The sequence below is a fragment of the Nocardia coubleae NBRC 108252 genome (genome assembly GCF_001612805.1).
Classification (GTDB): domain Bacteria; phylum Actinomycetota; class Actinomycetes; order Mycobacteriales; family Mycobacteriaceae; genus Nocardia; species Nocardia coubleae.
Genome location: NZ_BDBD01000021.1, coordinates 1 through 57,314, shown reverse-complemented (window position 1 = coordinate 57,314; position 57,314 = coordinate 1). Strand labels below are relative to the sequence as shown.

The following is a 57,314-nucleotide window of genomic DNA, read 5'->3' as shown; positions in this document are numbered from 1 at the left end:
GATCGGTCACCTCGGCTCCGACCTCGCCACGCTCACGACGGCGAGCCCGCATTTCGGCGAACACGAAATACCCGAGCCCGAGCGGAGCCATCACACCGAAGGCCAGCCATTGAAGGCCGTAGGAGAGGTAGGGACCCGCATCCAGTTGGGGGAGGGGAACAGGCGTGAACGCCCCCGGCTGCCCCTCGGCAAGCTGAAGATAACCGCCCTTGTCGGTACCGGTAGGAATCGGCGTCAGCGGGATACCGAGAACGGTGGATTCCTGAGTCGTATCGACCGTGTACACCTGCCGGAACCCGTCCTGCGTGCTCGGCACCTTATCGGGAACAACCCCTTCGGAAGCCCGCACTCGCGCCTCGATCCGCTGCGCCCCGCCTGGCGGCTCGGCAATCGCAGGCGGCCGCGTCCCGTCGACAGCCGCGACCAGACCACGGTCGACGAGCAGAGTACGACCGTCATCGAGCCGGAAGGCGGCGAGAACCGCGTACCCCGGCGCACCGTCGAGGTGGCGCAACCGGACGAGCACCGTCGAATCCGGCAGGAAGGTGCCAGTGGCGATCACCTTCCGCCACTCGGTATGAGTACCGGGATCACCGGCGAGGATGTCGGTAACAGCCACCGGATCGGCCTGCACCGAGTCGGCGATCAGCTGATTGCGGTGCTCGGTGCTGCTGTTCTTGTTCAGCTGCCACGGCGCGAGAATCGTGAAACACAGGTAGGCGAACGCGACGACGACGAGCGCGAGAATCAGCCAGCTCGGCCGCAGCAGAAAGGTGAGTTTGCGCATCAGCGTCGCGCGGCGGCCGGGTCGCGGGCCTCGAGCTCGGCCCACACCCAGTCGAGCAGGCCGGGGACAGCGGCCTCGATCTGGTCGCGGACCAGGTCGAAGTCGGTCTGGTCGCCGTAGTACGGGTCGGGCACGTCGACACCGTCGGCGGCGGGGTCGAAGCTGCGCAGCAGCCTGCGCTGTTCGGTGGGGACGCCTCGGTGGGCGAGTTCCCGGTCGTGGCTGGTGTCGAGCACGACGATCAGGTCGGCGTCGCGATGCTCGTCGCCGAAGGTGGCGGCGATGTGTTCGGCGGCGTAACCGGCGCGGCGCAAGGTGGCGGCGGTACGCGGGTCGGCCGGGTCACCGACGTGCCACGATCCGGTGCCCGCGCTGCTCACCCGCACCCGGTTCGCCAGACCGGCACGGTACAGATGCGCTTCGAACATCTTCGCCGCCATCGGCGACCGGCAGATGTTCCCTGTGCAGACGAAGGTCACGTGCAGCTCTCCCACGGCACCCATTGTCGCCGGTAGGGCCGCGGCGGCGCCACGTAGGGTGTTCAGTTGTGTTCGAGGACTCGGTCGACCCCGCGATGCTGCGCCACCACGGCGACGTGGAAGCGCGCCCGGGCATGCTCGATTTCGCGGTGAACGTCCAGGGCACCGCCCCACCCGCCTGGCTGCGCGCCCGCCTCACCGCACGCCTCACCGACCTCGGCCGCTACCCCGACGCAGGCGAGGAACTCGCCGCCCGCACGGCCGTCGCCGCCCGCCACGGCCGCACCCCCGACGAAGTCCTGTTGCTGGCAGGCGCCGCCGAAGGCTTCGCGATGCTGCCCCGCCTGCGCCCCCGCCTCGCCGCCGTCATCCACCCGTCCTTCACCGAACCGGAACTGGCGTTGCGTGAGGCAGGCGTCCCGGTGGCCCGCGTCGTCCTCGAACGCCCGTACACCCTCGACCCCACCCGGGTACCGGAAGAAGCCGACCTGGTCGTCCTCGGCAACCCCACCAACCCCACCTCGATCCTGCACCCCGCCGAAACCATCCAGGCGCTACGCCGCCCGGGCCGCATCGTCGTCGTAGACGAAGCCTTCGCCGACGCGGTCTTCTACCTCCGAGCGTCGGCGGGTTCGTCGACTGCACGACCCGAGGCCGGTGGCGCCGCGACCCAGCCTGTAGAGGCCGGTGACGCTGCGGCCCACCGTGTGGATGCCGGTGACGCTGCGCCCCCGAGTGCGGATGCCGACGCTGTTCCCGGTGCGGTACGTCCGAAGGGCATCAGTGGCGAACGCGAGTCGCTGGCCGGGCTGAGCGCACCGGACGTCCTGGTGTTGCGCAGTCTCACGAAGACGTGGGCGTTGGCCGGGCTGCGCTGCGGATATGTACTCGGTGCTCCCGAGGTGCTGGCCCGGTTGACCCAGGGTCGTCCGCACTGGCCGCTCGGCACCCTGCAGCTCGAGGCGATCCGCGCCACCGCCGAACCCGCCGCCGTCGCCGAATCCCAGCACCTCGCCCAGCGCATCGCCGCCGACCGCGACGCCATGATCGACCGTCTCACCGCGCTCGGCATCGACGTGCACACCCCGGCCACCGGCCCGTTCCTGCTCCTGCGCGTCACGGACGGCGCACTGGTCCGCAAGCATCTCGCCGACCGTGGCATCGCCGTCCGCCGAGCCGACACCTTCCCGGGTCTCGGCCCCGACTATTTGCGCGTCGCCGTGCGCGGCCGCGCCGAGGTGGATCGGCTGATCGACGGGTTGCGGGCCGCGCTGTGGTGATGTCGATTCCTCGCGGGGCCATATGCGATCAAGGCGAACGAGTGTCGAACCTGCCCACGACGGCGCAGGTCTCAGCGGAGCGAAGGAGGCAGCGGTGACCGACCTGGCCGAACTGATCGGGGTGCTCGACGCGGCGTACCCACCGAAACTGGCCGAATCGTGGGATTCGGTCGGTCTGGTGTGTGGTGATCCGGCGCAAGAGGTTTCGAAGGTGCTGTTCGCCGTAGACGCCACCGCTGCCGTCGTCGACGAGGCGATCGCTTGGGGCGCACAGGCTTTGGTCGTACACCACCCGCTGCTGTTGCGCGGCGTCGACACCGTGGCGGCGAAAACACCGAAAGGCGCCCTGCTGCACCGGCTGATCCGCTCGGACTGCGCCCTGTTCTCCGCGCACACCAATGCCGATTCCGCCGACCCCGGTGTCTCCGACGCGCTCGCCGCCGCAGTCGGCCTCACCGTCACGGGCCCGCTCGACCCCAAACCGGTTGCCCCGATGGACAAGTGGGTCATTCAGGTGCCGCAGACGCACACCGCCGCCTTGATGTCGGCACTGTTCGCGGCCGGCGCGGGCGCGATCGGCGACTACCGCGAGGCGGCCTGGTACACATCCGGCACCGGCCAGTTCCTGCCGGTCGACGGCGCGAACCCGGCCATCGGCGCCGTCGGAACCGTCGAGACCGTCACCGAGGACGCGGTCGAGGTGGTCGCGGCGCCGTCCGCGCGCACCGCGGTCCTGGCCGCCCTGCGCGCCGCCCACCCCTACGAGGAACCGGCCTACCACGTCACCGAACGCGCACCCCTGCCGTCGTCCCTCGGCATCGGCCGCATCGGCGAACTCGCCGAACCCGAGACACTGCGCGAGTTCACCGCCCGCGTGGGCAACGGTCTACCGCGCACTGTCTGGGGTGTGCGGGCCGCGGGCGACCCCGACCGGACGATCAAGCGGGTGGCCGTCTGCGGCGGTGCGGGCGACTCCTACCTCGACGCCGCCATCCGCGCGGGTGTCGACGCCTACCTCACCTCCGACCTGCGCCACCACCCCGTCGACGAACACCTCCGCCGTGGCGGCCCCGCCCTCATCGACGCCGCCCACTGGGCCACCGAATTCCCGTGGTGTGCCCAGGCAGAATCCGTCGTCACCCGTGCGCTGCCCGCCCTCACCACCCGCGTGTCGACCCTTCGCACCGATCCGTGGACGGTCACCGGCTGAGTCACCGCACCCGCTGCGCCCACGAAATCCGGGTGCGCCTGCACGGTCAACCGGCTCCCGTCCGGCGCCGGCTCGGCCTCGCGGTATCGCTCGTCCTTCACAAAAACCGCCTGCTCCGCGAACAACGCGAGCGGAAGGATCACCGGCGCGGAGATGACACAGGTCAGGAACGCGAACGCCGACGCGTGGATCGTCATCCACGCGATGCCGATCATCAGCGGGGTCAGGGCGAGACCGAAGTAGATGACGTTCGATCCGTTCGGTCGCGGATCCGGGTCATGGCGTGTTCGCCTCGTGCGGCGCGGTACGGTTGATCGATCCATCCGTCCACCGTGTTCAGGAGTTCGTGCCCGTTGAATGTCGAACCGTCGGTCCAGTCCAAGCTGTTGCAGCTCGCCGCTGTCGATGCCGAGCTGACGCGGATCGCGCACCGGCGCACCGCGCTGCCCGAACAGCAGGAGGTCGCGCGGCTGGCGGCCGAACGCAACGGCTACAAGGACGCCGCGGTCGCGGTCGAGATCGGCATCGACGACCTGGATCGTGACATCCGCAAACTCGAGGGTGAGGTCGAGGCGGTGCGCAAGCGTGAGGACCGCGACCGCGCCATGCTCACCTCGGGCTCCGTCGCCGCCAAACAGCTCTCCGAACTCCAGCACGAATTGGGCAGCCTGGAACGCCGTCGCGCCGTCCTCGAGGACGAACTGCTGACCGTGATGGAGCAGCGTGAGGCGATGGCCGCCGACCACGACCACGCCGGTGCCCGGCTCAGCAAGGCCGACCAGGACCTGGCCGACGCCGAACGCCTGCGCGACGAGGCGATGGCCGACCTGGAGGTCGCCCAGCAACGGTGCGAGAACGACCGCGCCGCCCTGATCGGCCTGTTCCCCGGCGAACTGCTCGCCGTCTACGACAAGCAGCGCGCCGCCCACGGTGTCGGTGCCGCCCTGCTGCAGGCCCGCCGCTGCGGTGCGTGCCGCATCGAGATCGACCGCGGTGAGATGCAGCGCATCGCCAAGGCCGCACCCGACGCGGTGGTCCGCTGCCCCGAATGCGGCGCGATCATGGTGCGCACCAAGGAATCCGGACTGTGAGCGCTGGGCCGGTTGGCGTGCGTGAGGTGATCGTCGAAGCCGACGGCGGCTCACGCGGCAATCCCGGCCCGGCCGGCTACGGCGCGGTGGTCTTCGCCGACGACCATGTGCGCGTGCTGGCCGAACGCAAGGAATATGTCGGCGTCACCACGAACAATGTGGCCGAATACCGTGGTCTGATCGCGGGTCTGGAAGCCGCGACCGAACTCGGTGCGCGGGTGGTGACGGTACGCATGGACTCCAAGCTCGTCGTCGAACAGATGTCGGGCCGCTGGAAGATCAAGCACGCCTCCATGATTCCGCTCGCCGAACAGGCACGTCGGCTGGTCGCCGGTTTCGAGCGCGTGAGCTTCACTTGGATCCCGCGCGCCGAGAACTCCCACGCCGACCGGCTGGCGAACGAGGCGATGGACGACGGCGCCCTCGTCGGCACCGTTCGCGAGTCTCTCGCCGCGGGCTACACGCCGGGAGATCAGGTCGCCCTCGGCGCGGCAGATGATCGAGCCGCAGCCGAGGTGGAGCCGAGCGTCGTCGCCGACGACGAAGCATCGACTACTTCGGGCGTAACCGTGACCCCGGCCGGCGACAAGGCCGCTGTCACGCCGACGGGCGAGCAGGTGGCTGTCACGCCGACAGGTGAGCAGATCGTCGTCGGTGGCGCGGACAAGACGGAATCGCCTGCCGCCCAAAAAGTTTCCACCTATTCCCCGGGCTGGACCGGCGCCATCGGCCGCCCCACCCGCCTGCTCCTGCTGCGCCACGGCCAAACCGAGCTGTCGGTGCAACGCCGCTACTCCGGCCGCGGCAACCCGCCCCTCACCGACCTCGGCCGCGAACAGGCCGATCGCGCCGCGAAAATGCTTGCCGCCAAAGGCGATATCGCCGCCGTCGTGAGCTCACCGCTGCAGCGGGCCTGTTCCACCGCCGAGGCCGCCGCCACCGCACTCGATGTGCCCCTGCGCATTCTCGACGGCCTCATCGAAACCGATTTCGGCCAGTGGGAAGGACTCACCTTCGCCGAAGCGGCACAGCGCGATCCGGCGCTGCACGCCGACTGGCTGGGCGACCCGTCGATCCCCGCGCCCGGTGGCGAGAGCTTCGACCAGGTGCGCGAACGGATCGAGGGTGTACGCCGCGACCTGGTGGCGCTGTATCCCGGTGAGAACGTCGTCGTGGTCAGTCATGTCACCCCCATCAAGACCTTGCTGCAGCTGGCGCTCGGGGTCGGCCCGTCGCTGCTCTACCGGTTGCATCTGGACCTGGCGTCGCTGTGTATCGCCGAGTTCTATCCCGACGGTGGCGCTTCGGTGCGCCTGGTCAACGACACTTCCTATCTCTGAGGTGGCCCCGTGTCACCCGGGCGCGGTACGGTCGCCCGGGTTCGCGATGCGCGTCACGTCGACGCATAGCCGGTCGCGGCCGTGGAGAAAGGTACTTGATGAAGTTTCTACGGATGGCGGCGTTCGCGGCGGCCATCGCGGGGGCGCTCACCACGTCTGCCGGTGTAGGCAGCGTGTCGGCTGATCCGAGCGTGGTGCTCGGTGCCGGTTCGGGCATCGTCTTCGACAACAACTCCGGCTGCTCGCTCACGGCCATCGGCCACGACAACGCGGGCCGGCTGGTCGGTCTCACCGCCGGGCACTGCGCGTCGACCGGTGCCAAGGTCGGCGCGGAGCAGGCGCTGCACGCCGGCGTGATCGGTACCGTCGCCTTCTCCGACGACGGTGACTACCTGGATTTCGCTGTGCTGCAACTGGATGCGTCCAAGGTGGTGCCCACGCGCACAATAGGCCAGACCACCGTGGCGGGCCTGGGCCCCGCGCCCGCGCCGGGCTCCACCGTGTGCTCCGACGGGCGCACCAGCGGCCGCAGCTGTGGTGTGGTGTGGGGTGAGCTCGAGGGCAACTCGATCAACCAGTACTGCTCGCAGCCGGGCGATTCCGGTGGTCCGGTGGTTGTCGGTGACCGGCTCGTCGGCATGAACCAGGGCAGGCTCACCGGCCTCGGCCCCGTGGACTTCGACGTGCCGTGCACCAACGGCGCCAACCCGATCCACTCGCCCGCCTACTTCCAGCCGATCGAGGTGATCCTCGACGTGGTGAATCGCGCGGGTGGGGTCGGCGCGGGCTTCCAGCCGATCTGATCGCCGCACGAAACACGCAGGGGCGCAGCATCATCGCGATGCTGCGCCCTGTTTCATGACGGTGGCGGTGAAGTCGTCGAGTGGGTAGAAGAACTCGACGGCCAGCTCCGACAGGGTCACGTCGGCGGGTGCGCCGAAGGTGGCCATGGTGGAGAACATCGACAGCGTGCCCGCTGGGCTGGTGATGCGGATCGGCACCTGGAACGGGCCCGTCGGTTCGGGTCTGCCCGGCGAATCCCGCGGCGCCGCATAGTCGTTCACTTCGTCGTAGAGCGCGCGTAGTCGTGCGTCGCCGGTCGACTCGGCCTGCCGCAGCAGTCGTTCGAGGAACAGTTCCCTGACCTGGTGCAGGTTCTCCAAGCGTCCGGCGAGACCGTCGGGGTGCAACACCAGGCGGTAGACATTGGGCCGGGGGAGCAGCAGGTGCTCGGGTACTCCGCTCATCAGCAGTGGCATGGCCGCATTGCCCGCCACCACATCCCACCACCGGTCCACGACCACCGCCGGATACGGTTCGTGCGCGCGCAGCATGGTGTCGATCGCGGCTCGCGCGGCCGCGAGCTCGGCGTCATCGAGCCGCGACTCCCGGTAGGCGGGGGCGAACCCGGCCGCCAGCAACAACGTATTCCGTTCCCGCAGCGGTACTTCCAGTGCCTCGCACAACCGGAGCACCATCGCCCGGCTCGGCTGCGATCGCCCCGTCTCCACATACGACAGGTGTCGCGCCGAAGTATCGGCCACCAACGCCAGATCGAGCTGACTCAGCTTGCGCCGCTGCCGCCACTCCCGCACCAGCGAACCGATCCGCGCCTCCATCACCACCCGACCCTATCCACCACGCCGACAGCGGCACCATGACCTGTGAGGTCATTGCGGCGCCGTCACCGCCTGAGCCGGTTCTCGGTGCCATCCTGTTCGGCGCAGACGGATGCCCGCGTGATCAGGGGCGCAGGATCGACACCAGGAAGTCGGTCTGGTCGCGCACGACCTGTTCGAAGACGTCGTCGAAGTACACGTCGAAGTGGCCGACCGGGTACTCCTTGACCACCGCGTGTTTGGTGCGTGCGGCGGCCTTGCGGGTGGGACCGGACGGTGCGACGGAATCGTTCTCGGCGATCGTGTACAGCACCGGGACCTTCAGCGACTTGGCGCGTCGGCCGGGGGCGTCGAACAGGGTGGAGAAAGCCACGCGCGCACCCACTTTGGGATCGTAGGTCGGGCTCTCCTCGGCGAGCCTGCCGAAGCCCTCGGGCACATCGGAGGCACTCATCAGGGCGGCGGCGCGTTTGCGGCCTGCCAGGCGGATGCGAATCGGCTTGCGGCGCAACGGGCCGAACAGCAGATCGGTCATGGCGACGGTCGCCACCTTGGTCAGGCTGATCGGTCCCTTGGCTCGCGCCGACGCCCAGCCACTGGTGAACGGCACCTGGGCGACCACGGCCGCCAGATAGTCGTCGTCGGGAGCGACGGAAAGCACATGCCCACCACCGAAAGATGTGCCCCACAATGCGATGCGGGTGGCGTCGAAGCCGCGGATGCTGCGCGCGTACGCGATCGCGGCCTTCCAGTCCTGACGCTGCCTGGCGATATTGAGCACCTGGCGGGGCGCACCCTCACTGGCGCCGAAATGCCGATAGTCGAAGGCCAGCACCCCCATTCCCGCCGCGACGAAGCGTCGCGCATACCGATCCAACCCCATCTCGCGGGTCGCCCCCAGCCCGTGTCCCATGATCACCAGCGGACGCGGCCTCGGCGCACCATCGGGGAGGTAGAGCCATGCGGCGCATTGCTGGTCACCCGATGGGAAACTGACGTCGACACGTTCCATGACTGATAACCGTACCGAGTACCATGGCGGAGCGGACGAGTCGGCCGGGCGACCGCGGTGACGGGAACGGGCACATCGGTGTCGCCGCCCGCCACCGAGGAAAGTCCGGACTCCACAGAGCAGGGCGGTTGTTAACGGCAACCCGGGGTGACCCGCGGGACAGTGCCACAGAAAACAAACCGCCGCACGCTCAACGTGCGGTAAGGGTGAAACGGTGCGGTAAGAGCGCACCAGCGCCCCGGGTGACCGGGGCGGCTAGGTAAACCCCGCCCGGAGCAAGGTCGAAGGCCGCACCGGCGACGGTGCGGCTGCGCAGGTGTTCGAGGGCTGCTCGCCCGAGCCTGCGGGTGGACCGCTCGAGGCACCCGGCGACGGTGTGTCCAGATGGATGGTCGCCCCCCGGCGCGAGCCGGGGACAGGATCCGGCTTACAGGCCGGCTCGCCCGCCCAGGAAACGACGAAGGCGGCGGTCCCGCACGGGACCGCCGCCTCGTCTGTCCGGGGGACTCAGCACATCAGCTTGGCCATGTCGTAGACCGCGCGCGCTTCCTGCTCCGTGGCCGAGACGGAGCCGTTGGTCGAGCTCTTCACGATCCCGGCGATGGTGTCGGCCTCGGACTTGCCCGCCTTGATGTCGGAGCACGTCTGGTTGAGCACCCCGCTCACCGCTAGGTCGTCACGGCCTGCGGCCAGCTTCGGGAAAGCGTTGCGATAGCTCACCACAAACATGCCGGCCTTGCCGGGATCGACCTGAACGGCCGGGGTGGTGGTTGCGGGGGCTGCGGCGGTGGACGAGTCCTCGCCGCAACCGGTCAGAAGCAGGGCGAAGACGGCGGTGCCTGCCGCGAGGGCGGCGGTAGTTCTACTCACGCAGCGGGATGCTAGCGGCCCAGGGAACAAGGCGCCTCCCGTCAGGTTAACGGGAGGCGACATGTTGATTCGTGAGGCGGTGAGTCAGGCGGGGTTGATCATCAGCACCTGGGCCCAGTAGGTGGCCTGGTCAGGCCCGAGGATCGGCAACAGGTAATCGTAAATCAGCGACGACATACGCTCGGAACTCCCATTTATCGACGTGGGTGCAACACTTTCCGGCTGGTGCCGGATGTGCCGCCGCCACAGTAACAATTCGTGCGAGACGCGCGACGGGGCGGTGAATATGCGCGGGAACTCGTCGGGAACGTGAGCGAGGTCATAGAGTGTTGCCCGTCGGCAGGGCCCATTGTGCGGGCTCAACACATCGATCGCGGAAGCAGGTCACATTTCCATGCGGGTAGTTCGTTCCATTGTCGCCGGTGCATTGATCGCCGGAGCCGCCGCGGTGCTCACCTCGATGGGTGCCGGTTCGGCGAGTGCGGTCGCGGTGACCCCGCTGCCCGGCGGGGTCCAGGTCGACCTGAGCCCGGCCGATACCGCCTGGGTGCACCAGAACAAGTTCGGCCGGACCGTCGCCGGTCTGCCGCATCCGTCGGCGGCCTCGTTCGGTCAGGCGCTCGACGCGGCGGCCGCCGTGTCGTCGTCGGTGCCGGGTGGCCGGGTCACCTTCACCGTGTACGGCCCGTTCGATCAGCTCAACGGCACCATGCTGGCACTGCAGTAGAACTCGCTACGCTGCCAGGATGGAACTCCATCAACGGATCGTCTCGGCGCCGGTCGATTTCGGCGCCATCCGTTCCGAATTCGGACTGGCCTCGGACTATCCGGCCGAGGCTGTCTCCGAGGCCCGCGACGCGGTCGACGCGTTCGCGGGCACCCGGGTGGATCGCACCGACCTCGAGCTGGTGACCATCGACCCTCCCAGCGCCATGGATCTGGACCAGGCGCTGCATCTCGAACGCACCGCGACCGGTTTCACCCTGCACTACGCCATCGCCGATCTCGGCGCGGTGATCGTGCCCGGCGGTGCCCTTGCCCGCGAATCCGAATCACGCGGCCAGACCTTCTATCTCCCCGACGGCACCGTGCCGCTGCATCCGCCCGTGCTGTCGGAGGGGACCGCGAGCCTGCTGCCCGGTGTCGACCGGCCCGTCGCGCTGTGGACCGTCGAACTCGACAACGACGCCGCGCCCCTTCGCTTTTCGGTCGAGCGCGCCCTTGTGCGCTCCCGGGAACGCTTCGACTATCAGCAGGTCCAGGCCGCCGCCGACGCCGGGACGCTGCACCCCTCGCTGGCCGCGCTACCCGAATTCGGGCGGCTGCGGATCGAGGCCGGTCTCGAGCGTGGCGCGATCTCGCTGCGACTGCCTGCCCAGGACGTGGTGCGCCACGGCGACAACTGGCGCCTCGACCTGGAACCGCGCACCGCCGCCGACGACTGGAACGAGCAGGTCTCCCTGCTCACCGGTATGTGCGCGGCACGAATCATGCTCGACCACAAGGGAACCCGGGTCGGCCTGCTGCGCACGATGCCGCCGCCGCCCGACACCGCCGTCGCCTCGATGCGTCGCACCGCCGCCGCCCTCGACATCGCTTGGCCCGACGATCTGCCGGTCGGCCGCATGCTGGCAGCACTCGACCCCAACACCCCGGCCGGGCTGGTCCTGATGTCGGAGGCGACCACCCTGCTGCGCGGCGCCGGCTACACCCTGCTCGCCGACCTCGACGACCCCACTCCCGATCAGCTGACGCACAGCGCAATCGGCGCCCCCTACGCCCACGTCACCGCCCCGCTGCGCCGCCTGGCCGACCGCTTCACCACCGAGATCTGCCTGGCGCACTGTGCGGGCACCGAGGTACCGCAGTGGGTGCTCGACGGCTTGGCGCCCGCCGCGGAAACCCTGCGCCGCACCGATTCCCTCGCCAACAAGGTCGACCGCGCGTGCGTCGACCTCACCGAGGCCACCATCCTCGGCCCCCGCGTCGGCACCGACTTCGCCGCCCTGGTCCTGCGCGAGGCCAACGGTTCCCGCGACGCGGAGATCTTCGTCGACGAACCACCGATCCTGGCGCGCTGCGCGGGCAAGCCACCGGAAGGCGAACGGGTCTCCGTGCGCCTGCGCACCGCCGATCCCGCGACGAGAACCATCGAATTCGCCTATTCCGCCGATGGGAACGGCGCGCCCGCCGGCATCGAGTGAGCCCCGGCGCGCGTCGAGGTCGACGCGCTGCCGACGTTTTCGAATCCGCTGCGACCGATGGGGCATCGATCCTGCACGGCGGCAAAGCCTTTCGGTCGACACTCAGTTCGGCATGCCGTGGCCGGTGTCGTGCGTGACAGCCGGGTTCGCCGGTGGTCAGTCGGTCGAGATGAACGCCGCGGCAGCGGGATAACCCGCGATGGCCCGGCCCGCCGCGGCTTCCTCGGTGTCGGCGAGGAGTTCGTAGACGGTGGCGTCGGTGGAATCGCCTGCGGCGGCGAGGATGGCCTCGCGGGATTCCACGGCGTCGCGGTGGTCGCCCAGGACCGATTGCAGGCGTTTGGCACGCGTGCCCAGTTCGGTGGCGTCGGTGCCGAGAACCTCGCCTGCCGCTTCGCAGGAATAACGTAAACGCTTGGCGCCCTTGCGGATGTCGTGCAGCAGTTCCACCCGGTCGGCGGGGGTCGCGGTCGGCTCGGCGAAGACCAGTTTGCGCAGGCGTTTTCGGTCGCGGCCGAGCACGCGCGCGAACACGTCGTCCGCGTCGTCGCCCGCGAGGGAATCGTCGAGCGGGGGATCGGTGCGCCATGTGGTGAGCACCTCGCGCAGGGCCGCGTACCGCTTGCCGTCGAGAGCGGTGAGGATCTCCTCATGGGCCTGGGCGTAGGCGTCGTCGGCGGCGCCGACCAGGCGGCGGGTGACCTCGGTGGGCACCTCGCCGAACCCGTCGAGCAGTTTCGTGAACCGCTCACCCCGGACCTCCGCGTCGCGGGCGACCCCGAGCAGTTCCGCGAGCCACTTCAGCTCCGTCACGGTTTCCGCGGCGGCGTCGCTGTCGAAAAGCTTGCGGTAGGAACGCAATACGCTGCGCAACCGGCGGGTGGCCACCCGCATCTGGTGCACGGAGTCCTCGGCGTCGGCGCGGACATCGGGTTCGGCGGCGAGCAGCCGGTCGATGTCCTCGCGCAGTGCCGCGACGACGGCGGGTCCGGCTTCGATCGCCATGTGTCAGTCTCGCTTCCCGAACAGGTCGGTCGCCTCGACCAAGTGGTGGGTGATGCCGGGCTCGTGCGCGGTGTGCGCGGCGTCCTCGACAATGTGCAGGGTGGAGCCGGGCCAGGCGTTGTGCAGTTCCCAGGCGCTCACCGCGGGGCACACCACGTCGTGGCGGCCCTGCACGATCACTCCGGGGATGTCGGCGATCCGATGGATGTCACGCAGCAACTGTCCCTCGTCGAGGAATCCGCCGTGCCGGAAATAGTGGTTTTCGATGCGGGCGAAGGCGAGAGCGAAGCGTGGCTCACCGGTCTCGGCGACCCGATCCGGGTGCGGCAGTAGCGAACTCGTGGCGCCTTCCCACGTCGACCAGGCTACGGCGGCGCCGAGCGCGATCTCCGGATCCGGCGAATGCAGCAGCCGGTGATACACCTCGACGAGGTCGTCCTCGCGCTCCTCGGGCGGCACCGGTGCCAGGAACTTCGCCCATTCGGCGGGGTAGATGTTGCCCGCCGCGCCGTTGTAGTACCAGTCGATCTCCTTGCGCCGCAACAGGAAGATGCCGCGCAACACCAGCTCGGTGACCCGCTCCGGATGCGCCTGGGCGTAGGCGAGGCCGAGGGTGGAACCCCACGACCCGCCGAACACCTGCCAGCGTTCGACCCCGAGGTGCTCGCGCAGTGCCTCCATGTCGGCGATCAGGTGCGGTGTGGTGTTGAACTCGAGGCTCGCCCCATCGGCGATGTGCGGCACCGACTTTCCGCACCCGCGCTGATCGAACAACACGATCCGGTACACCGCAGGATCGAAGAAACGGCGTTGCAGCGGACCGGTTCCGCCGCCGGGTCCGCCGTGCACGAACACCACCGGCTTGCCGTCGGGGTTGCCGCTGACCTCCCAGTACACCGACTGGCCGTCGCCGACATCGAGAAGACCTTTGTCGAAGTGTTCGATCTCTGGGTACAGGGTGCGCATCAGAACGCCAATCCCGCGGCGAGGTTCGGCAGGTCGAGTGCGGTGAGCGTCTCGGTGCGCACATCGGGGCAGGCCTCGGTCGTCACCCGGTCGATCATCGCCTTGTCGGCCAGCACGTGCCCGTTGATGCCGCCGTTGCGCAGCGCCCACTCGTGCACCATCGTGTTCAGGGCGAGCCGGCCGAGCGTCGGGCCCTGCACCCGGAAGTTCGACAGCTCAGGGCGGATCATGTCGCACAACTGGTTCGCCGAGGAGTCGCTGATCTCCAGCGTGGTGCTCGGCGTCGCGGTCTTGGTGGTGGTGGCACCGGCGGTCGTGGTCGTGGCGGACCCGCCCGGGGTGACTTCCGCACCGCCACAGGCTGTCAGGGTCACGGCGGCGAGAACACCGGTGACAACGAGCCCGGGACTGGTCTTCCATCGGCGATGCATGCGTACCTCTTCGAGTCGGCTGATTCGACTCCGAGTCTGCCACCTCGTCGACCGCCGCGCCGCTGCCTGGCCCCGCCGGACGACGGGGCCGGGTGTGCGCGGATCAGAAGCTGTGCTCGGGCCCCGGGAAGGTGCCCTGACGCACCTCGTCGGCGTAAGCGGCTGCGGCGGAACGCAATTCGTCGCCCACATTGCCGAACCGCTTCACGAACTTGGCGGTCTTGCCGCTGGTGTAGCCCGCCATGTCCTGCCAGACCAGCACCTGGGCATCACAATCGGCGCCCGCGCCGATTCCGACGGTCGGGATGGTCAGCTTGCGGGTGACCTGCCCGGCCAGCTCGGCGGGCACCATCTCCATCACCACGGAGAAGGCACCGGCCTCCTGCACGGCGATGGCGTCGGCGACGAGCTGCTCGGCACCGTCGCCGCGACCCTGCACCCGGAAACCGCCGAGCGTGTTCACGCTCTGCGGGGTGAAACCGATGTGGGCCATCACGGGAATGCCCGCCGCGGTGATGAGCGCGATCTGCTCGGCGACCCGCTCGCCGCCCTCCAGCTTCACCGCGTGCGCGCCGCCCTCCTTCATGAAACGGGTGGCGGTGGCCAACGCCTGCTGGGGCGAGGACTCGTAGGTGCCGAACGGCAGGTCGGCGACCACCAGGGCGTTCGGCGCACCGCGCACCACGCCACGGACCAGCGGGATCAGCTCGTCCACGGTGATCGGCACGGTGGTGTCGTAGCCGTACACGACGTTGGCGGCGGAATCGCCGACCAGCAGAACAGGGATGCCCGCCTCTTCGAACAGGCGGGCCGAGGAGTAGTCGTAGGCGGTCAGCATCGACCAGCGCTCACCCTCGGCCTTCATCTGCTGCAGATGCTGGACGCGGGTCTTGCGGCGAGGCTTGGGGGTGGCAGCGGGAGCGGCACCGTAGGCAGGGCTCTGCTCATCGGATACGGACATCATCGTCCCTACTTTCGTCTGGTTCCTCGAGGCCCGTAGCGGGTCCCCGGGTTTTTCTGACGCATCCAGTGTGCCACCTCGCCCCGAACCGTTTTAAGGGCGTGGCCGGTGGGATCGGTCACACTGGCGCTTCGGTTACCGTGATGGCGAGCCCGTTCGGGTGCGTCGTGTTGCGCCGCCCGGCGCGGAAAGGTTGGCCAACTGTGCAGCGAGGCAGGCTCGTCGTTGTTCTCGGCGCGATCTGCGCGCTGGTCGCCACCGGATGCGGAACCGGCAGCGACAGCGCCACCCCGCCCACTCCGCTGCCGCCGTCACCCCCCGGGCTGAATGATTTCTACGAACAGCGCATCGACTGGGGTTCCTGCGAGGAGTTCGGCAGCCCGGAGGAACGGCTGCCGCCGAGCACCCAGTGCGCGCGCGTCACCGTGCCGATCGATTACGCCCGGCCCGACGGTCCGACCGCCCAGATCGCGTTGTCGCGCATCCCGGCCAGGGGAGACAAGATCGGGTCGCTGCTGATGAATCCGGGCGGCCCAGGCGTCTCCGGGCTGTCGATGGTCACCGTCGGGCACCGCACCGAGCTGGCCGAACGATTCGATCGCATCGGTTTCGATCCGCGTGGCGTCGGCTCCTCGCTGCCCGCGATCGTCTGCCTGACCCCGCCCGAAGCCGATGCCGAGCGCGCCGAACCGCCCACCGACAACACCCCCGCGGGCATCGCCGAAGCCGAAGCCGAGAACCGCGAATACGCCGGTCGTTGCGCCGAGCGCTCGGGCCTCGACCTGCTCGGTCATGTCGGCACCCGCGAGGTCGTCCAGGACATGGACGTGCTGCGCTCGGCCCTCGGTGACGCGAAACTGACCTACCTCGGCTACTCCTACGGCACCCGCCTCGGCGCCGCCTACGCCGAGAAGTACCCGCAGAACGTGCGCGCGATGGTCCTCGACGGCGCCGTCGACTCCTCCCAGGAGCCGGTGCAGGAATCGCTGCGCCAGGCGGCGGGCTTCCAAGGCGTGTTCGACGCCTACGCCGCCGACTGCGCGAAGAGCGCCGACTGCCCGCTCGGCACCGACCCGGCAGGCGCCGTCGCCCGGTTCCGGCAACTCGTCGACCCGCTGCAAGCCGCCCCGGCCCGCACCGAGGATCCACGCGGCCTGAGCTACAACGACGCCATCACCGGCGTCCAGCAGGCCCTCTACAGCGACGAGATGTGGCCCCTGCTCACCCGCGGCCTCACCGAGCTGCAGGGCGGCACGGGGGACACCCTGCTGCAACTGGCCGACCTCTACGACGGCCGCCGGTCCGACGGCACCTACGCCAACACCCAGGACGCCTTCAACGCCATCCGCTGCGTCGACGACCCGCGCATCACCGATCCCGCGGTCGTCGCCCGTCAGGACGCCGAATACCGCAGGGCCGCACCATTTCTCGACGACGGCAAGGGCACCGGCGCCGCCCCGCTGGAACTGTGCGCGACCTGGCCGGTGCCGAACACGAGCGAACCGCACCGGATATCGGCGCCCGGCGTCGCGAAGATCGTGGTCGTCTCCACCACCGAGGACCCGGCCACCCCGTACCAGGCCGGTGTCGACCTGGCCGAGCAACTCGGCGCCGCGCTCGTCACCTTCCGGGGCAACCGGCACACCGCCGCCCTCGTCGCCGGCGACCGATGCCTCGACGACGCCGTCATCGCCTACCTCACCGAACTCGCCACGCCCGCGCCCGGACTCACCTGCGGCGGGTGAGAGACCGCGCACACCGCCCGGTCGCGCCAGGTGAGAAGTGCGGACGATGTGACGTGATAGCAAACGAGTCGGCGTATGTAACACGGATTTAACGCCGGGTGCCTACGCTCGCCGTATGGATCGCCAGAAGGAATTCGTGCTGCGGACGCTCGAAGAGCGGGACATCCGCTTCGTACGTCTCTGGTTCACCGATGTGCTGGGCTACCTCAAGTCCGTCGCCATCGCCCCCGCCGAGCTCGAAGGCGCCTTCGAGGAGGGCATCGGCTTCGACGGCTCGGCCATCGAAGGCTTCGCGCGCGTGTCCGAGGCGGACATGGTCGCCCGGCCCGATCCGTCGACCTTCCAGGTGCTGCCCTGGGCCAGTTCCAAGGGCCACCAGCATTCGGCGCGCATGTTCTGCGACATCACCATGCCCGACGGTTCGCCGTCGTGGGCCGATCCGCGCCACGTGCTGCGCCGTCAGCTGAACAAGGCCGCCGACGTGGGCTTCAGCTGCTACGTGCACCCTGAGATCGAGTTCTTCCTCTTGGAGAACCAGCTCAAGGACGGCTACCAGCCGATGCCCGCCGACAACGGCGGCTTCTTCGACCAGGCCGTGCACGACTCGGCGCCCAACTTCCGCCGCCACGCCATCGACGCGCTCGAGTCGATGGGCATCTCGGTGGAGTTCAGCCACCACGAGGGCGCGCCCGGTCAGCAGGAAATCGACCTACGCTACGCCGACGCGCTATCCATGGCCGACAACGTGATGACCTTCCGCTACCTCATCAAGGAGGTGGCGATCGACGAGGGTGTGCGCGCGACCTTCATGCCCAAGCCGTTCTCCCAGTACCCCGGCTCGGCCATGCACACCCACATGAGTCTGTTCGAGGGCGAGTCCAACGCCTTCGCCGACCCGGACGACCCGAACAACCTGTCGGGCACCGCGCGCTCGTTCATCGCGGGCATCCTCGAGCACGCCCCGGAGATCAGCGCGATCACCAACCAGTGGGTCAACTCCTACAAGCGCCTCATCCACGGCGGCGAGGCCCCCACGGCCGCGTCCTGGGGTCGTTCGAACCGCTCGGCGCTGGTCCGTGTGCCGATGTACACGCCGAACAAGTCGTCGTCGCGCCGCGTCGAGATCCGCAGCCCCGATTCGGCCTGCAACCCCTACCTCACCTTCGCGGTGCTGCTCGCGGCCGGTCTGCGCGGCATCGAAAAGGGGTACAACCTGCCGCCCGAGGCCGAGGACGACGTGTGGTCGCTGACCGACGCCGAGCGCCGTGCGATGGGCTTCCGCTCGCTGCCGGGCACCCTCGACGAGGCACTACAGGCGATGGAGCGCTCGGAGCTGGTCGCCGAGACCCTCGGCGAGCACGTCTTCGACTTCTTCCTGCGCAACAAGCGCCGCGAATGGGCCGACTACCGCAGCCAGGTCACCCCCTGGGAGCTCAAGGAATACCTCAGCCTGTAATTCCTGCGCCGGGGATCCGGCGTGACGCTGTCGTTGCCCGGACCATGTAAGTTTTGACGCATGGTTCGGCCACCGACTGCCCGCTCCGCTGTTCCCGGCGTAGGTCGGCTCGGGTTACTTGAACCCACCGCGGCGGACTCCCTGCACCAGCTCGGCTGGGACAATGTCGACGGCGTGCCCGTGCTCTGGGCGCTGTCACGTTCGCCCGACGCCGATCTGGCCCTGTCCACGCTCGTGCGGTTGCGCGAAGCGCTCGGAAACGACTGGGGCGAACTGGATTCGGCGATCCGCTCGGAAACGACGCTGCGTGGCAGGCTGTTCGCGCTGCTCGGTTCCTCGACGGCGTTCGGCGACCACCTCGTCGCCGTACCGCAGCGGTGGAAAGTGCTGCGCGCCGGTCGGCTTCCGGATCGCGACGAACTGATCGCCGACCTGCTCGACGCCGTCGACGCGAAACCCGAGACCGGCCCCAACGCGGGACCCATGCTGTTCCGGGCCGGTATCTCCGGTCCGGAGTCGATCGCGTTGCTGCGCGACCGGTATCGCGATCAGCTCATGCTCCTCGCCGCGATCGACCTGGCCTCCACCGTCGAGAACGAACCGGTGCCGCCGTATCAGGTGGTCGGCAGGCACCTGTCGGATCTGGCCGACGCCGCGCTCACCGCCGCCCTGTCGGTGTCGGTGGCGCGGGTCTGCAAGAACGGCGAGGTTCCGGTGCGTCTCGCGGTGATCGCGATGGGCAAATGCGGTGCGCGCGAACTGAATTACGTGAGCGATGTGGACGTGGTCTTCGTCGCCGAGCCCGCCGACGCCACCGCCACGCGCTTGGCCGCCGAGATGATGAGTGTCGCGAGTTCGGCCTTCTTCGAGGTCGACGCCGCGCTTCGCCCCGAGGGCAAGGCCGGTGCGCTGGTGCGCACCCTCGATTCGCACCTGGCCTACTACAAGCGCTGGGCGCGCACCTGGGAGTTCCAGGCCCTGCTGAAGAACCGCCCGATGACCGGCGATCTCGAACTCGGACAGCAGTACCGCGACGCGCTCATGCCGATGGTGTGGGCCGCCTCCGAACGCCCCGACTTCGTCGCCGACGTGCAGGCCATGCGCCGCCGGGTGGAAGACCTGGTGCCCGCCGACCTGCGCGAACGCGAACTCAAACTCGGCGCGGGCAGCCTGCGTGATGTCGAATTCGCTGTTCAGCTACTGCAATTGGTGCACGGGCGCGTCGACGACTCGCTGCACGTCACCAATACCGTCGAGGCGCTCACCGCGCTCGCGGCGGGCGGCTACATCGGCCGCGACGACGCCGCCAACCTCACCGCCTCCTACGAGTTCCTGCGACTGCTCGAGCACCGCCTGCAGCTGCAGCGGCTGAAACGAACACACACCCTGCCCGCCGCCGACGACGAGGAAGGCATGCGCTGGCTGGCGCGCGCCGCCCACATCCGGCCCGACGGACGCCAGGACGCGGTCGGCGTGCTCGACACCGAGATCCGCCGCAACGCGGTGCGGGTGCGCCGCCTGCACGCCAAGCTGTTCTACCGGCCGCTGCTCGACGCGGTGGCCCGGATGGATTCCGACGCGCTTCGCCTGAGCCCCGACGCCGCCGTGCGCCAGCTCGCCGCCCTCGGCTACGCCGCACCGGAGAACGCGCTCGGTCACCTCAAGGCGCTCACCGGTGGAGTGTCGCGCAAGGGCCGCATCCAGGCGCTGCTGCTGCCGACACTGCTCGAATGGCTCGGTGACACACCGAATCCCGATGCGGGCCTGCTCGCCTATCGCCGGGTGTCGGAGGGGCTCGACGACCAGATCTGGTTCCTGCGCGAACTGCGCGACGAGGGCGCCATCGCCCAGCGGTTGATGATCGTGCTCGGCTCCTCGGAGTACCTGCCCGATCTGCTCATCAACGCCCCCGAGACCATCCGCATGTACGCCGACGGTCCCGGCGGACCCCAGCTGCTCGGACCGCAACCCGAGGACGTGGCACGCGGCATCCAGACCGCCGCCGCCCGCTACGACGACCCGAAACGCGCTGTGGCGGCGGCTCGTTCGCTACGCAGGCACGAACTGGCCCGGGTCGCCTCGGCCGACCTGCTCGGCATGCTCGACGTGCCGCAGGTGTGCGCGGCGCTGTCGTCGGTGTGGGTGGCGGTGCTCGAGGCGGCGCTCAGCGCGGTCATCCGCGCCTCGGAAGCCGAGCGTGGCGCCCCGGCGCCCGCCGATATCGCGGTGATCGGCATGGGCAGGCTCGGCGGCAAGGAACTCGGCTACGGTTCCGACGCCGATGTGCTGTTCGTGTGCGATCCGCGGCCCGGTGAAGACGAGACGACCGCGGTGAAATGGGCGACCAATGTCGCCGAGAACGTGCAGCGGCTGCTCGGTGCCCCGAGTGTCGACCCGCCGCTGCAGGTCGACGCGGGCCTGCGCCCCGAGGGTCGTCAAGGCGCCCTGGTTCGCACGCTCGCGGCCTATCAGGCCTACTACGCCCAGTGGGCGCAGTCGTGGGAGGTGCAGGCGCTGCTGCGCGCACACCAGGTGGCGGGGGATCAGGACCTGGGCGTGCGGTTCCTGCATGTCATCGACCCGGTGCGTTACCCGGCGGGCGGTGTGTCGCCCGAGGCGGTGCGCGAGATCCGCCGGATCAAGGCGCGCGTGGATTCCGAGCGGCTGCCGCGCGGCGCCAACCCCGCCACCCACACCAAACTGGGTCGCGGTGGCCTGGCCGACATCGAGTGGACGGTGCAACTGCTGCAGTTGCGGCACGCCCACGAGGTGCCCGCCCTGCACAACACCTCGACACTGCAGTCGCTCGACGTGATCGAGGCCGAGGGCATCCTCGAGCCGGAAGACGTTGCGCTGCTGCGGGAATCGTGGCTCACGGCGACGGCGGCCCGCAACGCGCTGGTGCTGGTGAAGGGCAAGCCGACCGATCAGCTGCCCGGTCCCGGCCGGCTGTTGTCGGCGGTGGCGCGCGTGGCCGGCTGGCCCAACGACGACGGCAGCGAATTCCTCGACAACTACCTGCGCATCACGCGCCGGGCCAGGGCCGTCGTCGAGCGGGTCTTCGGGGTGTGAGGACATGAGAAAGGCCCCGCACCAGTGGTGCGGGGCCTTTCTACAGCATCACGCCGAAATCAGATGGCGCGGACGTCCTGAGCCTGGGGGCCCTTCTGGCCCTGACCGACCTCGAACTCCACGCGCTGGCCCTCTTCGAGCGACTTGAAGCCCGAGCCGCCGATGGCCGAGTAATGCACGAAGACGTCGGGGCCGCCTCCGTCTTGGGCGATGAAGCCGAAGCCCTTTTCGCCGTTGAACCACTTAACAGTGCCTTGAGTCATGTTTTTAAAAGTCTTTTCCGTAGGTGAGCCACGGCGATCACTTGCGATCAGCCCAGTCTCAGCGTCCAAGTATGCCACACTCGTCAGCAAACCGCGCATTCGGTCGCATCACACCACCGTATGGGCGGAGTCTGCGGAAATTCCCGGGCGTGTCGCACGCGGTTTCGGGCATCCTTCGGCCTCGCTCACCCGCCGCCGCGAAGTGTGCCAATCTGGGCACCATGGACATCGACCTCGCCATGCGGGTACTCGACGCACACGTGGCCTTCGAGAAGCGGCGGCTGCGCGATCCCGCGGGTTTTCTCGAACTGATCACCGAGGAGGTGGACGGCGCGCTCGCCGAGGCCGACGTGCTCACCCTGGCCGAGGCCGTCACCCGCGAGCAGATCAAGGCCGTCGCGCACAAGTACGCGGTGCAGTTCCCCGTCGAGGGCGCCATCCCCGAACTCGTCGGTGAGGTGGCCGCGCGGTTGTACAACCATCGCGTCAACGACGAGATGGAGGTCGGCGAGGTGGTCGACACCCGCCACTTCGACGACCTCGTCGACGCGATCGCGGGCATGGAGGTGACGCACCGGCTCCTGCGCATGGTGCTCAACAGTCCTGTCACCGTCGACGCCTGCGTGGAGGCCGTGCAGCGCGCGGTGGTGACCGCGGTCGACGACGGGCGTCACGTGGAGGGCGGCGGGCTGGCCGCCTCGCTGCGCGGCGCGCTGTCGCGACTGGCCGAACCGGCGATGCCCGTGATCGAGAACGGTGTCGGCCGGATCACCCGCACCGGTGCGCGATTCGTGTTGCGCGGCAACAGCAACGACGCCGACGAGGTGCTCATCGACACCGCCCGCGAGACCTGGCGCAAGCACGTCGGTGATTCGGTCGGCACGTTCCGTGAGGTGGTCTCGGCCGACGACGTCGAGGACATCGTCGTGCTCGCCTTCGAGTTCTGGCGCTCCTTCCGCGACACCGACTACTTCCACGCGCTGCTCGACGAGGGCATCGACCACGTCTTCGACAAGTACGGCGACACCGCGCTCACCGAACTCCTGGCCGAGCTCGGCGTGAGCCGCGCCGACATCATGGAGGAGGCACTGCGTTTCGGCCCGTCGGTGCTCGAAAAGCTCGACGAACGCGGCTATCTCGACGCACTGTTGCGGCGCAGGCTCGCGCCGTTCTACGCCTCGGCGGAGTTCCGTGCCGCGGTGGCCGGGACCGGGTAGCGCGGCACTCGACCCGCCAGTCCTGTTCGGGCGCTGGGATGTCGGAGCCTGTCGGTACGATCCGTGCGACGATGGGGCGGTTCGCCGCTAGGAGGAACGCGATCGAAAGGCTGTCGTGACACGTCTGTCCACCCTGCTCGACCAGATCGATTCCGGGGCCGTGCTGCTGCCGGAGTTCCAGCGCGGGTACGTGTGGAACCGCGATCAGGTGCGTGGGCTCATGCGGTCGCTGTACCTGGGGTACCCGGTCGGTGGCTTGCTGGTGTGGGAGACGGGATCCGACGACATCGCGGTGCGCGGCACGGCCGCCGGCTCGGGCCTGCGGCAGTTGCTGCTCGACGGCCAGCAGCGCATCACCACCCTCTACGGCATCGTGCGCGGCAAGGCGCCGTCGTTCTTCGAGGGCGATGCCGTCGCGTTCACCGGCCTCCATTTCGATGTCGAGCGTGAGCTTTTCGAGTTCCAGGTGCCCGGTCGCGACATCAGTCCGGCGTGGATCGATGTCACCGAACTGTTCGCGCTCGGCCCGATGCACTACATGTCCCGGTTCCCCGACGAGTCGCCGGAAACGCTGGCGCTGTACCTGGACCGGTTGAACAAGCTGCGCGAGATCACCCACCGCGAGTTCAATGTCGAGACCATCACCGGCTCGGACCGCACGGTCGACGAGGTGGTCGACATCTTCAACCGGGTGAACTCCGGCGGCACCAAACTCTCCAAGGGCGACCTGGCGCTGGCCACCCTGTGCGCGCAGTGGCCGCAGGCGCGCGGCAACCTGCGCGATCACCTCATCCGCTGGGACAAGGACGGCTACACCTTCACCCTCGACTGGCTGCTGCGCAACGTGATCGCGGTCGGCAACGGGCGCTCCCATTTCGACGCGCTCGGCGACCTCGAGCCCGCCGAATTCGAGCTGGCGCTGAGCGAGTCGGCGCGCCAGGTCGACACCTTTCTCGACACCGTCGCGGGCAGGCTCGGCCTCGACCACGACCGAGTCCTGATGGGCCGCTACGCGATTCCGGTCATCACCCGGCTGCTGTTCCTCAACGGCGGGCAGTTCGACAACGACCTGCACCGCGACCGGGTGCTGTACTGGTACATCCATTCGGCGCTGTGGGGCCGCTTCAGCGGGTCGACCGAGACTTTCCTGCAGCAGGACTACGACACCCTCGAACGCGGCGGTATCGACGCGCTGATCGCCTCCCTGGAACGTCTGCGCGGCGGCTCGCTCGACCTGTGCGCCGACGACTTCGCCGGCGCCACCCGCGGTTCGCGTTTCTACCCGCTGCTGTACCTGCTCACCCGGGTGGACGGTTCGCGCGATCTCGGCACCGGAACTGAACTCGGCATCGAACAGTTCGGTGACCGCACCCCGGTGCAGGTGCACTACCTGTTCCCCAAAACCCTGCTGCGCGAATACGGCTACGAACGCAACGAGATCAATGCGATCGCCAACTTCTGCTTCCTGAGTCCCGGTTCGGAAGCCGAAGTGGGCGAGCGCGAACCGGCCGACTACTTCGCGGAGATGGAGCGGCGCAACCCAGGAGTCCTCGCGTCGCAGTGGATTCCCACCGACCCCAACCTCTGGCGGGTGGAGAACTATCGCGAATTCCTGCGCGCGCGGCGCATGCAGCTCTCGCGGGCGGCCGATACGTTCCTGGAGAAGCTGCGCACGGGCAACCTGCACCGGCCGACGCTGCTGACGGTCGGCGTCGCCGGTGTCACGGTCGGCGACCCGGCCGTCGACCAGGTGAATGCCCTCGTCGAGGACCTCGTCGCCGACGGTTTCGGTTTCCCTTTGCTCGACAGCGAGGTCTCCGACCCCATCACCGGCCGCGAACTCGCGGTGGCGGAGGCGTTCTGGCCCGAGGGCCTGCAGCCCGGTGTCGGGATGCCGGTGGTGCTGCTGCTCGAACCGGCCGATGCCGACCTCACCCGCTTCTCCCAGTTGGGCTACGCGGTGTTCACCTCCGTCGACGCCCTGCGCGGCTACGTGGAGAACCTGCGCGCCGAGGCGTCCGGTGCTCCCGGCTTCGACGGCCCCGCCGCCGATGTGGCCGCGCTGGCCGAACGGCTGCCCGCCACCTGGGTCGGCAATTCCGAACTGGTCTGGTTCACCTACTCGTGGGCGCTGCTCGAGCAGGACCGGGCGAGCGGTCCCGAGGTGGTGGAACTGAGCCCCGAACAGGTCGCGTTGCGCTACATCGCGCTGTGGGCGCTCACGCGCACCTTCTACATCCACGCCTTCGACCAGGGCAATCCCGGTGAATGGCGCTACTACCTCGGCGACGCCATCGGCCCCAACCCGCTGATCCCGCGTGAGTGGCTCGCCGCGCGTGCGGTCGAGTCCGGTGCGCTGGCGCCCGGTGCGGTCCCCGGTGACGAGGACATCGCGATCGCCCTGGTGCACGGCGTCATCGATACCGTCGACGAGGTGGCCAACGCGCTCACCCACATCCTGGGTGGGCCTGGCCTGTTCGCTTCGCTCTGGGCCTCGGCGGGCGCGGCCGAACACTACGGTTATCCGCTGTCGACCGATCAGATCAACGACCTCATCAACCAGGTCGTCAACGATCCGGCGTCGCGAAAGATCCAGGCCTACAACTGGATCGAAGCGGGCATGCCGCTCTAGTCCTGTGCATCGGTCACGCGCTGGAAGGTCGTGACGAACTCGCGCAGGGCATCGGGGTCGGCCGTTTCCACGGTGATCGGGGTGCCCGCGCGGACGTCGAGTTCCGGCCAGCAGACGGGCAGGACCGGCAGCTGAACGGTTCTGGTACCGACGGTCACCGTGATCGCGGGGGTGCGGCTCGTCGCGACGGTCATCAGGTCCTCGACCGCCTGCTCGGTGAGCTGTCCGGCGGCACTGAATTGTTCGATGTACACGGCCACCTCCTTCTCGTCGGCCAGTGTAGGCCCCTCAGAGAATCCTCAGAGGCACCACATCCAGGCCTGATGCGTGCCCGCTTAGGCTGCTCGCATGATGCGTGAATGGATGGATCGAGCGCTGCTCGTCCTGGGGTGGGGCGCAGTGATCGCGGCGGTGGCCGGGATCGTGTTGCACGTCGGGAACTGGCAGCAGAGAACGTTGGTCTTGCTGGCTTCGGGGGCGATGTGGCTGATGCTCGGTGCCGTGGTGGGGGTGGTGTTGCTGCTGCTCGCGCGCGGGTGGCGCAGCGCCGCCGTGGGGGCCGCGGTGCTGGTGGGGGCCGGTGCGCTGGTCGTGCCGTCCTATGTGCCCGAGGCGCGTGCCGCCGACGGGCCGGAAGTGGTTGTGCTGCAGTCGAACATCCTCTTCGGCAAGGCCGACCCGAAAGCGGTGGTCTCGACGGTGCGCGACAACGATGTCGATCTACTCACCGTCGAGGAACTGACCTTCGACGCGATCACGGCGCTGCGCGCGGCCGGGCTGGAGGAGCAGCTTCCGCACGTCTACCTCGAAGCGGCCCACGCGGGCGGGGGAGGCACCGGGATCTACAGCCGCTATCCCTTGCGCGACACCAGGAAGTTCGACGGATTCGTGATGAGCAACCTCGGCGCGACCATGGAACACCCGCAGCGCGGCCCGATCTCGGTGTTCGCCTTCCATCCCATGCCGCCGAACCTGGACTTCGTGGCGTGGTCGAACGAGATGCGCCGGGTCGACGAGATCCTCGCCGCCACCAGCGCGCCCGCGATCGTCGGCGCGGATTTCAACGCGACCCAGAATCATTCGGCCTACCGGGCACTGCTCGACGGCCCGTTCGCCTCGGCCGCCGACCAGACCGGCGACGGCATCCTGCTCACCTACCCCGCCGACCGCCGCTGGGGTCCGTTGCTCGGTATCGACTACGTGCTCGTCGCCGGTGGCGTCGCCGAAGACGTTCGCACACTGACCCTTCCGGGCACCGACCATCGCGCTGTGCTCGCCACGCTCCGAATGGACCGCTGACACTTCTGGATTACCATGTGAGCGCTCGACAGCGGAGGCTTCGTGTCCGCGTCATTTCCGGGGAGGACAGCGTATGAGAAGACATCGGTTCGGCGTGGCCGTGGCCGCGGCACTGATGAGTGTGGGGGTGCTGGTCACCGGTTGCTCGACGGCGAACACCGTCACCGGCGACCAGGCGGTACCTACGCAGGACAACCCGTGGGAGGTGGCGGGCGCGACCTCGAGCGAGGGGCCGAGCGGCCCGCGCCCGGGTGTGCCCGACACCGACAAGAAGGCCGAGAACACCGACAACGGTGCCATCGACAAGCTCGCGATGAACGCGATCGCCGACATCGAAGAGTACTGGCAGGGCGAGTATTCCAAGACGTTCCGCGGCGACTTCAAGCCCGCTTCGAAGTACATCTCCTGGTCGGCGCGGGCCTCGGAGGCTGAGTCGGTGGAGTTCTGCTTCGGCAGCACCTACAAGCTGGTCAATGCCGCGTACTGCCCGCTCAACCACACCATCGGTTGGGACCGTGAGGTGCTGTTGCCGCTGCTGGTCGACAAGTACAAGGAGATGTCGGTGGTGATGGTGCTGGCCCACGAGTACGGGCACGCCATCCAGGCACAGGCCGACCTGCTGCGCGGCTTCCTGATGGACGGCCTGGTGAAGGAGCAGCAGGCCGACTGCCTGGCCGGTGTGTTCCTCCGCCATGTGGCCGAAGGTAATTCGAAGCACTTCACCCTCAACACCACCGACGGCCTCAACGGTGTCCTCGGCGCGACCGTCGCCGTGCGCGACCGCGACCCCAACGACCCCGACGCCATCCACGGCTCGGCGTTCGAGCGGGTCACCGCGGTGCAGATGGGTTACACCGACGGCGCCAAGGCGTGCAAGGCCATCGACAAGGACGAGATCGCCAAGCGCCGCGAGGGGCTGCCGGTAACCTTCGAGGAGGACGAGCGCGACAAGCAGTTGCCGGTGGACCAGGAAACGCTCAGCACGCTCGCCACCCAGCTCGGCAAGTCGATGCCGGTGCAGAACGCGCCCAAGTTCGACTACAGCGGCGTCACCCGCAACTGCGCGAAAACGACCACGACCGAACCGGTCTCGTACTGCCCCTCGTCCAACACCATCGGCACCGACGTGCCCGCCATGGCCGAGCGGGCCGGAGAAGGCGCGAGCGGTGAGGAGGAACCGCTGTCGGCGGTCGTCACCGGCGACTACAACGCCGCCGTGGTGTTCGTCTCCCGCTATGCCCTTGCGCTGCAACAGGATCGGAAGGTATCGCTGACCGGCGCGGCCACCGCCGGCCTTCGCACGGCCTGCCTGTCGGGTGCGCTCACCACGAAACTCAGTGAGCCGGGCAGTGATCCGCGCCTGTCGGCGGGCGACCTCGACGAGGCGGTCTCCGGCCTGCTCGCCGACGGCCTGGCCGCCAGCGATGTCGACGGCAAGGTGGTGCCGAGCGGATACCAGCGCCTCGAGGCCTTCCGCACCGGCGTCCTGCAAGGCGAGCAGGTCTGCTGGACTCAGTTCGAGTAATCAGGAAACCGGCAGCGATCGAAGGGAGCTGAGGGTGTTCGCCACCGCGCGGGCAGCCTCGGCTCCCTTCGTCACGAAGTGGTTGGTGTAGTAGTCCACGTGCTCGCTGTGCTCGTGGAAGTGGTGCGGGGTGAGCACCACCGAGAACACCGGCACATCGGTGTCGAGCTGCACCCGCATCAGCCCGTCGATCACCGCCGAGGCGACGAAGTCGTGGCGGTAGATGCCGCCGTCGACGACCAATGCGGCGGCGACGATCGCCTCGTAGCGGCCGGTGGCGGCCAGGCGCTTGGCGTGCAGCGGGATCTCGAAGGCGCCCGGCACGTCGAACACCTCGACCACCGCCTGGTCGAAGCCCAGGTCGGCGTACTCGGCGAGGAAGCCCTCGTGTGCTTTGTTGACGATGGAACTGTGCCAGCTGGCGCGGATGAAGGCGACGGCGCCGGAAGTGGTGTTTCCCATGGTCGGAGTCTACTAGGCGACAAGTTACTTGTCGGTAATATGGTTCGTGAGCCAGTCGACGACGTCGCCGATCACCTCGTCGCGCTCGGGTTCGTTGAAGACCTCGTGGTAGTAGCCCGCATAGCGGCGCACGGTCTTGTCGGCCGAGCCCGCGTCGCGTTCCAGCACGTCGGCGCTCGACGGCGCGGCGATCGCGTCGCCGGTGCCGTGCAGCACGAGCAGCGGTGCGGTGAGCGAACCGAGGCGCTGCTTCACCAGTTCGGTGTGGCGCAGGATTTCCACGGCCGTGCGCGCGGGCAGCTTCCCCCGGAACACCAGCGGGTCGTTGTCGTAGGCGCGGACCACCTCGGGATCGCGGCTGATCTCCGACGAATCCAGTTTCAGCACACCGAGATTCGGGGCCAACCGGGTGAGCAGTGGCGCCGCCGCGCGCTGCACCGGATTGCCGAGCGGGATGTCGAGCGGCGGTGCGGACACCACGACACCCGTCACGTCGACGGGCGCGCGGGTGGCCAGATGCAGGACCACGAGACTGCCCATCGAATGCCCGAGCAGGAAACGCGGCAGGCCGGGGTCGGCGGCGCTCGCGATGTCGAGCAGGGCCGCCACATTGTCGGCGGCGGCATCCATCGAACCGATATTGGCCCGGTGACCCGCCGAGTGCCCGTGCCCGACATGGTCGAGGGCGTACACCGCGAACCCGGCCTCGGCCAGCGCGGCACCGACGTATTCGTAGCGGCCGGAATGTTCGGCCACGCCGTGGACCAGTGTCACCACGGCTCGCGGCGCGTCGGGTCGCCATGCGCGCCAGGCGATCCGCCCGCCGTTGCCCGCGAATTCACCGGTCTCGGTGGTCATTGCTGCGTTCCTGTCGGCTCGGGCGCTGTCCGGTCGGTGGACGCGGCCTGCTCTGGCCGGTCGCTCGGTGCGGCGAGCCGCTGGATCAGACGCCGGTTGAATTCGATCAGCCGAGCGTAGTTGAGACGCGAGATCCGTTCGTCGGTTCCGTGTATCCGCTCCAGGTCTTTGGCGTCGAGCACAATCGGCGCGAAATTACAGCGCGTGTCGACCAAATCGTCGTAGTGGCGCGAATCGGTGGCACCCGGCACCAGACCGGTGGTGGTGACGATGCCGGGCACCAGACCGGTCGCGAGTTCGGCGATCAGTTCGTAGGCGGGCCCGGGGCCGTCGACCCGTGACGGCTCGGAGGTGGGGCCGACGAGTTCGACCGTCACGCCGTCGTCGCCGATCACCCGGCGGCAGTGCGCGAGGACAGCCGCGGCCGAATCACCGGGCAGGATACGGAAATTCACCAGCGCCTCCGCGCTCTGCGGCAGCACATTGGCCTTCACCCCACCCGCGATCACCGTGGGTGCCGTCGTCGTGCGCACCAGCGCTTCGGTGCTGGGAGCCAGTGCCATGATCCGGGTGAGCAGCGGTGCCGCGAGCCGGGACAGCACCTCGGAATCGGTGAGCCCGAGCAGCTTGCGGCGTGGCCCGGGCAGGGCCACTCGCATCCGGGCGAGCATGTCGGCGATCACCGGCGTCAGTCGCAACGGCATCGGCCGGTCCTGCACCCGCGCCACCGCGCGAGCCAGCCTGCCGACCGCGGTCTGGCGCCCGGGCATCGAGGAGTGCCCGCCGGTCTCGGTCACCGAAAGCCGCACCGTCGCGTAGCCCTTCTCGCCGAGCATGATGCTGGCGACCGGCCGGTCGACGCCGTCGGCGACCCCGTCGGTGATGACACCGCCCTCGTCGAGCAGCAGATCGGCCCGTACGCCGAGGTCGCGCAGATGCCCGGCCATGCGCACCGCGCCGCCGTCGCCGAACACCTCCTCGTCGTGACCGAAGGCCAGATAAACCGTGCGGGTCGGCCGGATTCCGTTCCGCAGTGCCCACTCGACGGCCTCGAGGACGGCGAGCACGCGGCTCTTGTCGTCGATCGCGCCCCGGCCCCAGATGAACTCGTCGTCGACCACACCGGCGAACGGCGGATGGGTCCAGCGTTGCGGGTCGTCGGCCGGGACCACGTCCTGATGGGCCAGCAGAATCGCCGACACACCCTCCTCGACGCCCGGCCAGCGGTAGAGCCTGCTGCGGCCGAACACGGTGAGCTCGAGCTCGGCGTGGGTCAGCGGGAACGCGGCCTCGAGGTGGTCGGCAAGGCGGGCGAACTCGGCGTCGGCGCTGCGGGCGGGATCGTCGGCCGAGACCGTCGCGCAGCGCAGGGCCGCGGCCAGTCGTTCGGCCACCTCGTCGTCGGCACCGTCGGTGACGGGGGAGTGGGCACTGTTGTCGGTGATCGGGCGCACCTGCGCCATTCTCGCCGGACACGCGGCGGAAAGTGCGGCGAATCGTCGCGAGTGTCATGCGGTCCGACCGGCGCGCGACGGTGCATCTAAGCTGAACACCATGGCAGGAGGCAAGGGCGGCAAGCCGTCGAAGGAAGCCAAGGCCGCGGCTAAAGCGGCCCGTAAGCAGGCATCACGCGAACGTCGTCAGCAGTTGTGGCAGGCGTTCAACATGCAGCGCAAGGAAGACAAGGCGCTGCTGCCGCTGATGATCGGCGCACTCGTGGCCACGACGGTGGTGTTCTTCGTCATCGGCCTGATCTTCGACATGCAGTGGTTCCTGCTGCCGCTCGGTCTGCTGCTCGGTGTGCTGTTCGCCTTCATCATCTTCGGGCGGCGCGTGCAGAAGAACGTCTACCGCAAGGCCGAAGGCCAGGCGGGCGCGGCGGCGTGGGTGCTGGAGAACCTGCAGGGCAAGTGGCGGGTCGCCAACGGCGTGGCCGCGACCACCCAGCTCGACGCGGTGCACCGCGTGATCGGTCTGCCGGGCGTCATCTTCGTCGCCGAGGGTTCGCCGCAGCGGGTCAAGTCGCTCATCGCGCAGGAGAAGAAGCGCACCGGGCGCCTCATCGGCGACACCCCCATCTACGAGGTGATCGTCGGCAACGAGGAAGGGCAGACCCCGCTCAAGGACCTGCAGAAATTCCTCACCAAGCTGCCGCGCAACATCGACGTCAAGCGGATCGACCAGATCGAGGGCAGGCTCTCGGCCCTCAGCTCCCGCAGCGGCGGTCCCGCGATGCCGAAGGGCCCGATGCCCCCCGGCGCGAAGATGAAGGGCATGCAGCGCGCCATCCGTCGCCGCTGACCCACCACGTCGCGAGCCCGTCACCGTGCAAGGTGACGGGCTCGCCGCTTTTTCAGGCCTGGGATGTACGTCCGGTCAGCAGCCACAGCACACGGTCGTAGGCCAGCAGGTGATAGCCGACGAGGACAGCGGCCGAGATCAGCGCCAACCGGGGCAGCGTCGCTGCCCACAGGGCCGCGGCCCCGCCGAACAGCACAGCGAGCTCGACCCCGAGCCGCACCGGACCGGGGACCGGCACCGGCGCGTCACCGCTGCGGCTCGGGTCGTCGGGGACCGCGAGCGTGCCCCACAGCACAGCCGCCGCGACCGGCAGCACCACGACGAGCAGATATCGCCACGGGGAATCGAAGGCACGCCAGCCGAACACCCCGAACGAGGTGATGGCGATCAGTTCGAGCAGAAAACGGACGGCCAACAGGGCCGGATTCAGTGACACGGCCTGATCGTATGGCCGCGCCGCACGCCGCGCGCTCGATCAGCGGGCGTTGACCAGGGCGGTGCCGGTGGCCTGGTCGTGCATGCCGCGGCCGTCGGCATCGGTGAACAGTGCGGGCACCACGAAGAACACCAGCACCTGCCGGGCCAGCGCGCGCACGAACCCGACCGGCACGGGTGCGTCGATCCGCGCCACCCGCATGCGCAGGAAGTACTGGCCGGGGGTGAACCCGAACAGCGTCACCGCGAGCACACCGATCACGAACCACACCAGCAGCGGCACCGACGACGACGCGAAACTGCCGGTGATGACGGCCGCGATGCCCACCGCGATGAACCAGTCGACGAACAGCGCCACCACCCGCCGCCACGTCGGGGCCAGCGAGCCAGCGCCCTCGCGAGGCAGCCCGTAGAGCTCGCCGGGGTAACCCGCTGTCTCGTCGTCGCCTTCGGTGGGATTGCCCGAGAGCCATGTGCCGGTGATGCGCGCCATGAGTTCCAGGATAGAGCCGGGTCAGGGGCGGCTACCGACCGCATTGACGGAGGTCACGTGAGCGCGCGCGGGTGAAGATGGCAGGATTGGGCCTGCAGGTCGCGCCCGGATGGCAGACATCACCGTCGCCCGGCATGCGCGTAACACTGGCGAAACACAGCCTTGACTGTAGGGAAACACCGCGTCCATAACGTCAGGTCGCGACGAACCCACGCATCGTGACGGGCTGGGAACCGATCCGTAAGGAGAACAAGTGACGTTCAGCACGGCCGAAGAGGTCATCCAGTACATCAAGGAACAGGACATCGAGTACGTCGATATCCGTTTCTCGGACCTTCCCGGCGTCCAGCAGCACTTCTCGATCCCGGCCAAGGCGTTCACCGCCGACCTGGCCGAAGAGGGTCTCGCGTTCGACGGTTCCTCGGTGCGTGGCTTCCAGTCGATCGACGAGTCGGACATGCTCCTGCTCCCCGACTTCAGCACCGCCCGGATCGACCCGTTCCGTGCCGCGAAGACGCTCAACCTGAACTTCTTCGTGCACGACCCGTTCACCCGTGAGGCCTACTCCCGCGACCCGCGCAACATCGCGCGCAAGGCGGAGGAGTACCTGCGTTCGACCGGTATCGCCGACACCGCGTACTTCGGTGCCGAGGCCGAGTTCTACATCTTCGACGGCATCCGCTACGGCTCGGGCATGAACGGCTCGTTCTACGAGATCGAGTCGATCTCGGGCTCGTGGAACACCGGCAACGAGTTCAACCCGGACGGCAGCCGCAACCTCGGCTACAAGGTCCGCAACAAGGGCGGTTACTTCCCCGTCGCCCCGTACGACCACTACGTCGACCTGCGCGACAAGATCTCGACCAACCTGCAGAACGCGGGCTTCGAGCTCGAGCGCGGCCACCACGAGGTCGGCACCGCCGGTCAGGCCGAGATCAACTACAAGTTCGGCACCCTGCTGGGCGCTGCGGACGACCTGCAGCTGTTCAAGTACATCGTGAAGAACACCGCGTGGCAGGAAGGCAAGTCTGTCACCTTCATGCCGAAGCCCCTCTTCGGTGACAACGGCTCGGGCATGCACGTGCACCAGTCGCTGTGGAAGGACGGCAAGCCGCTGTTCCACGACGAGGCCGGCTACGGCGGCCTGTCGGATCTGGCGCGCCACTACATCGGCGGCATCCTGCACCACGCCCCGTCGCTGCTGGCGTTCACCAACCCGACCGTCAACTCCTACCACCGTCTGGTGCCGGGCTACGAGGCCCCCATCAACCTGGTGTACTCGCAGCGCAACCGCTCGGCTGCCGTGCGTATCCCGGTGACGGGCAACAACCCGAAGGCCAAGCGCATCGAGTTCCGCGCGCCCGACTCCTCGGGTAACCCGTACCTGGCCTTCGCCGCCATGATGATGGCCGGCCTGGACGGCATCAAGAACAAGATCGAGCCGCTGGCTCCGGTCGACAAGGACCTCTACGAGCTGCCGCCCGAGGAGGCCAAGAACATCCCGCAGGCCCCCACCAGCCTCGCGACGGTCATCGACCGCCTCGAGCAGGATCACGACTACCTCACCGAAGGCAACGTCTTCACCGAGGACCTGATCGAGACCTGGATCCAGCTCAAGCGCGACAACGAAATCGCGCCGGTGAACCTGCGTCCGCACCCGTACGAGTTCGAGCTGTACTACGACGTGTAAATCTCACCTGTGCGAACGGGCCTGATCGGCCCGTTCGGTTCGCAGTGGGTACGCAGTAAACGGTTGAGTCCACCCGTTCCGTGAGCACACGGCGGGTGGACTTTTCCGTATCCGAGGTTCGCGACGGAGCTAAGCGCCCTCGAGTGCCATGGTCGGCACCGTGCGCGTCGAGCAACCGTCCGGCGCTGCCTGCCCAGCGAGGCGGTCATCGATCCAGCGCAGGACCGCGGTCGTCGCACTGATCTGCAGGCTCACGTGCTCGCTCAACTGGTCCCGCACCGAGGTGATCCGTGCTCCCGTTGCGCACCACCACGCCGTCGCCTGGTCGGCCCAGGTGATGTCGAGGATCTCGTCGTGCACGGCGTTGTAGCTGAGCAGCGGTGCGGTCGGTACCACGGTGCCGAATTCGAGGCCGGTGAACGATGCCTGTACCTGGTCCATCAGTTGTGAAAACGGGATCGTCAGGTAGTCGTCCATGCGCAGGAACGCGTGCTGAGCCACGTTCGGTGTCACGCATCTGCTGTCGCCCGCGGCCATCAGAGCGTGTCCGGCCGGCGTCAGATATTCGGCGAAAGCCGCCGCCAGCCGTGGATCGGCGCGCATCATGCCCGGCAGCAGCGACGGCAGGAAGCCGGAGAACGGGCCGCCGTCGAGCTTCTCCAGATAGCGGCCGATCGGCGCGGTCCAACCACCCATGGCTACACCGACCAAGTGGATTTCGGGAGCGTAGGTCGGATGGACCTGCGCGGCCCAGCTGGTACCGAACGACCCGCCGGAGTAGCCCATCGCGGCGACCGGGGTCTCGGTGCCCCACAGTCCGAGCGGTGTGAAAGCCTCGGCCGCGCGCACGCCGTCGAGCGCGGCGTAACCCGGCTGTCTCGGGGTGAACATCGACCCTTTCGGGCCCTCCCAGTCGGGTACGGAAATCGCATGACCGGACGACAACATCTGGTCGATCTGCATGAGATCCAGTGAGGCGTCGTACTTGTCGGGCGCTCCTTGGCGCAGCACGTACGAGGGAGCGCACTGTGGGGCCGATGCATCCGTGGCGGCCTGATAGCTGATCAACCCTTTGACCTGCCCGCTTCGTGGGCGCAGCACCGTCGTCACGGTCGCCATCGGTCGGCCGTCGGTATCGGTCGTCCGATACAGCAACTGCCAGGCGTCGGCGTTCTGCGCCTGAGGTCCGAGCGAGGCCACCTCGACGGGCCGCGAGTTCAGAATGGTGCCAGGCGCGGTCGAGTCCCATCCCGATGGCGGGGTGTAGAACGAGTCGTGCTGCGGAGTCGTCAGCGGATCCGCACTACCGACCGCCATGGAAGTACTGGTGAAGCATAGCGCGGCCGAAACCGCGATCAGTATCGAGCGCACGCGACCGCGTTCGGCTGAACGCGCTGCACCACAGGCTGATACGGCTCTGCCCATCCTGGGAACCACCCCTCCCTCGAGGGGAACTGCCACCCGAGAATCCCCTGAAGGCAGTCAGAGTACATCTGCCGATCGCGACAAATATCCGAAATGACAGCGGTGCAAGTCACAGAAGGTTCGATGATCGACCGGAAAAACCTGTTCCGTCTCAGGGGAGCGTTGGGTGTTTCCAGAGGTGGTTCGCGGCTGCCGACGACGGGTGGTCGGGGCTGGCGAATCGGCCCCCGGATATCGGGGCTGGACGGGTGAGCGGATTGCGGTAATAGTCCAGGGGTGCGATGGGGCGTTGTGGCGGCGCGGGCGATGGCCGGCGTGGCGTTGGTGGTCGGGATGGCGGCGGCGCCGGTGGTGGCCGAGGCGCCGGTGGAGTTCACGTGGACCCAGGAGTATCTGACCGCGGCCGACGGAACCCGGTTGCACGCGGATGTGTTGCGGCCTCCCGGTCTGGCGCCGGATGCGCGGACGCCGGTGCTGTTGACCGCCAGCCCGTACCGAGCGCACCTGGCCTATCTCAGTGTGCCTCGACCCGAAGGCGGGCCATCGACCGAGAATCTGCCGGTCGAATGGGCGCTGAAGGCGGGGTACACCTATGTGATCGTCGATCTGCGCGGCTTCGGCGGGTCCAACGGCTGCCCGGATTACGGCGGGCCGGGGGAGCGCTCGGATGTGGTCGCGGCGGTCGAGTGGGCGGCGAGCAGGCCGTGGTCGACCGGCCGGGTCGGCATGGTCGGCACCTCCTATGAGGGCTGGACCGGGATGATGGCGCTGGCCGAGAAGCCGAAGGGGCTCGCGGCGGTCGCGGCGTTCGCGCCGGTCGTCGACCCGTATTCGTACCTGTACATGCAGGGCACCTCGTGGAAGTTCGGCGGCAAACCGCTGACCGAAGACGGTGTGCGCCCCGCCGACATGGCAGGCGGTGAGCACCTGGCCATCGCGTCGACCCCCGGACACTGGGCCGACAGCGACGAGTACAAAGCCAACGCCGTCCAGATGACCCAGGCCTGCGCCGACAGCTACCTCGGGCTCACCATGAACCACAACGGCGCCGACCCCGGCTGGCGGGAGCGCGACATGGTCGAAGACCTTCGCGGCAACACCACCCCGCTGTTCCTCGGCCAGGGTTTCCTCGACGCCAATACCCGCGCCGACCGGGTCATCGAGGCCTGGGAAGCGCGGGGCCCGGGCGAGCATCGTGCCTGGTTCGGACAGTGGGGGCACTCCGATTGCCGGGAGAAGTGCGGCACACCGCATTTCGCCGCCCAACTGTACGCATTCCTGGACCGGCACGTGGCCGGCGCCGACATCGAGGTGCCCGGCCCGCCGGTCACCGTCGGCCAGTTCGACGGCGGGTGGCGCAGCGAAGACGTGTGGCCGCCGGTCGACACGCGCCGCACGACGGTCCAGTTGCGCACCGGAACCTATGTCGATCGAGGTCTTCTGCCCGGCGCCGACCGGGAGATCTGGTCCATCTCGGATCCGGTCACCCAGCCGGTGCACCTGGCGGGCCGCCCCACCGCGTCCCTGACGCTGTCCGGTCCGCCCGAGGCGACGGTCGCACTCGAGCTGTACGACATCGCCCCCGACGGCCGCGCCACGGTGATGAGCCGGGGGATCGCCCCGGTTCGCACCGAAACCCAGGTCCGGCTGCTGTGGCAGGACGCGCGGTTGGCTGTCGGGCATCGGTTGGGCGTGCGCATCACCGATGTGGTCGACGACGTGTGGTCGCATACACCGACCAATGCGCGGGTCACCGTCGAGGCGGCCCGAGTGGAACTGCCGTTGCTCACCGCCGCCCGCGAGCTGAACCTGTCCGGTGGTGTGCCGACCTGGCATGCGCGGTGGCGCGGTGCCGAAACCGTCGAACTCGGGCAGGCGCTGTTGAACGATCCGGCAGTGCGGGTCGAACTGCCTGCTTAAACCTGCCGGGAGACAGCCTTTTCCGAGCCCTCGAGCACGCGGAAGACCTGGTCGGGATGGGTCAGCTGCGGGTAGTGCCCGGCACCGGCGATGGTGGTGATTCGGTGGGCGGTCGGCTGCGTCAGCGGGTCGTCGGCACCGACGACGATGTCGACCGGAACCCGGACCTCGGCGAGTTTCGCGGCCAGGTCGGCACGGTATCGGTCCTTGCGTACCGACCGCATGATCGCGAACGTACGCTGAGCCACCCCGTTGCGCCGCAAGCCCGCGACCGCCGATTCGATCGCCGCGCCATTCGGAATACCCAGGCGCGAGGCGAGTTTCGCGGCCGGAAGCCGCTTCGCGACAGCGGCAGCCAGCGGCGAAGCGGTAATCCACGGCAGCTGAGGCTGGAGGAACCACGGTGCGATCAGCACCAGTCGCGAAACCCGATCCGGGTGGCGCAGCGCGTATTCGACGGCGGCACCGGTGCCGAGGGAGTGCCCGACGAGCACGGGCGTGCTGCGTACCGGCGCGAGCAGGTCATCGATCCACTCGGCTGTCGACATGTCCGACGCGGCCGAGCGGCCGAGTCCGGGCATGTCCGCGGCGAGGACCGAACCTTCCAACCCATCGGCGAGATCGGCCCACGAATCGCTGTCGAGCGGAATGCCGTGCAGCAGCACATAATCTGGGTCGGCATGATCGCCACTCAGCCAGGTTCCCGTGCGGAAACCGGCTGCCCGCGTCGTCTCCACGGCACCGTTACGAGTCGCGACGATCCGGTCGGCATAGGACCGCAGGAGATCGCCGACCGGTGGCTGCGTGATACCCAGCCGTGCGGCGACTTCGTCGCTGGCCGAGGTGTCGTATCGGTCGCTGCTGATGAACGACAGCGTCTCGGGATCGGTCTGGGTGAGTGCCCGTGGCAGCCGCCGCAAGATTTCGGCAGGGACGGTGAAGCGCGGTGCGCGGACATGCAAGTGATCGGCGACGAGGCGGATCAGCTCGGGAAGATTTGGGGTTGTGGCGTCGAGGACGGCGTAGGAACGTCCCTCTGTGTCGGGCAGGGTGGGCAGCCCGACGATGAACCGGGTGAGGTAGTCCAGGTCGACGACCGGGATGAACGTGTCGGCCGACCCCGGCAGCACGGGCAACTTCCCGCGCCACAGCAAGTCGATCAGGTCTGCGAGCCCGAAGAACTGACCGGGGCCGACCACACCGGACGGGTTGGCGAAGGTCAGAGGAATATCCCTGTCAGCAGCCACTTTTCGCAGCAGCGCGTCGGCCTCGACCTTCGAAGCCTCGTAGGCACCGGAACGGTAGTCGGTGTGCCCGGCCTCGGCGCGATATCCGGTGATGTGCACGATTCTGCGTAGATCCGGCTGTCGCGCCGCCCATTCCAGCACGTGCAGCGCACCGTCGAGATTGACCCGACGAGCCACGTCGGGATCGAGCCCGAACTTCATCAAGGCGGCCGCGTTGTACACATCGCGTACCCCTTCGATCGAGTCATCCAGTGCCAGATCTGGTTCGGTGATATCGGTGGTGGTGATCGTGAGACCGGCGGTGTCCACGCCTTGCTCGACCAGCCACGTGGACAGGCGCTGCTCACTGCCGGCGCGCAAGGCAGCCGTGACGGTGTGCCCCGTGCGCAGCAATTCCGCGACCAGTGAGCGGCCGATGAATCCGGCCGCCCCGAAAACGATCGAATCGGTATGAACCATGGTGTCCTACTTTCAGTAGACCGATTGGCATATTTTATAGTGATAGAAGAGCCCCGCTGCGAGCGCTGCGGGATCAGACGAGGAGGTCGATGGTGTCGGCCAGCTGATCTAGAGGGCGACGATCGCGGTGTGCTCTGGCCAGCACCAATCCGCCCTCGATCAGGGCGAGTGCCGCCGTGGCGAGGCGTTCGGGCTCGGGGTGGCCGAACGCGGTCAGTCGCTCCCGGATGGCGTCTTCCCAGAGGCGGTAGGTGGCCGAACAAGTTTGTTGCACAGCATCATTGGTCGACGCGGTATCCAATGCCACTGCCGCCACCGGGCAGCCGATGGTCCAGTCGGAGGCTTCGAGTTGATCGCCGAGTAGCCGCAGCATGGTGTGTGCGAATTCCCGTGCGTCGTTCGCTTCGATAGTGCGGATCAACTGCGCCATCTCGGTGCCACTGTCGGTGAGTGCCGCCGAGATCAGCTCGTCCTTACCGCCGGGGAAGTGAAAATACAGCGACCCGCGCGGCGCTCCACTGTCCTCGACGATCTGCTTGAGTCCGGTGCCGAAGTAGCCGCGCGATTCGATCAGCGACCGGGTGGTCCTGATCAGCTTGCACCGTGTTTCGGCTCCTTTTGCACCCACGAGACAAAACTAGACCGGTCAACATATTTTCGCAAGGTCAGCCTGCGGTGAGCAGCTCGGCGGCTTCAGTGCAGAGGCGTGCGATGGTTTCGGCGACCGGTTCCACATGCGTGACCAGCCCGACGCCCTGACCCGCGTCGACCGGCGCGATCCGTGGATCGTCGGCGGCAATGGCCGCGCGCAGATCATCGACACCGGGCGGGTTCTCGTCACCCTCGGCCCTGGTCCACGGATCGGTGAATTCGTTGCGCAGCACCCGCGCCGGATAGATCGGCGGCCACGGCAGGTCGAGTGCCTCGTCGAATTCGGTGGTCACCACGGTGCTGGTGGAATCGGCGGCGAGCATGGCCCGCCGCGCGTTCTCGCCCAGCAGCGACTCCTCGGCGGCGGCCAGACAGGTACCGAGCCACGCGCCCGACGCCCCGGCGGCCAGGACCGCGGCCAATGTCCGTCCGGAACCGATGCCGCCCGCGGCGAGCACCGGCACGCTCGCGATGTCGAGCACCGCGTCGAGCAGCGGCATGAGCGCCAGCCGGTCGGCGCCGTGCCCGCCGCCTTCGCTGCCGCGCGCGACGATCACATCGATGCCCGCCTCCTGTGCCCGGTGTGCACCGGGTACGTCGTAGACCTGCGTGATCGCGAGAATGCCTGCCGCTTGGACCTCGGGCACCCAGGAGAAATCGGTACCGAAACTGATCGACAACGCCCGTGGACGGGCGGCGAGAGCGGTGTCGAGCAGGTCGGCTTCGCGTGTGCGTACCCAGTCGACCAATCCGATGCCCACCGGGGCGCCGCCTGTCTCGCTCAGTTCGCGGCGCAGTGCCTGCGCCGAACCGGCACTGCCCATCCCGATCATGCCGAGCCCACCCGTCTCGGTCACCGCGGCCGCGAGCCGTCCACCCGCCGCGCCGCCCATCGGCGCGTTCACGATCGGGACCCGCAGACCGAGCGAGCGCGACCAGGCGGTGGACAGGACCGGATCGGGGGTCATCGGCGCGGCTCCTCTCGTCCCGGACGGGCGCCGGGCGCGGCAGTTCCCATCATGACAGCCCGAATGAACACGACCTGTCGGCCTGGGCGCGTATGTTCGACGGCACTGCCGCATCGACACCAACGGGGGTCCGGATGACGATCAGAGATCGACTGGAACAGGCCATCACCGAACCGCCGACAGTCTTCGGCGAACCTACCGACACGGCCGATGGCGCCACCGTCATCACCGTCGCTCGCGGCGGCGGATTCGGCAGGCCCGCACGGCCCGTCGGCGTCTTCGTCATTCACGAAGGCCGAGCGCACTGGTCACCGGCGGTCGACGCCAATCGCATTGCCCAACTGGGGGAGTGGATCGGTCTGCTCACCGGCGTGATCCTGGCGCTCGCCCTGTTGCGCCGTCCGCCGTGGCCGGATCTGCGCCGCCACTGATCCCGGTCGCTACCAGCTTCTCGAACTGCTGCCATGCTCGCTCGGCGGGCAGCGGATCGGCCGGGTCGATGATCTCCGCGGTGAGGCCGAGTAGTCCCCAGGACACGAACGCGACGGTGGTCGCGGGCCAATCGCCGAACAGTTCGGCGATCAGTTCCGCCAAACCGCGTCGGTAGGCGTGGATCACGGTGGTCGCCGCTTTGGGCCCCACCAGCGGCCGGTACACCTCGGGATACCGGCCCGCGAGCTGGAACAGCACCCGCAGCCGGCCGAGCGGGGAGGCCCCGGCCGCGGTGTTCGCGATTTCGCGGCGCAGGAATTCGGTGCAGCTCACCAGCAGCAGGTCGTCCTTGTCCCGGTAGTGGGCGTAGAAGGTGGACCGGCCCACGTCGGCGCGTTCGATGATGTCGCTCACCGTCACCCGCTCGTAGCCACGCTCGATCATCAGCTCGATCAGCGCGCGGTGCAGGGCGTCGCGGGTGCGCCGGACGCGGCGATCGGTGTGCTCGGACATCGTGCCTCCCGGACGGATTTCCCGGATCTGTGCGGAAACGGACAGATCGCCACATCTTGCGCCTGGTCGCGGCAACGACCTCGCCCGACCATAGGTTCATGACAGGAAATCAGCTTCTCATTCCCATGTTCGTCGACGACGGCGACACCGGTCTGCTCATCGCGGGCCTGCGCCGCTACAACTTGTTCACCAGTGTGTTCTTCCTCGGCAGGCATCGCGCGCTGCTCACCGAACTCGTCACGGCCGCAGGGGTGCGCCCCGGTGACCGCGTGCTCGATATCGGTTGTGGCCCGGGAAAACTCGTCCGCGCCCTCGGTATCGCGACGGGCTCGACGGGTGCAGCCGTCGGTGTCGACCCGTCGGCGGCCGCCATCGACGACAACCGGCGGCGCGACCGCACACCTCATCACCGATACGAGCAGGGGCCCGCGCAGCGATTGCCTTTCGGTGATGCCGAATTCGATGTGGTGACCAGCACTTTCGTCATGCATCACATCCCGGAGCAACACCGTGCGGAGGCGCTGGCGCAGATGTGGCGTGTGCTGCGTCCCGGCGGCAGGTTGCTGCTTGCCGATGCCTCACCGTCACCTCTAATGCGCAGATTGCTCGCACCGATGTTCGGCGGCTTCGACGCTGTCGATATCCGCCGCTACCGTGACCAGCTGGCGGCCATCGGATTCACCGAGCTCGGCTACACCCAGAGCCGTTATCAGACCGGCGTTCTCACCTGTGTGAAACCCGCATCCGGAGCCGCTCAGCGCTGATCGGCTCGACTTGTCGGTGCCCTCGGCTAGGGTCGGGGCAACAGGATCGCAATCGAGCACGGGGGTGTCGCATGGAGTTCGATCAGCGCGAAGCGCAGGCACGGGAATTCGCCGTCGCGGCGCACGGTGACCAGCGTTATGGGGAGCGGCCGTACGTCACCCATCTCGCGGCCGTGCGCGGTGTGCTCGACGACTTCGGCTTCGGCGGCGATCTCGCGGTGGCGGCCTGGCTCCACGACGTCATCGAGGACACTCCGGTCACCGCCGAAGAGGTCGAATCCCGTTTCGGTCGTGCGGTTCTCGATCTCGTCTGGGCGGTCACCGGCGTGGGCTCGGACCGCAAGGCACGAAACCTGGACGCCTACACCAAGATCGCCGCCCACCCCCGCGCCGTGATCCTGAAACTCGCCGACCGCACGGCCAATGCCGAGGCGAGCCCACCCGCCTCCAGCTGGATGGGCATGTACCGCACCGAGCACCCCACCTTCAAAGCGCATCTCGGCGGATTGCTCGCCGACGACCCGACGGTCGCCCGCATGTGGGAACGTCTCGACCGCCGATTAGGCCCCGAGGTGGCCGCGCCGTCCGCGCAATGGGCCGAGATCGACCGGCTCGTGGCGGCGGGCGAACACGCACAGGCGGTGGCCGCCGTCCGCGCCGCCTTCGACTGCGACCCCGGCGAAGCCGAACGCATCCTGGCCGAGCGCGCCTGACCTCAGAACGACTGCCACACAGGCTTGTTCGCGAGGGCGTACTTGTAATAGTCGGCCAGCTTCAGTTTGCTCGCGGCGGCTTCATCGATCACCACGGTGACATGCGGATGCCACTGCATCACCGAGGCCGGGCAGAACGCCGACAGCGGTCCCTCGGCGGCCGCCGCGATGGCGTCGGCCTTCCCCGCGCCGAGGGCGATCATCACCAGGTGCCGGGCTTCGCGGATGGTGCCGAGCCCTTGGGTGAGCACATGGTGCGGGACGTCGTCGGGGCCGTCGAAGAACCGGGCATTGTCCCGGCGGGTCTGCTCGGTGAGCGTCTTCACCCTGGTCCGTGAGGTCAGCGACGAACCGGGCTCGTTGAAACCGATGTGCCCGTCGGTGCCGATACCGAGCAGCTGCACGTCCACCCCACCGGCGGCGGCGATCGCGGCGTCGTAACGCCTGCCCTCGCCCGCGATGTCGCCCGCCTCCCCGTTCGGGCTCAACACACGCGCAGGATCGAGGTTCACATGATCGACGAATTCCGACCGGATCACCGAGAAGTACGACTGCGGATGGCTTTTCGGCAGCCCGACGTACTCGTCGAGCAGAAACCCGCTGGCCGTGGTGAAGTCCAGTTCGCCGTCGCGGTAGCGGCGCGCCAGTTCCCGGTAACTGCCGAGCGGCGACGACCCGGTGGCCAGGCCGAGAATCGCGTTGCCCTGGCGCACGTAGCCGCCGACGATATCGGCGACCGTGGTTGCCACTTCGTGTTCGTCCGCGCGGATCACGATTTCCATCAGCTTCCTTCCGTTCCGGCGACGAACACCCGCCGCACCTGCCATTGCCGATCGACCACGAGCACATCGGCCCGCGCACCCGCCCGCAACGTGCCGCGCTCGGCCTCGAGCCCGAGCACCCGCGCAGGCGTGCGCGTGGCAGCCCTGACCGCATCGATGAGGGGGATACCCGCATGCTCCACCGACCACCGCACCACCTCGAGCAGTGTCGCCGTGCCACCCGCGATAGCGCCGGGCGAACCGTCTTCGGTGGCGAGCCGGGCGATCCCGTGCCGCACCTGCACATCCAGGGCGCCGAGCCGGTAATCACCGTCGCTCATCCCGGCAGCCGCCATCGCGTCCGACACCAGGGCGATCTGGTCGGCGCCGACGGTGTCGAACACCATCGCGACGGTCTCGGGCGCCAGATGCACACCGTCGGCGATCAACTCGACGACCATCTCGCCGCGGCCGGCGGCGGCCAGGCAGGCGGCAGCGGGTCCGGGCCTGCGGTGATGCAGCTCGGGCATCCCGTTGAACAGGTGGGTGGCGGTGATCGGTTCGCCACCGAACCGCACTGGCCCGCCGGCTTCGGTTCGCGCCGCTCCGGAGCTGTCGGAGGGCTGCGGAGCCGTACCGGGGCTTCGTCGTGCGGGTGCCTGCTCGGTCGTTCCGCGCGGGTGGACCCACTCGGCGATCCGAGCCGACGTCGTCGCCGCGTCGGCATCGGTATGCCCCAGGCTCGGCAGCACACCGTATTCGCGCATCGCGCTGAGCAATTCGCCGAAGTGCGCGGTTTCGGGCGCCAACGTCATCGACCGGACGGTCCCGCGCGACGCCCGGTAGATCCGCTCGAACAGCATCGGATCACCGGCGACGATGGCCGCCGGATCCTGCGCACCACACCGCACCGCATTGATGAACGGCCCCTCGAGATGAACCCCGAGCAGTTCCCCGTCGTCCACCAGATCCGCCAGCACCGCCGCCTGCTCGACCAACACCTCCGGCGCCGCCGACACCAAGCTGCCGAGCAACCCAGTCGTACCGTGCGCGCGATGGTGCGCCGCCGCAACCCGCGCCCCCGCCCCGTCGGCATTGGGAAACCCGAACCCGGCCCCACCGTGACAATGCAGGTCGATCAACCCGGGCAGCACAAGGTCATCCGTCGCCTCCGGAAGTTCCTGCGGGCGTGGATAACTCGCCGCCGCACCAACCCACGTAATCGTCGCCCCATCGAATTCGACCACACCATCGGCAATCTCACCCTCACCCGTCCCGACAACACACCCCCGCAAGGCAGTCACGCCGACCCACCTATCCCTCTCCCAATACCGCCGGATACCGGCCTGCCCGCAACCGCCGCACCCCGCAGGCCCATGATCGACCAGCGCGCCGGCAGCGGCCCAACCGTTGGCAGCGTCGTTGCCCGGTATGCGCCGACCACTACCCCCGCCGCTGGCCCGACCGCTGAAATTCTTGCTGCCGGAAGCTCGGCTGCCACGACCGCGGCCAACGGTTCGACTGGTTGCACCGTTCCCGCCGGGAACGTGCCCGCCACTACCGTGAGCGGGTGTCCCGCGACCGCTGGTTGCGCGATCGCGGACAGCCTTGCTGCTGGAAGCTCGGCTGCCACGACCGCAGCCGCCGCCCCGGCCGATGGCATCGTTACTGCCGGGGACATGGTCGCCACGACCGAAGGTGGCGTCCCGACCTGGGACGCAGTTGCCACTGGTTCGGCTGCCACAACCGCCGCTGCCCGCCTGGCCGGTGGCACCGTTGCTGCCGGGAGCGTGCCCGCCATGACTGCGGGCGGTTGTCCCGCGGCCGCTGGTTGCCCGATCAGTGACATCCCCGCTGCCAGGGGGACCGCCGCCACCACGCTGTCGGCGGCCGAACGTCGCACACCGCGCGCAGCCGCAGCGACCACCGAGCCGCTCGACCCCGCCGTCACCACCTCATGCCCGTCCAACGATCGCCGCGACCACCTCACGTGCCGTCTGTGGCCCACGCGCAGCGCACGCCGCATCGGCCGCTTCCTGGCAACGCTGAATGTCGATCCCTGCCAGGGCGGCTCGGACAGCGGGCAAGGCGGGTACCGACATCGACAGGCTCGTCACTCCGAGCCCGACCAGCACCGGGGCGAGCAGGGGATCCGACGCCGCCTCACCGCATACACCGACGGACTTGCCCGATGCCGTTCCCGCAGCGCCGACCATCGCGATCAAGTCGAGCACCGCGGGCTGCCAGGGATCGAGGAGCTGCGCGAGGCTGCCCGCCATCCGGTCCGCCGCACAGGTGTACTGGCTGAGGTCGTTGGTACCGATGCTCACGAAGTCCAGGTGCGCCAGCAGATCGGCCGCCCGCAATGCCGCCGCCGGGATCTCGATCATCGCCCCGACCTTGCGCACCCCGGATTCCCTTGCCAGCGCGGCGAATCCGGCCGCCTCGTCGGCCGTGGCGACCATCGGCGCCATCACCCACAGATCGGCACCGGTCGCCTCACCCGCGCGAGCCAAAGCGGTGAGCTGGGTGGCCAGTGTCTCCGGGAACACCGACCCGATCCGCAATCCGCGCACACCGAGCGCCGGATTCTCCTCGGTCCCGAGATCGAGAAACGGCAGCGGCTTGTCCGAGCCCGCGTCGAGCGTGCGCACCACCACGCGGCGGCCCGCGAACTGTTCGAGAACCGCTGTGTAAGAGGCGGTCTGCTCGTCCAGCGAAGGCTCCGACGCCTTGCCGAGGTACATGAACTCGGTACGGAACAGGCCCACACCCTCACTGTCGACCGGCGCCGCCTTCACCGCGTCGTCGACCGTGCCGATATTGACCAGCAGGTGCACCGGGGTGCCGTCGGCCGTGCGCCCCGGCCCACTGGCCGCCGCGAGCCGCGCCTTGTCGGCGGCCGCCTGCTCGGCCGCCGCCTGCTGACGCTCGGGGCTCGGGTCGATCACCACTTCACCGGTCGACCCGTCGAGCAGCACCGGTGCGCCATCGACGAGCTTGTCGGTCTGCGGGCAGTTCACCACAGCGGGCAGTCCGAGCGATTTCGCCAGGATGGCGGTATGACTGGTCGGCCCGCCTTCACTGGTGAGCAGGCCGACCACATCACTGCCACCCAGCATCGCCGTGTCGGCCGGCGCCAGATCGCGCGCGACGAGCACGAACGGAAACCCCGGCTCGGGGATGCCCGGCATCGGTTCACCGAGCAGCACCGCGATGGTTCGCCCGCCGATATCGCGCAGATCGGTCGCGCGTTCGGCCATGTATCCGCCCAGTGCCTCGAGCTTGGCGCAGAACCCTTCGAATGCCAGGTGCACGGCGTGTGCCGTCGGCATTCCCGCCTTCAATTCCTTCTCGGCGGCGGCGACGATGCCCGGGTCGCGGGCCATCGTCGCCGACATCGAAAGGATCTCCGCCGCAACACCGTCCACGCGCGACGCCCTGGCGGCCATTTCGTCGGCCACCCCCGCGAGCGCCGCTTTCACCCGGGCCAGTTCCTCGTCGGGTGGCCCGCCGACCGGGTCCTGCGCGGAGGTCTCGAGTTGCGAACCGAATCGCAACCACGGCGCACACACCACCCCGGGACTGACCCCGAGCCCACGGATCACCTGTTCCGGCATCGGGCGTCACTCACCTTCCGGCTTCTTGTCCAGCTTCGTCTCGGTTCCATCGTTTCGAGTATCGCCGCTGTCCGCCGCTACGGGTTCGGCTTGCGCCTCGGCCACGCCGGAGACCTCGTCATCGGTCTCCGCCTCGCGGCCCGGCGTACGCAGGTTCCACTTCTTGATCACGAAGCTGAACAGGAGGTAGTACACCAGCGCGTACCCGAGGCCGATCGGGATCAGCAGCCACGCATCGGTCGCCTTGCCGAAGTTGAGCAGATAGTCGATTGCGCCTGCCGAGAAGGTGAAACCGTCGTGGATGCCGAGTGCGTTCACCAAGGCCATCGACGTGCCGGTCAGGATCGCATGCACCACGTACAGCGGCCACGCCACGAACATGAACGAGAACTCGAGCGGCTCGGTGATGCCGGTGACGAACGCGGTGAGCCCGGTGGAGAGCATGATGCCGCCGACCAGCTTCTTCTGCGACGGCCGCGCATTGCGCCAGATGGCGAAGGCAGCGGCGGGGAGCGCGAACATCATGATCGGGAAGAAGCCGGTCATGAAGGTGCCCGCGCTCGGGTCGCCCGCGAAGAATCGGTTCAGGTCGCCGCGCACCAGCTGACCGGAAGCATCGGTGTAATCGCCGACGAGGAACCAGACCGTGGAGTTCAGAATGTGGTGCAGACCTGTGGGAATCAGCAACCGGTTGGCCGCGCCGTAGACACCGCCACCGACCACCGAATTGTCCGCGACCGCCTCACCGACCCAGGTGAGCGCCGAGTTGAACGCCGGATACAGGAAGGCCATCGCGACACCGACCACCAGACCGGTGACGGCGGTGAGAATGGGAACGAGCCGCCTGCCGTTGAAGAACCCGAGAAAGTCGGGCAGCTTCGTGCGATAGAACCGCTGCCACAGGATCGCCGAGAGCAGACCCATCACGATGCCGCCGAGCACGCCGTAGTTGATCAGCGCCTGGGCGCCCTTGGGGTCGGTCTTGCCTTCCAGCACGATCGGCGACATCGCCTTGAACACCCCGTCGATCACCATGTAGCCGACCACCGCGGCCAGCGCGGTCGACCCGTCGGCCTTCTTGGCCCACCCGATGGCGATGCCGACGGCGAAGATCAGCGGCAACCAGGTGAACACCGCCTGGCCTGCCGCCGAGATCACCGACGCCGCGCTTTCCAGTGCGGAGAAGCGGCCGAGTAGATCGTCCTGGCCGAGACGCAACAGGATGCCCGCCGCGGGAAGCACGGCGATGGGCAGCATCAGGCTGCGCCCGAGGCGCTGCAATCCCGCGAATGTCTTGGATTCTTGCTTGGGGCTGTCGGTAACGGCAGTCATGTCGACCTTCTTCGTCCAGCGGTTGTGAACCAGTGGCTCTGACGGGTACTGTCCGGTCATAACCAGTTGTCAGTTTGACCAGGTGGCCGACGGATGTCAACCGTGAAATATGACGTGGCGCACAACCGAGGCTCCCATACTGGAACCGGCTACCACCGCGGAAAGGGAGAACACATGTCCAAAGCGGAAGCGATCGTCCAGGGCCTGGGCGGCGCGGAGAACATCGTCGAGATCGAGGCGTGCATCACCCGATTGCGCACCGAGGTGCGCGACGGCGCCAAGGTCGACGAGGCCGCGCTCAAGGCGGCAGGCGCCCACGGCGTCCTCAAGTCGGGCACCGTCGTGCAGGTCGTCGTCGGCCCTGAAGCCGACACGCTGGCCGAGGACATCGGGGACATCCTGTGAACGTCGCCGCCCCCCTCGCCGGCCGCGTCATCCCGCTGTCGGAAGTTCCCGACCAGGTCTTCGCCGATCAACTGGTCGGCTCCGGCGTGGCCGTCGACCCCGACCGCACCCGAGGCCCCCTCACCGTCACCGCCCCCATCAGCGGCAAGCTCCTCAAACTCCACCCCCACGCCTTCGTCGTCTTCGGCGGTGGCGTCGGCGTCCTGGTCCACCTCGGTATCGACACGGTGAAACTCAAAGGCGAAGGCTTCACCCTCCACGCCACCGAAGGCGACACCGTCGAGACGGGCACCCCCATCGTCACCTTCGACCCCACCGAGATCGCCGCCACCGGCAACCCGATCATCTGCCCGATCGTCGTAATGGACTCCCCGAAGAACTCCATCAATCCCGACACGATCGACACAGTCGTGGAACCCGGTGAACCCCTGTTCGATACGCCTTAACGGCCCTTTCGAAGACAGCCGATAATCAGCTGTTCTGGCAGCCGATTCCGTTCCCGTCGGCATCGAGCCCATAGTCGTCGGGGCCGTTTACTCGAACCGGGCCCGTGTATTCGGGCCCGTCCCCGCTGCCGCCGCACAGTCGACATCGGGGGCGATCGGAACGCACGGATCGTAGGAGGGATGGCACTCGCGCGGCGGCGGCGGTGGCGGTGGACAGAACTGACTCGATCCGCTGTTGCACAGCAGATCGGTGACGGGATCAGCACTGGCTTGCGCCGGAAGGACGACAGCGAGAGCTATCGCGGCACAACAGGCTGGTCCGAGAAATGAGCTCGGCCTCATGACAACTCCGATCCTGGGAACTCTGCCCAGCCTCGCGCAAACAGGCGGCAACCGACAGCGGTGAGATCGAATCGTTGAGCGCATGGTGAACCGTGACGTTTCCTTGTCCGTTCTCCTGTCAGCGGGCCGTTCGGGCCTACATCGAATCGGGAGGACCCAAGTGAGCGCAGTGGAGCAGACCAGTGAGCAGTTCGCGCAGCGATTGTTCGAAGCGGCGCTCGGCACGGTCGACATCCTGGCCATTCATCTGGGCGACCGGCTCGGCTGGTACTCGGCGCTGGCCGCCGGCCCCGCCGACGCGGCCGAACTCACCACCCGCGCTGGCGGCGACCGCCGATACGCGCAGGAATGGCTCGAACAGCAAGCGGCCACAGGCATCCTCACGGTGACGCCGGACGGCCGCTTCGCCCTCCCGGCGGGCCCGGCCGAGGTGCTCACCGACACGAACAGCCTGGACTACCTCGCCCCGCTCGCCCGGATGCTGGCCGGTGCGGCGGTCCAGCTCCCCGCCCTGGTGCGCGCGTATCGCGAGGGCGGCGGTGTCGGTTGGTCCGAATACGGCACCGACGTGCGCGAATCCCAAGCCGACATGAACCGTCCCTGGTTCGAACACCGCTTGGCCGTCGACCTCGCCACCGTCCCCGACGTCCATGCCCTGCTGTCGGCTCCCGGCGCCCGAGTCGCCGATATCGGCTCCGGCGGCGGCTGGTCCTCGATCGCCCTGGCCCGCGCCTACCCCGACCTGCGGGTCGACGGTTACGACATCGACCCGCCGTCGATCGCCATGGCCACCGCCAACGCCGCCGACCTCGCCGACCGCGTCCACTTCCACCACGCCGACGTCACGACCGACCTCCCGGAATCGGCCTACGACGTCGTCTTCGCCTTCGAATGCGTGCACGACATGCCGTACCCGGTCGAGGTGCTCTCGGCGGCACGACGTGCGCTGCGTCCCAGCGGGGTGGTGATCGTGATGGACGAGGCCGTCGACCCGGACTTCGCTTCTCCCGCAAGCGATGTCGACCGCCTCATGTACGGCTTCAGCCTGCTCGTCTGCCTGCCGGACGGCATGGCGCACCCCGGTTCGGCGGGTACCGGAACCGTGATGCGCGCCGAGCAACTGGAGGAGTACGCGCACAAGGCGGGCTTCACCACCCTCGACATCCTGCCCATCGAGAACTTCGGCTTCTGGCGGTTCTACCGGTTGACGGTCTGAGCGACCAGCTGATCGGACTCGGCCGGCCAATGCCGGGCGAGCACGTCGAAATACCGCTGGCTGCTCCACAATCGGTAGTTGCCGATCACGTACACCCGCCGCCGCGCCCGCGACACCGCCGCGTTCAGCACGTTCGGGTTGGCCGCGGCCCAGCGTCGCGAACCGCCCGCGGCGGGTGAGGTGCCGAGTACCAGCACGACCACCTCGGCCGAATTGCCACGCATGCCATGGATCGTGCCCACCTGGGCGGCGGCGAACTCGTCTCCGAGCACCTCGCGGGCGACGCGCCGCGCACCGTCGGCGACATCGCGGAACGGGCTGACCACCCGGATGTCGTCGGCCGCGACCCCGTCCTCCCGCAACTCCGTCAGCAAGGAACCGAGCGCCTCACCTTCGCCGGGAATCCAGTTCCCTTCGGCGCGTGCGGATCTCACATCGATCCACCGATCGTGTCCGGGGAAGTCGGGCCGCTCGGGCGTGCCGAAGACGAGCAGGTCGTCGTCGTAGGCGATCCGATGGGTCAGCTCGAAGATCGGCAGATCGCTGCGCCGATGCACCCGCAACGGTGTTCCCACCCACACCGGCCGGTCGTAATCGGCGGGTGTCAGCCAGGTCCCGAACCGCACGCCACGATCTGCCGCCTGCCGCGCCGAGGCCAGATCCGGCATCCACTCCGCATCGAGCCCGTACTGGCGAACCAGCGCTTCCTGCGCCGAAGTCGGCAGCGTCACAACGGGTCCCAGCTGACGATGATCTCCGACGATCACCGCCCGGCGCGCGCGCCACAGACCACCCGCCACCGCCTGCGGCGCGGCCTGGCCCGCGTCGTCGACGAACAGCCAACCGAGCGCCTCACGCCCCAGCCCGGCGAATAACTTGGGCAACGCGGCGAACGTCGTCGTGAGCATCGGCACCGCGAGGAACAGCGTCTGCCAGGCGGCCGCGATGGTTTCCGGCTTCGGCGCCACCGCGAGCTCGTCGCGGATCAGCGCGATCGCCACGATCAAGTTGTCGCGCACCCGGGGCGCGGCGTTCAGCAGCAGCGCCCGATGCAGCCGCAGCGCCGAGAGGAAGAGCTCACGCCGAGCTGTCGAGTACTGCTCGTCGGCCCACGGATTGCACAGCTGGAACTGCTCGTCGTCCGCGGCGACATCACCGAAAGGAATTGTCTCCGACCAGTTCTCGCGCGCCGCTTCGATGATGTCGAGTGCTCGTGCCCGCCGGTCGGTCAAAGCGACGTGGTCACGGATGAGGGTGCGCCCGTGCTCGGCTGCCTGCGCCCACTGTTCACGCGCATGGTCGACCTCGCCCTGTCTGCGCCGCATCTCCGCCTCGGCGTCGTGGCGTTCACGCAACAACTCGTTGGAGCGCGCACTCCATCGCCGGCCGGCGCGGAATCCGGTGGACAACGACTCCGCGAATCCTGGTTTACGCCCGCCGTGCTCGGTGAGCAACGTGCTGACCCGATGATGCGTGGCCTGCGCCGCGCGCAGCTGTTCGGTTGCCTGCTGATGCTGTGCGCGCCAGTGTGCGTGTGCCGCATCGGCATTGGCGATCTCCGCCGACAGCGACAGCAGGTCGTCGTTCATCGCAGGCAGTTCGGCGACCGCGTCGGCCACGTCCTGACGCTGCTGTGCGAGCGTTCGAACGTGCTCGCGCCTGCTCTCGAAGTCGCGCACGGCGGTCTGCCAGTCGGGCACCGAATCCGGGTCCGCCTCGGCCTGTTTGAGCAGATCGAGCATTCCCGCCGAACCGGCATGGGCCTTGCGCTCGGTGGCGAACCGGTCGCCGAACCAGAACTGCTCGCCGAAGGTTCGTCTCGCCCCGCCGAGCGCCGATGCGATCAATCCCCACGCGGGTTCGCCGCTGACGAATTCGGCCAGCTCGCCGAAGTGGTTGATCCGCACGTCGGAGTCGATCGCGTCGCGGTGCTGGATCTCGGCCACCACATCGGCGGCGCTCCGGTCGCTACCGGTGGCGAGCACCACCTCGAACCCGGTCGTCTCGGGGGCGAGCCGATGCGCACCGACGGTGTAGTTCTTGGCGACCTGCACCTGCTCGGTGACACCGGTGAACACATCCATCGGGTCGTCGAAAGCGGCCAGCCGCTCCGCTCTTTCGACCACGATCGCCGCCAGCAGGTCCCGCAGCATAGTCGTCGTTCCGGTGCCCGGCGCGCCGTGCACGGCGAAAATCCCCGCGCTGTCGCGCAGTTCGGTCATCGCCTGATCTACCGCGAACTGCTGGCCCGCGACGAGCGGATCACCCGGCCACCGCCCGTCCGGCACGCGCTGGGGCAGCAGCCCTTCGACCATCACGTCCTGTCGTTGACGAACGTCGATCCGCTGATCTATGGGCAAGGTTTCACTCGCCGCGAGGTAGTCCCGCAGCGCTGCGCCGACGTCCCCACGCTCCACCGCCGCGGCGAGCGCACGCAGCTCCACGCCCAGTCCGCTGTTGAGCCGGTCCTCGGTCGCCGTGCTGTCGGCATCCCTGGCCGCGACCTGCACGCACGCCACCCGCACCCCGCCTGCCCGTAGTTCGGACCGGATGGAGAGTGCCCCACACAGATCCCCCGCGAACGTCTGCAATGCCCGCCCGGTCACCAGCGGCGTACCGAATTCCTCGTTCGCCATGACGCCGCGCACGAACGCGGTGGCCGACATCCCCGCCAGCCCCGGCGAAACGACACCGTCCGCGCCTGCCGCGATCAGCGACGCGCCGACGCCACGACCGACCACATCCAGGGCACGCCAACGCGGGCCGGGATCGTCGGTCTCCGGGTCGACGCTCGGTACCTCGGTGGTCAGCAGGTCGAACGCGGCGGTGAATGCCGAGGAGTCGTGCTCGAACCCGTCGGCCCACCCCGGGTCGGCGGGGCCGGGGGAGCGCAACCGGTTGATCGCCCACGCCAGCCCCGACAGCGTCGCCGATCCCTCGACGACCATGCCGTCGTCGCTCAATGTCACCGCGAAAGTGGCTGTGGTTCCGGACTGACGCGCGTCCGCCTCGAGGCCGTCCCGACCGAAGGCGCGCATCAGCGATTCACGCGCACGCCCCACTTCGAACAACCCGCCGAACACCACGAACTGCCATACCCGGCCCGGTTGCAGCGCGGGGAGCGCGGTGAGGTCTTCCCACGGTGCCGGTTCGTCGGCGCCGAGTTCCACCACCAGCGCACCGGTTTCGCGGCAGACGCCGATCTCCGGTACCAGTTGCGGCCCGAACAGTTCGACGGTCCGCCAGAAACGCACGAGCCGCGCGGCATGCTCGGACCCGTTCACGATGCACCCCATTCCGTCGGCCAGCATGCTGACAACTCGCACCACGGTACGTGATGGCGCGTGCACGGGCACGGTAGGCCGATGGTCCCGTCGCCGTCGACGAGACCATCGGCGCTGGTCCTACAGGCGAGGCAGGCACCCGGCGGCCCGAAGCCGCGCCGCCAGCGACGAATTCACCATCGCACTCGACCCGCCTCCGCCGGTGAGCGCCACCAGCACGTCACCACCGAGCCCGGCGCCGATCGAGCACCCGAGCACATTGACGTCGATGTAGATGTTCTCCTTGGACTCCGGTTCCGCGACAGCCGAACCGGCCCCCACCGCCGTGGCGGCCACAACGGCCAGCATGATCCCAACAGCTTTGACGATGCGCACTAGCTCTCCTCGAATTGCGGTGATCGGAATCGGTCCATCCGGTCGCGGACCGACGAGAGGGTTGACCGAACCCCCTCCACAGAAACCTTGAGTCCGGTCCATATTGCGTTTGACGGCCGAACCCCCGGAACCGCACGCTGACCCGATGGACGAGTTGCACCGCGCCGCAGACCTGTTCGCCGTCGGCGAGCTGGACGAGTCGCATCTGACGATGATCGGCGCCGATGCTTTGGCCCGAGGGGTCGATTCCCCGGCGCTGATCGAACTCGCCTGCCTGCACCGAACCGATTGCCGCGACGCCCCGGAACTGTTCCGCACTGCGCTCGCCGAACTCGAGATCGTTCACCTCGGGGGTTGGCGCGACCGGGAGGTAGCTGTCCGGCTCAGGCGCGCGAATCGCAACGCCGCCGCGCTACTGGCCGACGAAGGAGACTCCGACGAGTGCCTGAGCCTGATCTTCACTGATCTGTTCGAGCTGAGGATGCGTCCCGAGCCCGAACCACCGGAGTTGGAGGAACTGGCCTGGGACTTCTACACCATGCAGATCAGCCTGGAGGACGGCCTGGATGCCGCGATCATCTGGGACGAGATCCGCGCAGGATGCCGAAACCTGCTGGCTGGCCCTCCCTATGCGCCTGTGTACCCGCGGGCCGGCCGGGTGAATGAAACCCCGCCCGAGCCGCACATCCCTGCGGAAACACCCGACCGTCCGAGGCTGCTGGATCGACTTCGCGCCGGGCTCGCAGCAATCCTGCGCCGATAACCCTTTGGCAGATCAGCGCAGGACCATCTCCACGACCGCCTTGGGCGCCGCCAACCATTCCCGGATGTTGTTGCGCACCTCGGTGGCCCGCCTGCACTCGCAATAGGCGACAACCCCGTCGGCGTCGATATCCGCCGCCCGGCACAGCGCGACGGCCCGAGGCAAATGCTGGTACTGGCTGACGATGATCGCGCGCTTCACCCCGAACATCGACCGCGCCCGCTCACAGGTCTCCCGCGTGGAAAACCCTTCCCCATCCGCTCGCACGATGCCCGGATCCACTCCGTGCTCGAGGAGATAACGCCGCATCGACACGATCTCGTCGCCGGAAGTCCCGCCGGCATCCCCGGACAGCAGGATCTCACGCGCCTTCCCCGCCGCGACCAATTCGATCGCCACATCCAGGCGACCCCGCAGATACGCCATCGGCGTCCCGTCCGGCGCGACCCGCGCACCGGGAACAATGACAACCGGAACAGTGGGCGCACCGGCCACATCACTGCGATGCCCCGACGACAACATCCACATGGTCGCATTGGCACAGACCGTCACCAACACCACGCCACTCGCCAGCACCACGCCGGCCTTCATAACGCGACGTAACCGCCGCCGCCTTCCACTACGTTCCTCGCTCAACGCGCGACCCTCCCATTGTTGTGGTTCGAAACCCGGCCTGACTAGGGAATTTGACATCGGAATTCCAGCCACGTAACTTTATTCCAGTCAGAGCGACACGGACACCGACCCGGTGCCGAAGAGCTGGTCCGACAGGGCCGCTACGGTACAGGGAAACGAGGTAGGACGATGAGCGCCTGACCGATCATGTGTTCAGAGGTCTTCCGGATTTGCGTTCGGTCGAAGCTCTGAGCTACAGTACGAGCCCTTGCCTCACTGAAGCCCTTCACCGGGTGAATGTTTGTGCGTGTGTTCTTTGAGAACTCAATAGTGTGTCGATGAATGTCAGTGCCAATATTA

At 68.3% G+C, this 57,314-nt stretch carries 52 protein-coding genes and 1 other RNA gene (1 of these 53 running past the window's edge); 25 read left to right on the top strand and 28 right to left on the bottom strand.

All coding sequences use genetic code 11. The features are described 5' to 3' along the window. A protein-coding gene (locus NCO8_RS23040; protein ID WP_067642211.1) for an SURF1 family cytochrome oxidase biogenesis protein crosses the window boundary here: on the bottom strand, positions 1-787 show its 5' portion. Its footprint begins 71 nt before the window's first position; the window shows 787 of its 858 coding nt (coding positions 1-787); the start codon lies at positions 785-787; the stop codon falls past the left edge of the window. Next, complete coding sequence (locus NCO8_RS23035; RefSeq protein ID WP_067642210.1) at positions 787-1,290, bottom strand: low molecular weight protein-tyrosine-phosphatase; 504 nt, start codon at positions 1,288-1,290, stop codon at positions 787-789. Before NCO8_RS23035 ends, NCO8_RS23040 begins: the two co-directional genes overlap by 1 nt. Positions 1,291-1,361: 71 nt before the next feature. Here NCO8_RS23035 and NCO8_RS23030 point away from each other — a divergent pair, with 71 nt between their 5' ends. From NCO8_RS23030 to NCO8_RS23010, 5 genes are all read left to right on the top strand, one after another. Then, positions 1,362-2,546 carry a pyridoxal phosphate-dependent aminotransferase gene (locus tag NCO8_RS23030; RefSeq protein ID WP_067642375.1) on the top strand — a complete coding sequence of 395 codons (1,185 nt, stop codon included), beginning with the start codon at positions 1,362-1,364 and terminating at the stop codon, positions 2,544-2,546. Between the two features lie 94 nt (positions 2,547-2,640). Continuing rightward, complete coding sequence (locus tag NCO8_RS23025; protein WP_067642209.1) at positions 2,641-3,756, top strand: Nif3-like dinuclear metal center hexameric protein; 1,116 nt, start codon at positions 2,641-2,643, stop codon at positions 3,754-3,756. Between the two features lie 353 nt (positions 3,757-4,109). Continuing rightward, positions 4,110-4,847, top strand: coding sequence for a zinc ribbon domain-containing protein (locus NCO8_RS23020; RefSeq protein WP_067642208.1), 738 nt, complete (start codon positions 4,110-4,112; stop codon positions 4,845-4,847). Positions 4,848-4,864: 17 nt separating this feature from the next. Then, on the top strand, positions 4,865-6,187 hold the full coding sequence (locus NCO8_RS23015; protein WP_157105065.1) for a bifunctional RNase H/acid phosphatase: 1,323 nt from the start codon (positions 4,865-4,867) through the stop codon (positions 6,185-6,187). A gap of 98 nt (positions 6,188-6,285) precedes the next feature. After that, positions 6,286-6,990, top strand: coding sequence for a S1 family peptidase (locus NCO8_RS23010; RefSeq protein WP_243749924.1), 705 nt, complete (start codon positions 6,286-6,288; stop codon positions 6,988-6,990). A 30-nt stretch (positions 6,991-7,020) separates the two neighbouring features. Here NCO8_RS23010 and NCO8_RS23005 read toward each other — a convergent pair whose 3' ends face one another. Together NCO8_RS23005 and NCO8_RS23000 are read right to left on the bottom strand one after the other, a co-directional pair. Beyond that, positions 7,021-7,806, bottom strand: a complete 786-nt coding sequence (locus NCO8_RS23005; RefSeq protein WP_067642206.1) for a helix-turn-helix transcriptional regulator — start codon at positions 7,804-7,806, stop codon at positions 7,021-7,023. A gap of 124 nt (positions 7,807-7,930) precedes the next feature. After that, positions 7,931-8,818, bottom strand: coding sequence for an alpha/beta hydrolase (locus NCO8_RS23000; protein ID WP_067487303.1), 888 nt, complete (start codon positions 8,816-8,818; stop codon positions 7,931-7,933). Positions 8,819-8,854: 36 nt separating this feature from the next. Here NCO8_RS23000 and rnpB point away from each other — a divergent pair. Next, positions 8,855-9,264: RNase P RNA component class A (gene rnpB, locus NCO8_RS22995), an RNA gene on the top strand. Between the two features lie 61 nt (positions 9,265-9,325). On the opposite strand, the gene NCO8_RS22990 is transcribed toward rnpB, so the two are convergent. After that, positions 9,326-9,688 carry a hypothetical protein gene (locus tag NCO8_RS22990; protein WP_067642205.1) on the bottom strand — a complete coding sequence of 121 codons (363 nt, stop codon included), beginning with the start codon at positions 9,686-9,688 and terminating at the stop codon, positions 9,326-9,328. A gap of 394 nt (positions 9,689-10,082) precedes the next feature. On the opposite strand from NCO8_RS22990, the gene NCO8_RS22985 reads away from it, so the two are divergent. Continuing rightward, the gene (locus NCO8_RS22985; protein WP_067642204.1) at positions 10,083-10,415 is read left to right on the top strand and encodes a hypothetical protein; all 333 of its coding nucleotides are present in this window, start codon (positions 10,083-10,085) and stop codon (positions 10,413-10,415) included. 19 nt (positions 10,416-10,434) lie between these two features. Further along, entirely contained in the window at positions 10,435-11,892 is a 1,458-nt protein-coding gene (locus NCO8_RS22980; protein WP_067642203.1) for an RNB domain-containing ribonuclease, read from the top strand. A gap of 156 nt (positions 11,893-12,048) precedes the next feature. On the opposite strand, the gene NCO8_RS22975 is transcribed toward NCO8_RS22980, so the two are convergent. The 4 genes from NCO8_RS22975 to panB form a co-directional block, all read right to left on the bottom strand. Continuing rightward, positions 12,049-12,897: a CHAD domain-containing protein gene (locus NCO8_RS22975; protein WP_067642202.1), complete on the bottom strand. Its 849-nt coding sequence runs from the start codon at positions 12,895-12,897 to the stop codon at positions 12,049-12,051. Positions 12,898-12,900: 3 nt separating this feature from the next. Next, on the bottom strand, positions 12,901-13,863 hold the full coding sequence (pip, locus tag NCO8_RS22970) for a prolyl aminopeptidase (RefSeq protein ID WP_067642201.1): 963 nt from the start codon (positions 13,861-13,863) through the stop codon (positions 12,901-12,903). Continuing rightward, the gene (locus tag NCO8_RS22965) at positions 13,863-14,294 is read right to left on the bottom strand and encodes a hypothetical protein (RefSeq protein WP_067642200.1); all 432 of its coding nucleotides are present in this window, start codon (positions 14,292-14,294) and stop codon (positions 13,863-13,865) included. The genes pip and NCO8_RS22965 overlap by 1 nt, the downstream gene beginning before the upstream one ends. Before the next feature lie 103 nt (positions 14,295-14,397). Further along, a complete protein-coding gene (gene panB / locus NCO8_RS22960) occupies positions 14,398-15,255 on the bottom strand; it encodes a 3-methyl-2-oxobutanoate hydroxymethyltransferase (protein ID WP_067642374.1) in 858 nt (285 codons plus the stop codon). Between the two features lie 143 nt (positions 15,256-15,398). On the opposite strand from panB, the gene NCO8_RS22955 reads away from it, so the two are divergent. From NCO8_RS22955 to NCO8_RS22945, 3 genes are all read left to right on the top strand, one after another. Continuing rightward, on the top strand, positions 15,399-17,000 hold the full coding sequence (locus NCO8_RS22955; RefSeq protein ID WP_084457404.1) for an alpha/beta hydrolase: 1,602 nt from the start codon (positions 15,399-15,401) through the stop codon (positions 16,998-17,000). Between the two features lie 115 nt (positions 17,001-17,115). Next, positions 17,116-18,456, top strand: a complete 1,341-nt coding sequence (gene glnA, locus NCO8_RS22950) for a type I glutamate--ammonia ligase (protein ID WP_067642199.1) — start codon at positions 17,116-17,118, stop codon at positions 18,454-18,456. A 60-nt stretch (positions 18,457-18,516) separates the two neighbouring features. Continuing rightward, positions 18,517-21,528: a bifunctional [glutamine synthetase] adenylyltransferase/[glutamine synthetase]-adenylyl-L-tyrosine phosphorylase gene (locus NCO8_RS22945; RefSeq protein WP_067642198.1), complete on the top strand. Its 3,012-nt coding sequence runs from the start codon at positions 18,517-18,519 to the stop codon at positions 21,526-21,528. Between the two features lie 59 nt (positions 21,529-21,587). Here the strand turns inward: NCO8_RS22945 and NCO8_RS22940 are convergent, their stop codons facing one another. Next, the gene (locus NCO8_RS22940; protein WP_056821080.1) at positions 21,588-21,791 is read right to left on the bottom strand and encodes a cold-shock protein; all 204 of its coding nucleotides are present in this window, start codon (positions 21,789-21,791) and stop codon (positions 21,588-21,590) included. A 221-nt stretch (positions 21,792-22,012) separates the two neighbouring features. Here NCO8_RS22940 and NCO8_RS22935 point away from each other — a divergent pair, with 221 nt between their 5' ends. Continuing rightward, positions 22,013-23,008, top strand: a complete 996-nt coding sequence (locus NCO8_RS22935) for a hypothetical protein (protein WP_067642372.1) — start codon at positions 22,013-22,015, stop codon at positions 23,006-23,008. Between the two features lie 115 nt (positions 23,009-23,123). Beyond that, a complete protein-coding gene (locus NCO8_RS22930; RefSeq protein ID WP_067487334.1) occupies positions 23,124-25,640 on the top strand; it encodes a GmrSD restriction endonuclease domain-containing protein in 2,517 nt (838 codons plus the stop codon). Here the strand turns inward: NCO8_RS22930 and NCO8_RS22925 are convergent. Then, positions 25,637-25,894 carry a hypothetical protein gene (locus NCO8_RS22925; protein WP_157105049.1) on the bottom strand — a complete coding sequence of 86 codons (258 nt, stop codon included), beginning with the start codon at positions 25,892-25,894 and terminating at the stop codon, positions 25,637-25,639. The genes NCO8_RS22930 and NCO8_RS22925 overlap by 4 nt on opposite strands. Positions 25,895-25,988: 94 nt before the next feature. Between NCO8_RS22925 and NCO8_RS22920 the strand changes: the two genes are divergently transcribed. Both NCO8_RS22920 and NCO8_RS22915 read left to right on the top strand, forming a co-directional pair. Beyond that, a complete protein-coding gene (locus NCO8_RS22920; RefSeq protein WP_084457403.1) occupies positions 25,989-26,939 on the top strand; it encodes an endonuclease/exonuclease/phosphatase family protein in 951 nt (316 codons plus the stop codon). Positions 26,940-27,012: 73 nt separating this feature from the next. Further along, positions 27,013-28,464 (top strand): neutral zinc metallopeptidase, encoded by a 1,452-nt coding sequence (locus tag NCO8_RS22915; RefSeq protein WP_067642196.1) that lies wholly within the window; start codon positions 27,013-27,015, stop codon positions 28,462-28,464. On the opposite strand, the gene NCO8_RS22910 is transcribed toward NCO8_RS22915, so the two are convergent. From NCO8_RS22910 to NCO8_RS22900, 3 genes are read right to left on the bottom strand one after another with little or no spacing between them, the layout of a single operon-like run. Further along, positions 28,465-28,926 (bottom strand): 6,7-dimethyl-8-ribityllumazine synthase, encoded by a 462-nt coding sequence (locus NCO8_RS22910; RefSeq protein ID WP_067487344.1) that lies wholly within the window; start codon positions 28,924-28,926, stop codon positions 28,465-28,467. A 24-nt stretch (positions 28,927-28,950) separates the two neighbouring features. Continuing rightward, a complete protein-coding gene (locus NCO8_RS22905) occupies positions 28,951-29,784 on the bottom strand; it encodes an alpha/beta hydrolase (RefSeq protein ID WP_067642195.1) in 834 nt (277 codons plus the stop codon). Continuing rightward, positions 29,781-31,238, bottom strand: coding sequence for a M20/M25/M40 family metallo-hydrolase (locus tag NCO8_RS22900; protein WP_245655469.1), 1,458 nt, complete (start codon positions 31,236-31,238; stop codon positions 29,781-29,783). The genes NCO8_RS22905 and NCO8_RS22900 overlap by 4 nt, the downstream gene beginning before the upstream one ends. Positions 31,239-31,338: 100 nt before the next feature. On the opposite strand from NCO8_RS22900, the gene NCO8_RS22895 reads away from it, so the two are divergent. Beyond that, positions 31,339-32,085 (top strand): DUF4191 domain-containing protein, encoded by a 747-nt coding sequence (locus NCO8_RS22895; protein WP_067487348.1) that lies wholly within the window; start codon positions 31,339-31,341, stop codon positions 32,083-32,085. 52 nt (positions 32,086-32,137) lie between these two features. On the opposite strand, the gene NCO8_RS22890 is transcribed toward NCO8_RS22895, so the two are convergent. Continuing rightward, on the bottom strand, positions 32,138-32,521 hold the full coding sequence (locus tag NCO8_RS22890) for a YrdB family protein (protein WP_067642194.1): 384 nt from the start codon (positions 32,519-32,521) through the stop codon (positions 32,138-32,140). A gap of 39 nt (positions 32,522-32,560) precedes the next feature. Continuing rightward, positions 32,561-33,013: an RDD family protein gene (locus tag NCO8_RS22885; RefSeq protein ID WP_067487354.1), complete on the bottom strand. Its 453-nt coding sequence runs from the start codon at positions 33,011-33,013 to the stop codon at positions 32,561-32,563. A 253-nt stretch (positions 33,014-33,266) separates the two neighbouring features. On the opposite strand from NCO8_RS22885, the gene glnA (NCO8_RS22880) reads away from it, so the two are divergent. Beyond that, positions 33,267-34,703 carry a type I glutamate--ammonia ligase gene (gene glnA, locus NCO8_RS22880; protein WP_067642193.1) on the top strand — a complete coding sequence of 479 codons (1,437 nt, stop codon included), beginning with the start codon at positions 33,267-33,269 and terminating at the stop codon, positions 34,701-34,703. A 129-nt stretch (positions 34,704-34,832) separates the two neighbouring features. Here glnA (NCO8_RS22880) and NCO8_RS22875 read toward each other — a convergent pair whose 3' ends face one another. Then, on the bottom strand, positions 34,833-36,020 hold the full coding sequence (locus tag NCO8_RS22875) for a lipase family protein (RefSeq protein WP_210740693.1): 1,188 nt from the start codon (positions 36,018-36,020) through the stop codon (positions 34,833-34,835). A gap of 384 nt (positions 36,021-36,404) precedes the next feature. Here NCO8_RS22875 and NCO8_RS22870 point away from each other — a divergent pair, with 384 nt between their 5' ends. Beyond that, a complete protein-coding gene (locus NCO8_RS22870) occupies positions 36,405-38,048 on the top strand; it encodes a CocE/NonD family hydrolase (protein WP_245655468.1) in 1,644 nt (547 codons plus the stop codon). Here NCO8_RS22870 and NCO8_RS22865 read toward each other — a convergent pair. The 3 genes from NCO8_RS22865 to NCO8_RS22855 form a co-directional block, all read right to left on the bottom strand. After that, positions 38,045-39,754 (bottom strand): alpha/beta fold hydrolase, encoded by a 1,710-nt coding sequence (locus NCO8_RS22865; protein WP_067642191.1) that lies wholly within the window; start codon positions 39,752-39,754, stop codon positions 38,045-38,047. The genes NCO8_RS22870 and NCO8_RS22865 overlap by 4 nt on opposite strands. A gap of 73 nt (positions 39,755-39,827) precedes the next feature. Further along, on the bottom strand, positions 39,828-40,382 hold the full coding sequence (locus NCO8_RS22860) for a TetR/AcrR family transcriptional regulator (protein ID WP_067642190.1): 555 nt from the start codon (positions 40,380-40,382) through the stop codon (positions 39,828-39,830). A gap of 37 nt (positions 40,383-40,419) precedes the next feature. Beyond that, positions 40,420-41,373 carry an NAD(P)H-dependent flavin oxidoreductase gene (locus NCO8_RS22855; RefSeq protein WP_067642189.1) on the bottom strand — a complete coding sequence of 318 codons (954 nt, stop codon included), beginning with the start codon at positions 41,371-41,373 and terminating at the stop codon, positions 40,420-40,422. Between the two features lie 134 nt (positions 41,374-41,507). Between NCO8_RS22855 and NCO8_RS22850 the strand changes: the two genes are divergently transcribed. Further along, positions 41,508-41,804 carry a hypothetical protein gene (locus NCO8_RS22850; protein WP_067642188.1) on the top strand — a complete coding sequence of 99 codons (297 nt, stop codon included), beginning with the start codon at positions 41,508-41,510 and terminating at the stop codon, positions 41,802-41,804. Here NCO8_RS22850 and NCO8_RS22845 read toward each other — a convergent pair. Beyond that, complete coding sequence (locus NCO8_RS22845; RefSeq protein ID WP_067642187.1) at positions 41,737-42,318, bottom strand: TetR/AcrR family transcriptional regulator; 582 nt, start codon at positions 42,316-42,318, stop codon at positions 41,737-41,739. The genes NCO8_RS22850 and NCO8_RS22845 overlap by 68 nt on opposite strands. Positions 42,319-42,416: 98 nt before the next feature. Between NCO8_RS22845 and NCO8_RS22840 the strand changes: the two genes are divergently transcribed. Together NCO8_RS22840 and NCO8_RS22835 are read left to right on the top strand one after the other, a co-directional pair. Beyond that, the gene (locus NCO8_RS22840; protein WP_245655467.1) at positions 42,417-43,082 is read left to right on the top strand and encodes a class I SAM-dependent methyltransferase; all 666 of its coding nucleotides are present in this window, start codon (positions 42,417-42,419) and stop codon (positions 43,080-43,082) included. Positions 43,083-43,153: 71 nt separating this feature from the next. After that, positions 43,154-43,795, top strand: coding sequence for an HD domain-containing protein (locus NCO8_RS22835; protein ID WP_067642186.1), 642 nt, complete (start codon positions 43,154-43,156; stop codon positions 43,793-43,795). Positions 43,796-43,797: 2 nt separating this feature from the next. Here the strand turns inward: NCO8_RS22835 and nagB are convergent, their stop codons facing one another. From nagB to NCO8_RS22815, 4 genes are all read right to left on the bottom strand, one after another. After that, positions 43,798-44,577, bottom strand: a complete 780-nt coding sequence (gene nagB / locus NCO8_RS22830; protein WP_067487382.1) for a glucosamine-6-phosphate deaminase — start codon at positions 44,575-44,577, stop codon at positions 43,798-43,800. After that, the gene (locus tag NCO8_RS22825; RefSeq protein WP_067642185.1) at positions 44,577-45,860 is read right to left on the bottom strand and encodes an N-acetylglucosamine-6-phosphate deacetylase; all 1,284 of its coding nucleotides are present in this window, start codon (positions 45,858-45,860) and stop codon (positions 44,577-44,579) included. The genes nagB and NCO8_RS22825 overlap by 1 nt, the downstream gene beginning before the upstream one ends. 651 nt (positions 45,861-46,511) lie before the next feature. Continuing rightward, on the bottom strand, positions 46,512-48,176 hold the full coding sequence (gene ptsP, locus NCO8_RS22820; RefSeq protein WP_067642184.1) for a phosphoenolpyruvate--protein phosphotransferase: 1,665 nt from the start codon (positions 48,174-48,176) through the stop codon (positions 46,512-46,514). 6 nt (positions 48,177-48,182) lie between these two features. Next, complete coding sequence (locus NCO8_RS22815) at positions 48,183-49,508, bottom strand: PTS transporter subunit EIIC (protein ID WP_067642367.1); 1,326 nt, start codon at positions 49,506-49,508, stop codon at positions 48,183-48,185. Between the two features lie 174 nt (positions 49,509-49,682). Here NCO8_RS22815 and NCO8_RS22810 point away from each other — a divergent pair, with 174 nt between their 5' ends. The 3 genes from NCO8_RS22810 to NCO8_RS22800 all read left to right on the top strand — a co-directional run bounded on the left by NCO8_RS22810 (position 49,683) and on the right by NCO8_RS22800 (position 51,917). Continuing rightward, positions 49,683-49,913, top strand: a complete 231-nt coding sequence (locus NCO8_RS22810) for a PTS sugar transporter subunit IIB (RefSeq protein ID WP_067487390.1) — start codon at positions 49,683-49,685, stop codon at positions 49,911-49,913. After that, a complete protein-coding gene (locus tag NCO8_RS22805) occupies positions 49,910-50,359 on the top strand; it encodes a PTS sugar transporter subunit IIA (protein ID WP_067642183.1) in 450 nt (149 codons plus the stop codon). The genes NCO8_RS22810 and NCO8_RS22805 overlap by 4 nt, the downstream gene beginning before the upstream one ends. 502 nt (positions 50,360-50,861) lie before the next feature. After that, on the top strand, positions 50,862-51,917 hold the full coding sequence (locus NCO8_RS22800; RefSeq protein ID WP_067642182.1) for a class I SAM-dependent methyltransferase: 1,056 nt from the start codon (positions 50,862-50,864) through the stop codon (positions 51,915-51,917). Here NCO8_RS22800 and NCO8_RS22795 read toward each other — a convergent pair. Both NCO8_RS22795 and NCO8_RS22790 read right to left on the bottom strand, forming a co-directional pair. Further along, the gene (locus NCO8_RS22795) at positions 51,899-55,243 is read right to left on the bottom strand and encodes a DEAD/DEAH box helicase (RefSeq protein WP_157105048.1); all 3,345 of its coding nucleotides are present in this window, start codon (positions 55,241-55,243) and stop codon (positions 51,899-51,901) included. The two genes, NCO8_RS22800 and NCO8_RS22795, sit on opposite strands and share 19 nt — an antisense overlap. A 78-nt stretch (positions 55,244-55,321) precedes the next feature. Then, positions 55,322-55,576 (bottom strand): hypothetical protein, encoded by a 255-nt coding sequence (locus NCO8_RS22790; RefSeq protein WP_067487404.1) that lies wholly within the window; start codon positions 55,574-55,576, stop codon positions 55,322-55,324. Between the two features lie 145 nt (positions 55,577-55,721). Between NCO8_RS22790 and NCO8_RS22785 the strand changes: the two genes are divergently transcribed. After that, a complete protein-coding gene (locus NCO8_RS22785; protein ID WP_067642180.1) occupies positions 55,722-56,339 on the top strand; it encodes a hypothetical protein in 618 nt (205 codons plus the stop codon). Positions 56,340-56,351: 12 nt separating this feature from the next. Here NCO8_RS22785 and NCO8_RS22780 read toward each other — a convergent pair whose 3' ends face one another. Then, complete coding sequence (locus NCO8_RS22780; protein WP_067642179.1) at positions 56,352-56,930, bottom strand: SanA/YdcF family protein; 579 nt, start codon at positions 56,928-56,930, stop codon at positions 56,352-56,354. Positions 56,931-57,314: the final 384 nt, after the last annotated feature.

Coding starts and splice junctions, on each gene's coding strand:
- NCO8_RS23035 (WP_067642210.1), bottom strand. CDS start 1,290: ATGGGTGCCGTGGGAGAGCTGCACGTGACCTTCGTCTGCACAGGGAAC.
- NCO8_RS23030 (WP_067642375.1), top strand. CDS start 1,362: ATGCTGCGCCACCACGGCGACGTGGAAGCGCGCCCGGGCATGCTCGAT.
- NCO8_RS23010 (WP_243749924.1), top strand. CDS start 6,286: ATGAAGTTTCTACGGATGGCGGCGTTCGCGGCGGCCATCGCGGGGGCG.
- NCO8_RS23005 (WP_067642206.1), bottom strand. CDS start 7,806: ATGGAGGCGCGGATCGGTTCGCTGGTGCGGGAGTGGCGGCAGCGGCGC.
- NCO8_RS23000 (WP_067487303.1), bottom strand. CDS start 8,818: ATGGAACGTGTCGACGTCAGTTTCCCATCGGGTGACCAGCAATGCGCC.
- NCO8_RS22985 (WP_067642204.1), top strand. CDS start 10,083: ATGCGGGTAGTTCGTTCCATTGTCGCCGGTGCATTGATCGCCGGAGCC.
- NCO8_RS22980 (WP_067642203.1), top strand. CDS start 10,435: ATGGAACTCCATCAACGGATCGTCTCGGCGCCGGTCGATTTCGGCGCC.
- NCO8_RS22975 (WP_067642202.1), bottom strand. CDS start 12,897: ATGGCGATCGAAGCCGGACCCGCCGTCGTCGCGGCACTGCGCGAGGAC.
- pip (WP_067642201.1), bottom strand. CDS start 13,863: ATGCGCACCCTGTACCCAGAGATCGAACACTTCGACAAAGGTCTTCTC.
- NCO8_RS22965 (WP_067642200.1), bottom strand. CDS start 14,294: ATGCATCGCCGATGGAAGACCAGTCCCGGGCTCGTTGTCACCGGTGTT.
- panB (WP_067642374.1), bottom strand. CDS start 15,255: ATGTCCGTATCCGATGAGCAGAGCCCTGCCTACGGTGCCGCTCCCGCT.
- NCO8_RS22955 (WP_084457404.1), top strand. CDS start 15,399: ATGGCGAGCCCGTTCGGGTGCGTCGTGTTGCGCCGCCCGGCGCGGAAA.
- glnA (WP_067642199.1), top strand. CDS start 17,116: ATGGATCGCCAGAAGGAATTCGTGCTGCGGACGCTCGAAGAGCGGGAC.
- NCO8_RS22945 (WP_067642198.1), top strand. CDS start 18,517: ATGGTTCGGCCACCGACTGCCCGCTCCGCTGTTCCCGGCGTAGGTCGG.
- NCO8_RS22940 (WP_056821080.1), bottom strand. CDS start 21,791: ATGACTCAAGGCACTGTTAAGTGGTTCAACGGCGAAAAGGGCTTCGGC.
- NCO8_RS22935 (WP_067642372.1), top strand. CDS start 22,013: ATGGACATCGACCTCGCCATGCGGGTACTCGACGCACACGTGGCCTTC.
- NCO8_RS22920 (WP_084457403.1), top strand. CDS start 25,989: ATGATGCGTGAATGGATGGATCGAGCGCTGCTCGTCCTGGGGTGGGGC.
- NCO8_RS22915 (WP_067642196.1), top strand. CDS start 27,013: ATGAGAAGACATCGGTTCGGCGTGGCCGTGGCCGCGGCACTGATGAGT.
- NCO8_RS22910 (WP_067487344.1), bottom strand. CDS start 28,926: ATGGGAAACACCACTTCCGGCGCCGTCGCCTTCATCCGCGCCAGCTGG.
- NCO8_RS22905 (WP_067642195.1), bottom strand. CDS start 29,784: ATGACCACCGAGACCGGTGAATTCGCGGGCAACGGCGGGCGGATCGCC.
- NCO8_RS22895 (WP_067487348.1), top strand. CDS start 31,339: ATGGCAGGAGGCAAGGGCGGCAAGCCGTCGAAGGAAGCCAAGGCCGCG.
- NCO8_RS22885 (WP_067487354.1), bottom strand. CDS start 33,013: ATGGCGCGCATCACCGGCACATGGCTCTCGGGCAATCCCACCGAAGGC.
- NCO8_RS22875 (WP_210740693.1), bottom strand. CDS start 36,020: ATGGCGGTCGGTAGTGCGGATCCGCTGACGACTCCGCAGCACGACTCG.
- NCO8_RS22865 (WP_067642191.1), bottom strand. CDS start 39,754: ATGGTTCATACCGATTCGATCGTTTTCGGGGCGGCCGGATTCATCGGC.
- NCO8_RS22855 (WP_067642189.1), bottom strand. CDS start 41,373: ATGACCCCCGATCCGGTCCTGTCCACCGCCTGGTCGCGCTCGCTCGGT.
- NCO8_RS22850 (WP_067642188.1), top strand. CDS start 41,508: ATGACGATCAGAGATCGACTGGAACAGGCCATCACCGAACCGCCGACA.
- NCO8_RS22845 (WP_067642187.1), bottom strand. CDS start 42,318: ATGTCCGAGCACACCGATCGCCGCGTCCGGCGCACCCGCGACGCCCTG.
- NCO8_RS22840 (WP_245655467.1), top strand. CDS start 42,417: ATGACAGGAAATCAGCTTCTCATTCCCATGTTCGTCGACGACGGCGAC.
- NCO8_RS22835 (WP_067642186.1), top strand. CDS start 43,154: ATGGAGTTCGATCAGCGCGAAGCGCAGGCACGGGAATTCGCCGTCGCG.
- nagB (WP_067487382.1), bottom strand. CDS start 44,577: ATGGAAATCGTGATCCGCGCGGACGAACACGAAGTGGCAACCACGGTC.
- ptsP (WP_067642184.1), bottom strand. CDS start 48,176: ATGCCGGAACAGGTGATCCGTGGGCTCGGGGTCAGTCCCGGGGTGGTG.
- NCO8_RS22815 (WP_067642367.1), bottom strand. CDS start 49,508: ATGACTGCCGTTACCGACAGCCCCAAGCAAGAATCCAAGACATTCGCG.
- NCO8_RS22810 (WP_067487390.1), top strand. CDS start 49,683: ATGTCCAAAGCGGAAGCGATCGTCCAGGGCCTGGGCGGCGCGGAGAAC.
- NCO8_RS22785 (WP_067642180.1), top strand. CDS start 55,722: ATGGACGAGTTGCACCGCGCCGCAGACCTGTTCGCCGTCGGCGAGCTG.
- NCO8_RS22780 (WP_067642179.1), bottom strand. CDS start 56,930: ATGAAGGCCGGCGTGGTGCTGGCGAGTGGCGTGGTGTTGGTGACGGTC.